The following is a 41,511-nucleotide window of genomic DNA, read 5'->3' as shown; positions in this document are numbered from 1 at the left end:
TTCTACCCGGGGACCCAACCACAGTAACTTCCTCACGCATTCGTCGGAGATCGTGAAAGCTCGTAGAGAAATTGAGCATCGGCGTGCATGTGGCCATCGACTGCAAATTGAATGACAGCAACCGTTCCAGATGGCCGAGGGTCTCAACAAGACCCGGCAGTGTCTTCGGATCATGTCGAAGTCCGTCGCGTCGCTTTGGCCAGCTGCCCTGGTCCTCGGTCAATGACTCATCATTGCCAGGCGTTCCGTCAGCCATCTACAAACCTTTCCTTTTACCAAGACATCTCGGTAGCACGCGAGATCGAACTGATCGACCCTACATCACGGCGCGCGAGACCAGAGTCCAGTGCCTGAGTAGGAACCACGGCATCGGGTCGGTGTTCTCCAAAAGCGTTTCCTGAACGGGAAGCCGGGTCCATCGGCTCACGACGATCTGGTCGAGCGGGATTGCACCGCCGCGGCGCTGAACGAGCTGTGACTCACGGACATCACCGAACGCCCACGCAGAGGGCGACCTCTACTTCTGCGGGGTGACGGACGTCTATTCTGGAGGCTCGCCGGCTACTCGATGGACTCGCGGATGAAGTCCTCGGTTGCCTCGCCGCACGGGAGAACGCGGTGCGCTGCACTGGATGGTCCTGCACAGCGAACTGAACGTCGTGGAACCCACTATGGAGACGTGGGCCTGTTTCCGGATTTGAACCGTCAGATCCCCTTCGGCTCCGGGACCTCGAGCACCTATGTAAGCGGCAACTTTCGTGATTGACCCCCAGGGCAAACCAACTTGCCGCCACCGGTCATTTCGAACTTGCCGTTGACACACCTGCACCTACCTCGATTACCGGGTCCGCAACGACACCGATCGGGCGTTCCAGTTCTTGGGCAATACGACTGATGAGCGTCTTTGCGGTGAGCTCTAGGCCAAGCGTGTCCCTGACGTGAGGTTCTACATCGGTGCAGAGTATGCCCAGTTTCACGAAGCCGCCGGCGAGGTCTACCGCCAATACGAGGCCGTGCGCCTGACCCGCGACAGGCCAACGGGACTGATGGTGTCGCAGGAACAAATCATCGAGAACAAGGCTCAGCTCGTCCACGACGGGCACATGATCAACGCACCCATCTTCGATGCACAGCCCCAGCCGGAAGCAGGCAACGGAATGCTTGCACAAGCAATGGGCCTGAGCTGTTCGGTGCACAAGAGGGGCGCCCATTCGACGATCAGCCTTGCCCCGATGATGACGAATCAACGAATCAAGTCATCAAGGGCGCGACTTTCTTGTCGGTAGACCAGTCTCTCAAAAGCACAAACGATGACCAACTTAGCTTGATGACTTTCTCCCAGTTTCGGGGTGGTGGCCTATGCCGACCACAATGGAACCGTGATTGAAGACACTCCTGAGGCTGGTGGCCGAACTGCGTTGCCGGGCCTTTCCAATACGGCAGACAGGGCGCTGAGTCGTGAGCTCGACGAATTGCGCCTCGATGATGCCAGGCTGCGGAAACTCTTGGAACTCACGGAAGTGGAGTCAAAGGCAGCACACCTGGCCCAGGCAGCAATTCCTTCGGTGGTGCACCATGGTCCGGTATCCATGGAATCGTCGCCGGAAGCGAAGGTCCGGATGTTCCAGGACTTGTTTAGGGCGCGCAGTGACGTCTACGCAGTCCGGTGGGAAAACTCGCGGGACGGCCGCTCCGGCTGGGTTCCTGCGGTCGCCGGTGGTTGGCGCAAGGGCGCGAACATCGCGGGTGCCAATTTCCTGCCGCTGACTCCGTTCGTTGTTGCGGATCATTTGCGCGGGGCGCAGCACATTGGCCTCTATCCCTTGACTGAACAGGACACCTGTTGGTGGGTGGCGGCGGACTTCGACGGCGGCGCCGCAATGCTGGATGCGTTGGCGTACGTCAAGGCGGCTCGTTTTCGGGGTATCCCCGCAGCGTTGGAAGTTTCCCAATCCGGACGTGGCGCCCATGTATGGATCTTCTTCAGCACAGCTCTGCCGGCGTCCGCAGCACGCCAGCTTGGCACGGGTCTCATCCACGAGGCGATGGCATTGCGAGGCAGTATGAGTCTGGCGAGCTATGACAGGCTCTTTCCTGCCCAGGACGTTCATTCAGGCAAAGGTATGGGGAACTTAATTGCTTTGCCGCTGAACGGCAAGCGCCGCCAGCACGGCACGACGTTGTTCCTCGACACTACGACTCTCGAACCATATGAGGACCAATGGGCGTACCTTTCCAGCCTGGATCGGCTTTCGGAGCGGGAAGTTCGTACCCATGTCGGAAGGCTGCCTGCCGTTAAGTTGGGACAAGAGGTTCGCCGGCTTGAACTGCCGCTATCGTCCAAGATCGTTCCACGCCCCGCTCTGATCGTCCGAGTCGCATTCGCATCACGCCTTACTATCAAGGCAGCAGATCTTGGACCAGCCATGATTTCAGCCGTCAAGCATGCCGCTTCCATGCCGAACCCTGAGTTCTATGAACGCCAACGCCAGCGGCGATCCACCTGGAATATTCCCCGGTACCTGCGCAACTACGACGAATCGCTTGAGGGAGACCTCATCCTGCCGCGTGGGTTGTTGCCCTTCTTGAAGGAACTGGTCGGATCGTGTGGTAGCTCGTTGCGCATTGATGATCAACGGGTGGAAGGTGCGGCCCACAGCTTCGAGTTCTCGGCCCGCCTGCGCGCGGAGCAACAAGATGCCGTCGATGCCGCCACTGCCGCCGAGCATGGGGTCCTGGTGGCCCCGCCCGGCACAGGCAAGACCGTCATGGCGTGTGCTGCGATGGCACTTCGTGGCGTCTCAACGCTCATTCTGGTTGATCGCAAAGCCTTGGCGGAGCAATGGCGCAGCCGCATCCGTGAGTTCTTGGACGAGAAGTGCGGCCAAATTGGAGGTGGCCGTGCCAAGACAACGGGGCGGGTCGACATCGCGCTTTTGCCTACGCTGGCACGGCGGGAAAATGTTGCCGAGCTGACCGCCGGCTATGGTTTCGTCATCGTGGATGAATGTCACCATGTCCCGGCGGCAGCGTTCACTCACGTCATGAACCAGATCCGGGCCCGGTGCTGGCTGGGGCTGACGGCCACACCGTACCGGCGGGACAAGTTGGACTCGCTGATCTATCACCAGCTCGGCCAAATCTCGCATGCGATTTCCCCGACTGTTCCGCGGCAGTTGCCAACGCACGCACACGAGATTGCCGAACCGACGCTGACTTTGGAACTGCACCGGACCTCGTACGCGTACGACGGCGCGGCAGACCCGAGTGAACCGGGCGGGATCTCTGCCATCTACAAGGACTTGATCGCCAATGAGGAACGCCTACATCAGATTTACGACGACGTCCTTGAAGCTTACGAGCAGAACTCCCGAATCCTTGTACTAACTACGTGGAAAGCCCATCTTGAGTCCCTGAGGTCCCTGTTCGAGGCGGCTGGCCTGAAGCCAGTGGTTTTCACCGGGGCGATGAAGGGCAAGGAACGACAGGCCGCCGTCGACCTTCTTGCCAGCACGAATGATGCGGAGCCTCTGCTGGTCTTGGGCACCGGCTCATACATTGGAGAAGGCTTTGACTGCCCCAAACTGGATACGCTGTTCCTTGCAGCGCCTGTGTCGTTCAAGGGCAGATTGGTCCAGTACGTCGGTCGGGTTATCCGGCCGTACCCAGGGAAAACGGTGGCTACAATTCACGACTATTACGACGAATCAACACCGGTGCTGGCCGCGTCCCTTAACAAGCGGGCTCCGGGCTATGTCTCGCTTGGGTTCCCCGATCCGCGAAAGCTCAAAAGCAGATGACATCGTCCCCAGGACCGTAGGCGGCGGTGTCTGTGTTGCCACAACGCTTCGGCACCGTATTCTGAGAGAACACCTTCGGGCCGGTTGCGTCTATACCCGTGAACTACCTGATACCGCTCGCTTAGTACAATCGAACATGGACATGACCTGCGTCTTTCAGAAGACGGTGACCGCCGTCCGGGTGAGCCTTCTGCCAGGGCGCACACCTCCAAGTCGGTTCTTCTTGGTCAAGTTGCCGGTTCGGACGTCCAGCGTCACCGGCGTAGGCAAGAAATCAGCGCGGGCCTGGACTTTGTCTCAAGCCACAACGCCGGGCTGCTGAAGCGCCTTGAGGATGCCTGAGTCCTCGCCCAGAGTACGACGACATCATCGCCTAACGGGTCGTTTTCTCGGCGACGCACTGCCTGGGCTCAACCCTCATGCCTGTGACGGCTCGTCAATCCTGCACGTCCAACAAGTGGCGGACCGGAATATAGCATTTGAGTTGTAGAACACCTGAGTTGTATGATGGGCTCGATGTGGAATGTTGACGTGGGACTCGTGGAGCCGTGGCTGTTTGGTCTTGACCAAGACTCGTATGAGCAGATTGTTGCTGCATTGGAGCTTCTAGCCGAGCGCGGACCTCAACTTGGTCGTCCATTGGTCGACACGGTGGTTCGTTCACGGCATAAGAACATGAAAGAGCTGCGGCCGGGATCAAGCGGACGGTCGGAACTGCGAATCCTATTTGCCTTTGATCAGGAGCGGCGGGCGATCCTGCTAGTCGCGGGGGACAAGGCGGGTAACTGGACCAAGTGGTACAAGACGAACATTCCGGTCGCGGATGACCTATTCGACGATCATCTGAGGATTCTGAAAGGAGAGGCATAGTGGCGAAGTCCATTGAGGAACTACTGGCAAAGCGTCCGGCGGATCGGACTGCTGTGGATGCCCACAAGAAACGCATGCTCGATGAAGTCCGGGCCTACCGTCTTCGGGAGCTCCGCGAAGCCTCGGAGCTGACGCAGGTTGAGCTGGCTGGGCGTTTGCATGTCAGTCAAAACCGGGTGTCTCGCATCGAACACGGCGACATTGATCGTGCCCAGGTCGATACTTTGCGGAAATATGTCGAGGCGCTCGGCGGCCGGCTTCGTGTCGAGGTTGAACTCGGCGACGAACGAATCCAGATCGCCTGACGAACCGACACGGAGCGATCCGCGAATGCAGCCGTCTTGCCCGTATGGCGAGGTGGGAAAATAGGGGTGTGCACAATGGCACACCCGGGCTTCGGATCGGGGCGTACTGGGGCCGGACTGGCCCGTATTCCGCATGTTTCCGCCACTTCCCAACCTTGACAAGGCCCGGAATCCCGTTCGAGTCTCACCTCGGGCACGGCATTACCCCCTCGGCAGAGGGGGATTTTGCTTTAACGTGTGTACATCTGGTTGGTCAGGTCCCTCTGACGCTGGCCGCGGGGTGTGCCTGGCGCCGCGGGTCGCCTGTGAAGTTGTGGGTGAGAGGGTTCAGGGTCTTGGCTGGTTGGCCCTCCGCCCGCTCTGGGCTGTGGCTATGTGTTCCTCTCTTGGTTCGTCAGGTAGGTTGTGGTTGGCCTACACCTCTTCATGGATGGACGGTCTGAGCGCAACATGACTTCGAGAACTTGTGTCAAAGTTTTTGGTTTTGGCTCGTTGCTGATGCTGTACCCGGCGTGGCCCATGCGTGGACATTGTCCACACCTAAATCGGCTTTGATGAGGCTGATTGCGGCCATTGGCTTGTCCCTCCGTCGGCCTCCATCTACTCATCGCAGGTGAGTGGCGCGGGCGACATGACGCACCCGCAGGCGCACTATCTGCGGGGCCATGGCACGTGAGTGTTCAGCCGCCACGGTCGATCGATTGCTTTTGGGGGAGGTCTGGTCGGCAACGTCGACGCGTAACTACGAATGAATGGGGGAGTATCCCGGCGCAGGTTGCTGTCCCTGCCAGGGCCGCCGGAGCACGAGGAGTTCACGCGCTAGTCGGCTGAGCATATCGACGCCGACCAGTTCGCCGATAAGGGCCCACATACGATACGCAGGGGTGCCAGTAAGGGTTTGTCGAAAGCGCTCCGGCAGGAAGCCGATGGACGCTCCCACGTTAACGCGGACGACGGCGGGAGTTACCTCCCGCCGTCGAGCGTTGTTTGCCTTGGCGCCCCGCGTTGTTGGCGCGGCGCTTAGCTTTCGAGCTTGGAATGTTCGCCGAGGCGGTGCCATGAGCGGTTGTGGTAGACCAGTGCGTCGCCGGGCTCGCCCGCTTCGATGTCACGTATCACGCGGGACTCCAGGGCGTGAACGGCGATGATGGTGGAGGTCCCTACCTCCATGCGGTTGATGACGGCGCAGCGCACCCAGGCGCGGACGTCGTCATACACTGCTTCGCCGGTTGCAAGGGCTGACCAGCGGTGCGTCTGGTTGAAGCGGTCGGCGCCGGGGGTCGCTCCGAACTTCGCCAGGTCGACGTCGTGCGCGTCCAGCAGGTGCACGACGACGGTTTCGGCGCGGGAAAGCACGGCCGAGGCAGAGGACAGTGCCGAGACCGAGAAAATCAGCAACGGAGGTTCCGCACTCACTGACACCACCGACGATACTGTCAGTGCCACCGGTCCTTCGCCGGCATCGGCCGTGATGACGGCGACACCGCCTGGGTGGCCACGGAACAGTGCTTTGAATTCGTCAGCCGAGAGGGAGGACGGGAAGCTTTGCTCCGGGTTCCCGAGCCAAGTGTCCGGGGGGTAGGCGTGGAACATCGTTAGGACACCTTGGGGGCGGAGCGGGCGAGTTCCTCGCGAACGATGTCCGTCCCTGCGCTGAGAGCACTGAGTTTGGCCAGTGCGACGTCCCGGGGGAACGGGGCCATGCCGCAGTTGGAGCTGGCGATGAGCTTGTCCGCATCGACGAACTGCAGGGCATTGCGGAGGGTGTCAGCAACTTCCTCCGGGGTCTCGATGGTTTCGCTTGCGACGTCGATTGCCCCGAGCATGACTTTCTTGCCGCGGAGGAGCTCGATGAGGTCCATGGGCACGTGGGAGTTCTGGGATTCGAGCGAGATGATGTCGATGCTGGAGCTCTGAAGCAGCGGGAACGTTTCCTCGTACTGACGCCACTGTGAGCCGAGGGTCGCCTTCCAGTCGTTGTTCGCCTTGATCCCGTAGCCGTAGCAGATGTGCACGGCGGTCTCCGCACGCAGCCCTTCTGCCGCTCGCTCGAGCGCAGCGACGCCCCAGTCCTTGACCTCATCGAGGAAGACGTTGAACGCGGGCTCGTCGAACTGGATGATGTCCACGCCGGCCGCCTCGAGTTCTTTCGCCTCCTGGTTCAGGATCGCAGCGAACTCCCAGGCCAGCTTCTCGCGGCTCTTGTAGTGGTCATCGAAGAGTGTGTCCACCATGGTCATGGGACCGGGAAGAGTCCATTTGATCGGCCGGTCGGTGGTTGCGCGGAGGAACTTCGCGTCGTCGACGAATACCGGCCGCTCGCGGCGCACCGGCCCGACGACGGTGGGCACGCTCGCGTCGTAGCGGTCGCGGATGCGCACGGTCTTGCGCTGTTCAAAGTCGACCCCGCTCAGATGCTCGATGAAGGTGGTGACGAAGTGCTGGCGGGTTTGCTCGCCGTCGCTGACGATGTCGATGCCGCGTCGGCTCTGCTCGTGGATGGCGATGCGCAGCGCATCCTGCTTGCCCTCGAGCAGCGCATCTCCCTCCAGCTTCCACGGAGACCACAGAGTCTCCGGCTGTGCGAGCCACGATGGTTTGGGCAGGCTTCCAACAACGGTGGTGGGCAAAAGTGTGTTCATGATTGACGTTTCTCCGTGGGTCAGTTGACGAGGGCGGGGTGTTTGGCGGTCCACTGGTCCAATAGATCCTTGTGGGGTGTGATGAAGTGTTCCTCGGTGTACTTCGCCTGAATGACCGCGAGCTGACTGCGCTCGACGCGGTCGTAATCGATCTGGGTCCGCGAGTAATCCTGCTCTCCAAGGCTCGGTTGGTAGACGACGCCGGCGGCGGAGTTCGCGTTGTAAATCTCCGGGCGGTAGATCTTCTGGAACGTCTCCATGGTGCTGATCGTGCCGATGAGCTGCAGGTTGGAGTAGTCGTTGAGCAGATCGCCGCGGAAATAGAAGGCCAGCGGCGCAACGCTGCCGCGTGGCATGAAGTAGCGAACCTGCAGCCCCATCTTTGCGAAGTACGCGTCCGTCAGTGAGAACTCGTCCTGCTGGTACTCGACGCCCAGGACGGGGTGATGGTTCTCCGTTCGCCGGTACGTCTTGGTCGTGGAGACGCTGATGCACACCACTGGCGGCTGCGGGAAACGTTCCTGGCATGCCGTCGAATCGAGGAATTGCTGGAACAGTTTGCCGTGCAGATCGCCGAAGTCCTCGGGAACGGTGGGCTTGCCTGCCTCCGCTGATGCCGCCGGCAGGACGACGCTGAAGTCAAAGTCACGGACGTAGGAGGAGAAGTTGTTCCCCACGATCCCTTGGTGGCGGACCCCGTTCAGCTGGTCCACGATCTGGATGTCGAGAACCTCGAACAGGGGGAACTTCTGATCCGTGCCTTCGGCAGTGAACTCTATCTGCACGGAAACGATCTCAAGCTCGAGCGTGTAACGGTCCCGGTCCGGGTTGTCCCAGCTTGCGAGATCGTTGAAGCGGCGCCGAATCATGGTCAAGGCGTTGCGGAGGTTCTCCTGGCGGTGCTCGCCGCGTGCCAGGTTGGCGAAATTCGTGGTGATCCGCGATCCTTCCGAGGGGGAGTAGTCCTCGTCGAAGGGGGTCGTGGTGATGCTGAAGGTGAAGTCGTCTGCCATGTGCTGCCAATCCGTTGATGGGCCGGAGACGGCCTTTCCGAAGGTGATGTATCCATGGTGCAGCTTTAGGAGGGGTATCAGGTAACTAGTGGTTGCTATGCATTGATATAGAATTCTCCTATGGCCCAGATTTCGAGCGGATTGACCCTGCAGCAGCTCCGCTACTTCATAGAAGTTGCAGCGGAAGGCTCGATCTCCGCCGCTGCCGATCTTCTCTATGTAGCGCAGCCGACAATGTCCGCATCGATGAAGGACCTTGAGGCCCGGGTTGGCCGTGCGCTCCTGGTTCGCTCCGCCCGCGGGGCCACCCTCACCGCTGACGGGGTAGAGTTCCTCGGCTACGCGAGGCAGGTCGTGGAGCAGTTCGCTCTCCTCGAGCAGCGCTACCTTGGCAGGCCGCCGCGGCGACGTCTGCTCGGGGTGTCAACGCAGCACTACTCGTTCGCGGTGGACGCCTTCGTCCGGATGGTCAAGACCACTGATGTGGCCGAATACGAGTTCTCGCTCCGTGAGTCCCGCACCTGGGACATCATCGAGGATGTCCGGACGCTGCGCAGCGAGATAGGCATCCTGTACCGGAACGATTTCAACCGGAAGGTCATCGACAAGCTGCTCCGGGAATCCGGGCTCGCTTTCACTCCGCTTTTCCTCGCCGATCCTCACATATTCGTTGCACGGAACAACCCGCTCGCCTCAAAAGAGCGTGCGACCCTCGATGATCTCGCCGGTTTGCCGCGACTGACCTTCGATCAAGGTGCGAACAACTCCTTTTACTTCGCCGAGGAGATTCTCTCCACCATGTCCAGTAAGCAGGAGATCCGGGTCTCTGACCGTGCCACGATCTTCAACCTCATGATCGGGCTCCACGGCTACACGATCTCAACGGGCATCATCAGCGGGCAGCTCGACCCGGAGATCGTCGCCATCCCGCTCGACGTTGACGAACGCATCGAGATCGGCTGGATCGGCCATGCAGCGATCCCCCTCACCGACCAAGCACAGCACTACCTTAGGGAACTGCGGGCCGTCGTCTCCGAGTTCGGGGTAGCGCTACTCGACTGACCGCAGGTGAGCGCGGGTCATTACCCCTTCAGTGATTGGACGTAGTTGTCTCAGCCGAGCGGGTTGCTGGTGCCGTACCGGCCCGCCGTCGTCGCCGTCGCCGGGGCGGACGCCGGCGAGGCAACCGGCCTGTTCCAGGTGGCGACGAACCAGCCCGGGGACATCACGCGGGGCTTGTAAGGCCGCCACGGTGGGGCTATTCGAATCCCAAAAAAACGCAATTCGGCCGACATGTTAGTTACGTATTTCGCAGTGACTGGGACTGATAACGGAGTCCCGCTCGCAGCCGCATCAAATCGGCATAGGCTATTTGCGAAGTGTTGTGGCGGCTGTTAACGTGGCATTTTAATCTGAAGACTCCTCGGTTATCCGAGTATGTACCAGTGGAAGGATCGTTTTGGGGGCGGCTTTCAGCACGACTATGTTCACGATTGCGTTCTTGGTAGTAGCGGGTCTACTCCAAATGCTGGCGTCCCAGGTCAAGGCCGGTGATTCGAAACCCAACTACACGTTTGGCATCCGTTCGAAGGCCACTTTGTCGTCTGAACGTGCATGGAACGCTGCACACACTTCAGCCCTTGGCGCGCTGAAAGCCATTCCCGTAATGCTAATCGGATTTGTGGCCACATTGTGGGTTATATTCGCAGCCCTACCCAAGGATGACTCAAGCACCCCGTGGATATTTTTCTCGGGCATGGGGTTCACGGCCATCATGGTGGTCCTGCTCATGCAGATGTACTACAAGGCTGATTCTCTGGCTCGTCGTGTTGCTGCGGGTGATGAGTAACCAAATGCAGAGATCACTTTATAACTGAATTTTTTAGGAATATTTGGGGGATATCGTGTTTTAGGCTTATCTAACCGAAACCTTCACATCAGCCTGGCAATGATGGTATGCCTACTGCTTGGTCCGATCGGTATATCATCTGCTCAAGCATCTGTCCCCGCGACAGTTTCAACAAAGAAGGCAGATTGCATTCCGCATTGTCTTGGGGGCCGATGAGGCGGGCCCAAGTCTCCGGTTTCGACGAGCAGGTCACTGCGCGCCTCCAAGGTCACCGTCGGCGAAGACCTCTGCCAGTACGGAACCTGAATCCTTGCAGGGCGGCTACGTAGTCAGTCCGACCGGCTGCCCGGCGTTGCCGAAGCCGCTGATCATCAACGTGGAGCCGTCCTTGACGCCGGCGACAGCCTCGCCAACAGTGTCGACGAATTTAGCATGACCAACCACTTCTTATGCCGTCGCGCCGGCGGTGACGTTTTCAAGCACCACGGCCAGGCCTTGGCCCACGCCGATGCACATCGTCGCGACACCCCAGCGCTGCCCGGAAGCCTGAAGGGAACGAGCGAGCGTACCGAGGATGCGGGTACCGGAAGCACCGAGCGGGTGGCCCATCGCGATCGCACCGCCGTGCTGGTTCACGATGGACGGGTCGATACCCCAAGCGTCAACACACGCCAGCGATTGCGCAGCGAACGCTTCGTTGAGTTCGACGGCGCCCACTTGGTCCCAGCCGATGCCCGCCTTCGCGAGGGCCTTGTTCGCGGCCTCCACGGGTGCGAAGCCGAAGAACTGGGGGTCGTTACCGTGCGCGCCGCGGCCGGCGATGCGGGCCAGGGGCTCCAGGCCCAACATCCCAGCAGCGGCTTCCGAGCCGATCCACGCCGCCGAAGCACCATCATTTAGAGGTGAGGAATTCCCAGCGGTGACCGTGCCGTCGTCGGGCCCCGAGCCCTCAGGCCGGAACACGGTCTTCAAACCGGCAAGCTTCTCCGCTGAAGAACCCGCCCGGATGCCCTCATCCCGGACAAGGTCGGAACCTGGCACGGGGGCCACCAGGTTGTCGTAGAAGCCTTCGTTCCACGCGGCGTCGGCCAGATTATGCGACTCCGCAGCGAACTGGTCCTGGCGTTCACGGGTGATGCCGTACTTCTCGCGCAACCGATCGGTGGCTTCACCATTGGAGATGGTCCAGTCCTTGTTCATGGCTGGGTTCACCAGACGCCACCCCAGGGTGGTGGACGCGAGCGTCATGTCACCGGCGGGGTAGGGCTTGGAGGTCTTCGGCAGCACCCACGGAGCACGGGACATCGATTCGGCCCCGCCCACGAGCATGAGGTCGGCGTCGCCGGCGTTGATCTGGCGCGAAGCGATGATCGCTGCATCCAGGGACGAGCCGCACAGGCGGTTGACCGTGGTCCCCGGAATCGAGACGGGCAGGCCAGCCAGCAGGGTGGCCATGCGGGTAACGTTGCGGTTTTCCTCGCCGGCACCGTTAGCGTTGCCGAACACCACCTCGTCGATCCGCTCAACATCCAGCCCCGGCGCCCGGCGAACGGACTCACGAATAATGTGCGCGGCGAGGTCGTCGGGACGGACAGCTGCAAGACCGGAGCCGAACTTGCCGAAGGGCGTACGCACGGCGTCGTAGACGTATGCCTGATTCATGGGTTTCCTTCGTTGACGTGAATAGGGACAGCGGCTTAGGCGGCAGCGGGCTTACGGGGAGTCGGCTGGTAGGCCAGGAATTTCCACGTTTCGTCCTCCTTGATCCAAACAGCGAGGGCGCTGTTGGCAAGGGTTTTGTAAGTCCCGTTGACTGTAAGTTCAGCGTTCATTTGTCCCAGTACCAGGGCGGTGTTGCCGATGAGGATGATGTCCTCAACCGGGTGGTCGATCCGGTGGTACCTGTAGAAGCCAGCGCGGAGCTTCTCGAGGTAGCTGGTGAGGGAGTCCCGGTCGCCGAGCGAGTGGGTGTACACCAGTCGCTCATGACACAGGTCTTCGAAAGTGTCGTAGTCGGCGTCGACTACTGCCCGATAGCGCTTGGCTTCGAGGGCTTCGATCGTGGTCTTCTCGGCTGCTGTGGTGGTTTCCACGGAGCGCTCCTTGTTTAATGTATGGGGGACTGCAGTCAGTACTAAGTCCGGAATTGCCCTGCTGATCCACCGCCGCACCTTCGCAACGACGACCGGGCTGGGTGAGTAGGGCCAACCAAAAATTTCCTTTAGGCTCGCCTCTCCTTCAAAAGTAGGTCCCCGTTGGTATAGTGTCAACTATTAGTGGACAGTGATCGCTCCCTTCTGAAGTCTCATGTCTTCTTTACGGGAGCATCAGTTGGAGAATTTTCCCCAATATTTCGCGGATTCCGGGGGAGAGAACAACGTTTCCTCAGATTCCGAACAGCTCCTTGATGGGCTTTACAGTTGATTGCACGTGTAATCTTAGGCTTGACACCTGTGTGTTAAATCACTTAATGTCATCCTCGAGCCAACACAACGGAGTGAGTTCAACGTGGCGCACGCCCTGCTTGGAGAGAACGGCCCCCGGAGAAGTTCCCCGCCATGCGTTGAGCATGCCAAACAATCGGACAGTTCCGGACCGGTTCCGAAGGTTCCTCCGCACACTAGAACCAGCAACTCATCAAGAACCACCGAAAGGTACACCTCATGGAACTGGAACTTACCGGCAAGAAGGCCATCGTCACCGGTGCGGCCACGGGTATCGGTCGAGCGACCGCCCTCCTTCTCAGCGCCGAAGGGGCCACCGTTGCTGCCCTGGACATCGACAAGTCCGCATTGAGCGAATTGGAGGAACTGGCATCGGAAAATTCTGGCCGCATAGTTCCAGTCGTCGTCGACTTCACCCAAGGCGAGGCTACGCACAGCGCTGTCGCTGAGACCATCAACCAACTCGGCGGCCTGGACCTTCTGATCAACAATGTTGGCTCTGGAGCTGTTCGAACCTTCGAGGAGATCAGTGATGAAGACTGGGCCCGGACCATGGAGCTGAACTTCATGAGCTACGTCCGGACCATCCGGACAGCCTTGCCGGCGCTGCGCGAATCTTCGGCTCCTTGCATCGTGAACAATGCTTCCGACCTGGCGCGGCAGCCCGAAGCCCAGCCCGTGGACTACGCCGCCAGCAAAGCAGCGGTCCTGGCCCTGACAAAGTCCATTGCTCGTGCCGAGGGCCCGAAAATCAGGGTCAACGCAGTCGCGCCGGGGCCTATCTGGACCCCTTTCTGGACCAAGCCCGGAGGGTTCGCCGACACATTGGCGACCGTTCACGGAATGGAACGCCAGGCCGCTGTCGAGCATGAGATGAAGTTGCGCCAGCTGCCCCTGGAGCGGTTGGGCACGCCGGAGGAGGTGGCACGGATCATCGCCTTGTTATGCAGCCCGGTTACCAGCTTTGTCACCGGCTCCGTCTGGGGCGTTGATGGTGGCAGTATCCGTGGACTCATCTAACCTGCGCCCGGTCCCGCTCCGGACGGAACAGCCAGTGGCGGCAGGATAGTACTCCGGACGGAAAGGAGATCCTTGCCCTTGAGGACTGCCGCTACGAGGCGGTGCTCCGCTCAGACTTCGACGCCTTCGGTGCGCTCTGCCACGAATAACTCGTCTACGCCCATTCAGCTGGCGAACGCGACAACCTCGCCAGCTACATCCGGAAATGCCGCCTGGGAGTGTACCTCTAGCACCGGATCGATCATCCGGTGGAGCAGATCAAGGGTGCTGGGGGACGTAGCGCTCGTCAGCGGCGAAATGCAAGCCGACCTGACCGTTAGGGGGACACCGACGTATTTGGGTAACACGGCACTAGTTGTGTGGATCAGGCAGCGATCCTCATGGCAGCTGCTCGCGTACCAGCCGACAGCGTGGTGAGCTGGTCCGAACCAGAACGAAACCTGTCCGCGGAGGGCGGACCGGCTTCGGTTCACGAAGGATAGTTACGGCTCAGGGGTGGGAGTGCTCGGCCTCGGAATGGCCGAGCTCGGTGACCTGTCCGGCCCGGGCCAGATCCACGGGATGGGCGAAACCCTGGCGTCCTACGACAGCCCAGATGGCGATGCAATCCTCACCGGTGGTGTTGCTCAGCCGGTGCGGCACGTTCGAATCGAAGTTCATGCTGTCTCCCGGACCAAGGACGTCACTGTCGAAAGCGACCTGGACGTTGAGCTGCCCGGCGAGGATATGGATGTACTCCCAGCCGGGGTGACGCATCAGAGCATCTGCAGCGCACGACTCGCTACCGGGTCCGTATGTTACCCGCAGGAATTCCACCAACGGGTCGGCCCGCTCTGTGAGCCGTTCCCACCGAACGCCACCCATGTTGATCTCCGGCCTGTCTCCGGCGCGCTGAACGCCTGGCAGGACGCTGCTGGAAGAAGGGTTGTAAACAGAGAGGCCGGCCAGTTCCTTAACGACACCGTTGTGGGCGCCGCCCGAGGTGTCAGCAGCCGGGTGTTCCCCGCTCATCAACGTATCCAGTGAGAGTCCCAGCTCCGAGACGATGGTGTACAAAGTCCCGATCGAGGGGGCAGCCCGGCCTAACTCGACCTGGGACATAAAGCTGGCGGAAATACCGACTCTGCGGGAGAGCTCCCTCAGGGAAATCTTCGCCTTTGTCCGGGCGGCCCTCAGCTGGCTGCCCAACTGGGCGCGCCCCTCTTGGGTGACCGGTGCTGCGTCCTGAATGCTCATCCTGGCCCTTCCTGATCCGCCCCGGAGCTGCGCCGCCCAAGGTGTTCCTGTCCACTGCGGACTGCTTGGTCCTCGCAAATGTACAGTTCTCGTGCACATAAGTGTAGCCGTTCGGGAAAGGCAGTGCCTCCGCTTCACGATGTGGAGCCAGTTATGACGAATTTTCATTGATCGCAATTGCAACTGTAAAGTGCACTGTGCTGTATTACTTGACATTGTGCCCTGTATCACTTTACATTTGAAGGGTGATGAACCGGTGGCCTGGCGAGGGGCAACCTACCGCAGGCCGGTCGGACAAGCTACCCGGAACCGCTGACCTCGACGACGAGCAGCGACCCTCAGGTACTACAAAATTCCACTGTTTATACCTACCTTCTAATTAGGAGCAAATGATGGTGCAGGAACGCAAAGGCGCCTCCGCATTCAAACTGAGCCGCCGTCACGCTGGTGTCGCTGTGCTCGCTGGCGTCACCCTGGCGCTCTCCGCCTGCGGCGGTGGTGCGTCATCCGGAAACGGCGACGCTCCCACGGCAGGCTTCTCGGCAGGTGTACTCGATAACCCGTTCACGGCGGGCCTCGTGGATTCAGTTGTGACTGAAGCCAACTCAAACGGTTTGAACATGCTCCCGGCTTCCAACGCTGAGGGTGACCCGGCCAAGCAAGTCACCGACATCAACACCCTGATCTCCCAAAGTGTTAAAGGTCTGGTGACCATCCCCCGGGACAGCGACGCCATCATTCCGGCCATTGAGGCTGCCAACGCTGCGAACATCCCTGTCGTCACAGTCGACACCGCTGCCAACGGAGGCAAGGTTTACATGAACGTCCGCGCCGACAACGTCGCCATGGGCACCAGCGTTTGTGAGCAGATCGGCAAGCTGACGGGAGGCAAAGGCACTGTCCTGGAACTTCACGGGGCCCTGTCAACGACTTCCGGCTTCGACCGCAACAAGGGCTTCAGTGAATGCATGACCTCGAAGTTCCCGGACGTTGAAATCATCCGCAAGGACACCAACTGGGAATCCGCGAAGGCCGTAGAGAATGCCCAAACCGTTCTAAGCACCTCCAAGATCGACGCCGTGTTCCTGGCCAGCGACTCCGTGATGCTCTCGGGTGTACAGACAGTCATGGAAGGCCAGGGCAAGTGGGCTCCTGCCGGTCAACCCGGACACGTTCCGTTGGTGACCATCGATGGGTCCAAGGGTTCCTTGGACGCCATCCGCTCAGGCCATGTGGACGCCGTCATCTCCCAGCCTGTGGATCTATACGGAAAGTACGGCGTGCAGTACCTCAAGGACGCAATCGCCGGCAAGGAATACAAGGTCGGCCCGTCCGAGCACGGCAGCGAAATCGTCGACTACAAGGGCAACCTTGCCGACATGCTGCCCTCGCCGGTCATCACCAAAGACAATGTTGATGACTCAAACCTGTGGGGCAACAAGAAGTAGCCTCCCCCCGGCCGAGCAGGGCCTGGATGACTGAATTTGAGAAAGGGTGACATCGTGGTCACAGCTAATACCCACAACGCCATCGAAATCCGTGGACTGAGAAGGTCTTTCGGTTCGACCAAAGCGCTGACAGATGCCAACTTGATCGTCCGTTCAGGCGAATCCCGGGCCCTCCTCGGCCGGAATGGCGCCGGCAAGTCCACCTTGATTGCCATGCTGACCGGCCTTGTGCCGCCAGATGGCGGAACCATCCGCATCCAAGGCGCAGACGGCGAAGTCAGCGAAGGACCCGGCGCGGACACCATCGCTTGCGTGTACCAGAAAAGCACCCTCGTGCCGGAACTGACCGTAGCCGAAAACATCAGTCTGGGCGCGTACCCCCGCACTCGCTGGGGGAGCGTGGACTGGCCCGCGATGCGCAAAGCAGCGACCGACCAGCTTAAAGACTGGGGTTACGAGCGCATTGTCGACCGGAACGTCGAAGACCTTGAACCTCTGGAAAAGAAGATCGTGGAAGTCTGCAGGGCCCTGTCCCGCGGACCGGAGATCCTCCTCCTGGACGAACCAACCGCCGGTCTGGACGAAGGAGCATCCCACGAGCTGTTCGCCCAGATCGACAGTCTCCGAAAGCGCGGAGTGACGGTCATTTATGTGTCACACCACTTGGAAGAGATCTTCAAGGTCTGCGACTCGGTGACCATCCTGCGGGACGGGCGGGACGTCCTGACCGCAGACACCGCCGATCTGACCATCAGCCGTATCGTCAACGTCATGGCTGGTGTAACCGACCAGGAAGCCGCAGCTGCCAAAAAAGACTCTGTCGCCGTGAACAGTCGCGAAGACCTCCTGGGCGAAACCCGGCTCACTGTAACCGGAGCTTCGGTCGGCACCCGCGTTGTGGACGCCAGCCTGACAATCCGCGCCGGCGAGTGCGTGGGTTTGACGGGACTCGATGGAGCCGGTCACGTTCAACTCGCCCAAGCCATCGCAGGACAGATCACGCTCGACAGGGGCACTGTGGAGCACAACGGCCAAAGCCTCGGACGAGGCAACGTCATCAAAACGATCAATGCCGGAATCGGCTTCGTCCCCGAAGACCGTCATGTGAACGGCTACGTGCCCGAGTTATCCGTCGAAGAAAACGCGACCCTCACCATCGTTGACCGGCTCCGCGGCCGCGGAGGACTCATTAACCCGGGCCGCCGGAGGGACCGCTTCACCGAACTATCCGGTGCCTGGGCCATCAAATGTGACGGCCCCACTCAGGCAGTCGAAGAACTCTCTGGAGGCAACCAGCAAAAGGTCGTGCTCGCACGTGCACTGGCCTCCAACCCGGACACTCTCGTCCTCGTCCACCCCACAGCCGGTGTGGACGTCACAGCCAAGGAATCCATCTACGACTCCCTCAAAGCCTTGCGCGACAGCGGGAGGTCCCTGCTGGTTGTCTCCTCTGATGACACCGACCTGGAAATCTGCGACAGGGTGATCGTCATGTACAAGGGCGAAATCCACGCCGAACTTACCGCCGGCTACGAAGAATGGGAACTCGTCAGCGCAATCCAGGGCGCGGAGGCAGCAGCATGAAAACCATCGCTTCACCCCAGCAGCCAACGCCTACCCAGCCAAAGAACCAAGGAGAACCTCCCATGTCCACGCATACCCCAACCGTTGCGGGTACGCCGACCAACCGCCGGCCCCTAAACATCATTGACCAGGCCCGCTCATCCGGCTGGGCACGTGAACTTGCACTGTTGCCCGCCATTGTTCTGGCCATGGTGATCGGAGCAATCCTGTCCCCCCAGTTCCTGACGGCAAACAACCTCCTGAACAACGTCCTGGTGACCTCCGCGGTGCTGGGCATCGTCGTGATCGCGGAAAGCATCATCCTGATCTCCGGATACTTTGACCTCTCCCTGGAATCTGTTGTCGGCCTGGCGCCCATGCTCGCCGTCTGGCTGGTCCTGCCTGCCGCGGGCGGCGGCTCCGGCTGGGGCTGGTCGCCCTGGGCGGCGATCGCGATCATGTTCATCATGAGCATCGTCATCGGTCTCATGAACGGTTTCCTCGTCGGCAAACTCAAGCTCAATGCTTTTATCGTCACCCTCGCCATGCTGACCTTGCTCCGCGGTCTGACAATGGGCCTGTCAGGCGGCAAAACCCTCTCCGGCCTTCCCGCCGAATTCCTCGCCCTCGGCAACACCAAATGGTTCGGCATCTCCATCCAGATCTGGCTCTTCGTTATCTTCCTGGTCGGCGCCGCCATCTTCATGCGCAGCCACCCGGTAGGCCGGAAGCTCTACGCCATGGGCGGCAACAACGCAGCGGCAGGAGCTGCAGGAATCAAGACCCTGCGCCTGACCATCGGCGTCTTCGTCGCCGGCGCCGTCATCGCAGCCTTCGCCGGGCTCATGCTCACCGGACGCATCGCCTCCGTAACCGCCAACCAGGGCGATGGCCTCATCTTCACCGTGTTCGCGGCGGCCGTCATCGGTGGCATCAGCCTCAACGGCGGCAAGGGATCCATGATCGGCGCCCTCAGCGGCGTCCTGCTTCTGGGAATCATCCAGAACATCCTTGTCCTGTCCCAGGTGCCCTCCTTCTGGATCCAGGCCATCTACGGTCTCATCATCCTCAGCGCGTTGATCTTCAACTACCTGGCAGGATCCCGCCGCACCCGGCGAGTTGTCTGACCGCACCTGCCCAGCCCGGAAAACAAGGAGCACATCGTGAGTTCAGCATCCTTTGACGGAAAAGTCGCCATCGTCACCGGCGCGGCCAGCGGCATCGGATACTTCACCGCCGTGGAACTGGCCGCACGAGGCGCCGTCGTCTACGGAGCCGACATCGCGTCCCCGACGGAGAAGGACACGGAACAGTCCATTCACTGGCGACACCTCGACGTCGCCGACGAGAGCGGCTGGAGGACCCTCATCGACGAAGTGCTTCAGGCACACGGCCGGATCGACGTGCTGGTCAACAACGCTGGCCTGGTCGGATCCTACGACACGATCACTGACATCGATATTCAGGACTGGCACCGCATCGTAGCTGTCAACCAGACCGGAGTGTTCCTCGGAATGCGCGCAGTCGCGCCGACCATGATCGCCCAGAAAATCGGGGCCATCGTCAACGTCTCCTCCATCTGGGGGCTGGTCGGTGCGGCCGGCGTCGCTGCTTACCAGGCCTCCAAAGGCGCCGTGACGATGATGACCAAGAACGCCTCCGCCACGTGGGCGGGCCAGGGAATCCGGGTGAACTCTGTCCACCCCGGATTGATCACCACCCCCTTGACCGAACACCAGGATCAGGCCATCTCCGATGACCTGATCGCCAAAACACCCATGCACAGAGCCGGAGAGGCCAGCGAAGTCGCTGACGCCATCATCTATCTCGCCTCGGACCAAGCGTCCTACATCACCGGCGCCCAGCTGGTTGTAGACGGCGGATTCACCAGCATCTGAACACATGCCAAGCCGCCCCAGCTCCAAGGAAGGAACAACACCATGAGCACGGACCTCGGCCCCGGAACATTGACTGCCGCCGTTATCGACAGTTTCGGCAACACCCCCGATGACCGCTTACGGACCATCCTGACCAGCCTCACCACCAACCTCCACAACTTCGTACGGGAGATCGAACCCACCATCGAAGAATGGGAAACGGCCATCAACTTCCTGACCGCCACCGGCCAAAAGTGCAACTCCGTCCGTCAGGAATTCATCCTCCTCTCCGACGTTCTGGGCGTGTCCATGATGGTGGAAACGATCAATGACGCCGAAACTCCAGACGCCACCGACTCCACAGTTCTTGGTCCCTTCCACATGGTCGATTCACCCCATCGCGAACTGGGCGACAACGCCTCCCCGGAAAGCGAAGGCGACGTGTGCCTGGTCCGCGGCCGGATCCTCTCCGTTACCGGCGAACCGGTTCCCGGCGCTGCCATCGACATCTGGCAGGCCAACACCAAGGGCTTCTACGACGTCCAGCAACCCGGAATCCAGAGCATCGGCAACGGTCGCGGCCTGTTCACCTCCAACGCCTCCGGAGAGTTCTACTTCCGCAGCGTCATTCCCAGCTACTACCCCATCCCGACGGACGGTCCGGTAGGGGACCTGCTGGACGCCACATCACGGCACCCGAACAGGCCAGCCCACATCCACTTCATTGTCACCGCCCCCGGTTTCCGGGAACTGACAACCCACATCTTCGTTGCCGGGAGCGACTACATCGATTCCGACGCCGTCTTCGCCGTCAAGCAAAGCCTGATCGCCGAATTCGTGCCCAACACCTCGGAAGCCGACGCAGCCCGATACGGGCTCAGCTCACCATTCATGGAAGCGGTGATCGACATCGTCATCCACCCGGACCTGATCGACCCCGAAATCGTTCACAACGCCGTCATGTCCCCGTCCACTGCACGGATTATCGAAGCACAGGAGAACACCCGATGAAGGATTTTCAGTACCAGGCACTTCCGATGCGCGTCCGCTTCGGCGCAGGCTCACTTGCCTCCCTCAACGACGAAGTCATCAACCTCGGACTCAAACGGGTCCTGGTTCTCGCGACTCCCTTCCAGGCGGATCTGGCCGAGAAAGTGTCGGCTCAGCTGGGGGAGCTGAGCGCCGGAGTGCACGCTGAAGCTGAAATGCACGTCCCCATCGAATCCGCACACAAGGCCCGTGAAGTCGCTGCCACAGCCCAAGCTGACGGATATGTCGCTGTCGGCGGCGGGTCCACCACCGGCCTTGGCAAGGCCATCGCCCTCGAGTTCGGACAGCCCATCATTGCAGTGCCGACCACGTATGCCGGCTCGGAAATGACCCCGGTATGGGGACTGACCGCCGACGGGGAGAAGAAGACAGGCAAGGACCCCAAAGTCCTGCCGACCAGCGTCATCTATGACCCCGAGCTGACACTCACACTCCCGCCGGCCATGTCGGTCACCAGCGGCTTCAACGCCATCGCCCACGCAGTGGAGGCACTCTACGCACCTGACGGTTCCCCCATCATTTCGTTGATGGCCGAGGACGGAACCCGGGCCCTGCTCGAAGCGATGCCGAAAATCGTCGAGAACCCGGCCGACATCGACGCACGCTCGGAAGCCCTCTACGGCGCCTGGCTCTGCGGAGCGACCCTCGGCGCGACCACCATGTCCCTGCACCACAAGCTGTGCCACACCCTCGGCGGTACCTTCAACCTTCCACACGCTGAAACTCACACTGTGGTTCTGCCCTACGCCTTGGCTTACAACGCCCAGCACGCCCCGCTCGCCATGGCAGCCCTGCAGCGGGCGACCGGTTCGGATAACCCGGCGGCGCACTTCCGGAAGCTGAGTGTTGCCCTGGGCGCACCCTCATCCTTGGCCGAGCTGGGCCTGAAGGAATCCGACATCGACCGAATCGTCGAAATCGCCACCAAGAACCCTTACGCGAACCCGCGGGAAGTAACACCCGAAGGCATCCGGGCACTCGTGACAGCCGCCCTCCACGGCGACGACGTCTAAAGACCCGCCTCGACCTCCAATTCGAACCTAAAGAAAAGATCAGATCATGTCTGAGACCGTCAACGACGTCCTATCGACGCCCACGGTACCGTTACTGGGCACCGTCCCAGCTGTCTTGGTCCGCAAAGACTCTGCCGGCACTGTCAGCGTCGAACCCGGCACAGCAGCCGTCACCGCGCCCAAACCCACAGAACTCCTTGTCAGGCCCGCGTTCGTGGGAGTGTGTGGAACCGACATAGAAATCCTGCACGGCAGCATGCCGGAGACCTTCAAGATCAACTATCCGCACGTCCTGGGCCACGAATGGTCCGGCATCGTGGTCGAGGCCGGCGCAGCCGTCGAAGGCTTCCACCCAGGAGATCGGGTACTCGGGCACGGACACCTCGGCGGCAACGACTGGTTCGGAGTCACCCACGACGGCGCAGCAGCTGAACTGTTCACCGTCCCTGCAGACATGTGCTTCCACATCCCTGCCGAAGTGGACATGCTCACCGCAGCGGTCATCGAACCTTTCGCGTGCGTGCTGAACGGGCTGACCAAGATCGGCGGAGTCAGCGCCGCTGACACCGTGCACGTGCACGGTCTAGGCGCCATCGGACTGAACGCGGTAATCCAGGCCGTGAAAGCCGGTGCCCAAGTTGTCGCGTTCGACCCCAGCCCGCTGCGGCGCGAAACGGCGCTGAAGATGGGCGCCATCGCCGCTGTGAACCCGCTTGAGACCCCCGACACGAACGCGGCCGCCAAGAAAGCCACCGGACGGCCTTTTGCTGACCTGGTCATCGAAGCGTCAGGAAATTCCACCGCACAGGCAGCTGCCCTTGAAAGCGCCGACTTCAACGGGAGGGTACTGCTCATGGGTGTTTCCACGCCCAAGTTCGCGCCCGCCCGTCTTGGCCTGGTCCAGGAACGGAACCTCCTGATAACCAGCTCCACCGGAGCCCCCGTGGCGGTCTGGCCGGCAGCCATCCGTTTCGTGGCCAACACAGGTCTGAACCTGGGGGCGATCGTCTCCACCGTCGTCCCGTTCTCCCGCGGCGACGAAGCCCTCCAACGGGCCCAGGACTCAAGCAGCGAAACGAAAGTCATGCTCGCACCGGACACCGAAGCCGGAATCGAACCTACCTCAGCCCGCAAAGCTAACTAACGAAGGACAAACGTGAACTCTACGAACATCATCCAGAACCGCGACCTCCTGGCATCATGCTGGACCTGGGCCGGAAATGCTGCACCCCTGCGCGGCGATGAAACCAGCCCCATCGACGTGCGCACCCGTGTTGAAGCGGCCGCGAAGGCCGGATGGAAGGGCCTGGGCTTCATCCACGCAGACCTTCCCGAGATCGAGAAGACCATTGGCCTCAAGGGGCTCCGCCAGCTCATGGATGACAATGGCATCGTGCACGTCGAAATGGAGTTCCTTGCCGACTGGTGGAAGACCGGCCCTGAGCGTGAAGAATCCGACCGCTGGCGCACGATCCTGTTCAACGCCGCGGAGATCCTTGGTGTGAAGACCATCAAGATCGGCGCCGAACTGGCCCTTGAAGGCGAACCGGCCCCGGTCGACGAAACAGCCTTCCACCAGGAATTCGACAAGTTGGCCACGCAAGCCGGTGAAGTGGGTACACGCGTGGCCCTGGAGCCAATGCCGATGAACAACCTCAAGACCATTGAAATTGGTGCCAAGTTCATCAATGAGGTCAACAACCCGCACGGCGGACTCACCGTCGACACCTGGCACACCAGCCGCGGCGGCACCCGCTACGAAGATCTGGCTGCCATCCTGCCCATGGATAAGGTCTTCGTCGTTGAAATCGACGACGCCCGCAAGGACGTCACCGGCTCCCTGTGGGAAGACACCATCAACGAACGCCTGTACCCCGGCGAAGGGGACCTCGACACCGCAGCCTTCGTCAAAGCCATCCATGACGCAGGCTGGCGGGGGCACTGGGGCGTGGAAATCCTCGCCGAGTCACACCGCCTCCTGCCACTGGGCCAGGCTCTGGCCCGCGCCCACGACTCGGCGGCTGCAACCCTTGAAGCCGCGTCCCAATTGATCGCCGCCGAACAGTCCGAAAAGGTCTAACCGGCTAAGTTCCGCAGTAGGAGGACCCGCGCGCTTCCATTGAAGCGCGCGGGGCTGTCTTCCAGCGAGCCCACAGAATTGGAACATCATGAGCGCCCCATCCTCAGTGCCACGATCGGATGCTGCCATCCAGTTTGGTGCACGTCTCCGGGACGCCCGTCAGAGCGCCAAGCTTTCCTTGCGTGAACTCGCCCGCCGGGTGGACGTATCGGCGAGCCTCGTCTCGCAAGTTGAGCTAGGCCGCACCTCCCCGTCCGTCGGAACGCTGTATGCACTCGTTTCAGAGCTGGGGCTGTCCCTTGACGCGGTGATGCAGGAAAGTACTCCTCAGGGCGCGCCATCCCAGGGTGCCAGCCTTCGGGTAGTAGAGGAGTCGCCGCCCGGCACGAAGGAGGAATCTTCTCGGGTACCCGAAGATCTCGTGCCGACCACCGTTCTGGATCCAAGGGGCAACGACCTCCCTGGGCTCCTGGCAGCTAAAGACCGCCCAAAGCTACACGTCGACGGGGTCCTCTGGGAACGCCTGACCGTGGAAAATGACCCCAACGTTGAACTTCTCAGGGTCACTTACCGAAGCGGTACAGAGTCATGTCCACCCGAGAACCTGATGCGGCACGGAGGCCACGAGTACTTCCATATTCTTCAGGGACGTCTCCAAGTGCAGGCTGGCCCCTCCGCAGGAACCCTCTGCGCGGGCGACAGCATCAACTTTGTCTCCTCCACCCCTCACAGGCTCAGCAATCCGTTCCACGAAGACTGCGTCGCGATTTGGGTAGTTGTTGGCCGACGAAATTACGTCGAGGACGCTCCCATCTCACCGGTTGCTTAGATCGAGGAACCGGGAAAAACGTTGTCATCACCTGCCTATGGCCGGCAGGCCAGGTTTGATCTGCAGAATACGAAACGGAGTCCTCATTGAATTCCTCGACAAATCATCGCGGCCCGGAGGCCATCAGAGAAGCACAGCACGGTGGTTCTCCCGTCCACTTGTCGGAACTGAGACCGGGAGACACCGTGAACCTGTACTGCCCACCGCTATTTCATCGCGGAGTCGTTGACATGGTGTCCGCCGATGGTGCGTTCCTGTGGATGCTACTCAGCGACGGCACGGGACGCAGATTATTCACCAATGCTGAAGTTCATAAAACACACATGGACTTGTCGAAGCTCGCCGGACAAACCAGAGTCTCACGTTGATGCAATGAACCTGTTTCGGGCCGGGGCGTCCACGAAGTCGATCCGGGCGAAACCATACAACTCACACAGGGCTCTCGGGCCACACTGATAGGGGAACGCGTTGGAACCGATAATCGTAGGACTTCTTGGCATCACCCACCCGCACGCCTCAGCACGGGTCCGCGCTCTTCGTGCCATTGATAGTGTCGAGGTCGTCGCCGCCGCGGATGATGATCCCCGGCTGAAGTACTTCACCGGTAAGTACGATGTGGAGCCCCGCGACATTGATTCAGTGCTTAACGACGACCGCATAAACGCCGTTATGGTCCACTCCAAGAGTAAGGACATGGTCAGCCACGCCGTAAGAGCCCTGGCTGCCGGCAAGTCGGTCATCGTCGAGAAACCCGGCGGCGGAACCGCAGAGGACCTCCAGCTGTTGGCTAAAGCCGAGGCAGATGCCGCGGCAGGACTCGTCATCCAGGTTGGATACAACGTGCGCTTGGCGGAATCTGTCCGTCGCGCGAAAGCACTCATCGACGGTGGCCTCATCGGTGACGTAGTGACCGTATCGGCACGCGGTGCCGCGCTTTCCGGTGAGCACCTAACAGCACATCTGAATCAGCCTGCTGACATGGGAGGTGGGCTGTGGATCATCGGCTGTCACATGCTCGATACCCTCCTGCACATATTCGGAGCCCCCGACTCCGTCAACGCACGTGTCCATAAATCCGCCCGCCTTTCAGATAAGACGAGCCGCGAAGACTCAGCCGCCGCCCTCCTGAACTACGCGGACATGTCCATGACTTTCAACTTCGACAACCACGATCGCCTTGAGTGGTTCGAAAGCTCCCGCATTTCCATCTACGGCACTGCCGGAATGATCGAAATCGGCATCTTGCCTCAGAAACTTCGCGTGTACGTCGATGAAGACCGGGCAGGTTGGAGCGCCGGGTGGACTGAATGGACGCAGAGCCATTTCACGCCCCCGTTCGCCCGCACGGAAAGGAACACGTTCTCCGAATTGCCGGAGCTGGAGAACATCAGCAATTTCCACACGGAAATGCGCGGATGGGTGGACAGCATCCGCACAGGAGCACCCGTTGTGTCTCCTGTCGCCGACGCCCTCACCGTCGCGCGAATCGTTGATGCCTGCTACCGATCCGAGAATGAACAGGGAGCTTCAGTTGCAGTCATACAAGCGTGAGCGGGGCTGAGAGATCTACGTCTGCTCGGGACTGCCGAGTCCGACTACTTGTTGGCCAACGGAGTTGAGCTTTCGGCCGCCCGGACTCCGGACCGTGTCAACGAATCTACGGTTGACCGCACCAGTTGGGGGTAGCTTCATTAAGCAAGGTTCTCCCGTCTTACGACGACTCGGATTGAATGCCGATAGCTGACGTTTCTTCTTGGGGCTGGCCGCAAGGGCTGGTCATGTCCTTCGTTGCCGCTTCGTCCATGTGCTTGATGAAGGAGGTGCTCCGACTGTGTCGAGTAGTTCATCGTGTTGGCGGGTTGAGTGCCGTCGCAGTTTGGTTTGTTCTGCCGACCGGCGGGAGTCATGTCTTAGAGGTCGGGGCCTTATCCAAATCGGAGGCTTCGCGCGGACGGAGAGGTCCCATCCAGGATGCAATCTGCAGGGGTGGCGGCAGTGCCGATTTCCCGGCCGGGGCTATGACTGCGCAGGTAAGCGCCGGGTCGTAGTTTTCGGTGTTCGATCGAGAAAAAGTAGGTGAGGACAAAGTTCACACTTTCCGCCCCGGATTAGCCCGTACAGCCGCCGCACAGCCCCGGATTCCGCGGGTTTCCGCCACTTCCCAGTGTCTGTAAGGCCCCGAATCCCGTTCGGGTCCCACCTCGGGCAGAGCAGACCCCCTCTATGGAGGGGGTCTGCTCTGCCTTTACGCGTTGACAGCTGTTACCACGAATCTTTGATGTGGGGCTCCGTCCTGTGCCTCGCCGTCGGTTGGCATGTTCAGTTGTGGGGGAGCGGGGTCAGGGTCGTAGCTGGTTGGCCTTCCGCTTGCTCTGTATGGGACTTATGAGTCTCCTGTTTTTCGCTCGGTAGGTCGTGGTTGGCGTACACGTCTCAATGCGTAAAAGCGTTGAGTACAACATGAGTGCGAGATTCTCGTAAAAGTGATTCTCGTTGAGGTCTGGAGTTCGGCTCGCTCCCGGAGTGATCGGGCCGTGGCGCTCTGGGTCAATTCCGTCTTCAAGTCGTCATACGTGCAAGACTCGTTTGTGTGCTACCAGTTGGGCGTTCGCCTCCGCACTATCTCGAAGGAAATAATGACTACTGTCATGATTCGCCGGCGGGGCACGGTATGGACCGCCCTCCTCGCCGTGGTCGTCTACATCGCCATCGCCGCTGGCCTGGGCAACTTCTTCAGCGGCTTGGCTGGTGAAGACCAGCCCATCGCAGAGTTCGCGTTGGGCCACCTCGGGGCACTGCCTATCGCCATCGTCCTCCTCTTGCTTTACGTCCGCTGGACCGGCAACGATCCCGGCCTCTGGTGAGAACCCGCCACACCCACCCTCACCCCGCGACGCTGGTGGCTGATCAGCATCCCGGTCCTCGCGATCTTGATACCGATCACGAATCTCTTCGACGTTCCCTGGTCTGAACGCTCCTTTGGCCTCATCGCTCTGATTACCCTAGGGACTCTCATGGTTGGATTCGGTGAAGAGCTCGTGATGCGTGGCATCCTGCTAAACGCCGTCCGTGCCCGCCACGGCGAACTCGCCGTACTGTTCATCACGAGCATTGTGTTCGGTCTCGCCCACGCACCCGTTTTCGTGTTAGAGGGCATCCCACCCTTAGTTATTGTGTTCCAGGTCGTCGCCCTAGCCGCAGCAGGGGCGACCTACTACTGGATACGGCGTGTAACCGGCAGCCTATGGATCGGCATCCTCGTGCACGCTTTCACCGACTGGGTGCTTTACCTCGGCGCCGCGTCCGAAACACCCAGCGCCTCCATGCCCGTCGACCACACGACGAACATCAACGTGCCTTTCGCGGCCACCGTGCAGATACTGCTTTGGATTGCCTTGACCATCGTCCTCATCAGCGTGATCAGGGAAACACGCCGGAACAAGCAGCAAATGACGGTGGCGTCAGGCGCCGCCCTTTGAGCGACCGTGCTTCTACCCAAGCAGAAGGCTTCGCTTAAAGGGGTGTGCCACTCTTCTGCGCGGGAGCCCGAATCGAAAATGCCGAACAATCCGCCCAGGTTCTACGATCGCCCTGCTGATCAGTACCGTCCGCGAAGACCCGCGTCACCGTCGCAACCGTAAAAGCGCCGCTAGCGAACGGCGCACAATCACTTGAAACCATTATGAAGTACTCACAAGATAGGAAGGACGAAAGTAGAGGGAACTGATGCGCAGCACTCATTCTGGAACAACGATGCCTGTCCTCGAACTGGCACTCGACGCCGGCGAGAGAGTCATTGCCGAAGGTGGTGACGTTGCTTGGTTGACTCCGGGCTTTGGGATGGACACCTCGTCCGCCCATGGTGGTGCTGGCGGTTTCATGGGAGGGCTGAAACGGGCGCTCGGAGGTGGGCAGTTGTTCCTCACCGAGTACACAGCTCCAGCCGCCGGCGGAAGAATCACGTTCGCGGCGAGTCTTCCCGGCACCATCCGCGAGCTGACCATTGACCCGGCGGTCAGCTTCATGGTGCAGTCCGGCTCTTACATGGTGAGCACTGGTGGGGTGGATGTTTCGGTCGGCTTCCAAAGGCGACTTGGGGCGGGTATCTTCGGCGGTGCGGGGGTCGTTTTCCAGGCGCTTTCAGGGTCGGGGACCGCTTGGATTCAACTTGCGGGGGAGCTCAGTGAAATTGAGCTTGCCGCGGGGGAATCCCTTCTGATCCATCCGGGCCATCTCGCCATGTATAAGGCCGGCATGGAACTGGAATTCGCAACAGTGAAGGGCGTGAAAAACAAAGTTTTCGGTGACTCGTTGTTTCTTGCCCAGATGCACGGCCCCGGTACGATCTGGTTGCAGTCCATGACCCCGGCAGCCTTGGCCGCCGCGATCCAGCCGTACCTGCCCCGGCAACAAAGCACCACACGGGACTGACTCCTCGCCTGGAGTGCTCCAGTCACCGGTAACCACTTACACTGCCGTGAATGTACGGGTGACGCGTGGGTACTCTGAGGAGTCGGAGCAGAGTAGAAGGTCAGCCCTGAGGCCGGGAGCCAGTTGCCCGCGGTCCACAAGGCCCGCGGCGGCAGCGGGCGCAGCGGTGATCATGGCGATGGTTGCGGGCAAGGTTGCATGCCCCAGTCTGGCCAGTTCGAAGGCCGCAGGAAGCAGGCTGGACGGCAGGTAGTCGGAGGCCAGAACGTGCAGGACTCCGTGCTGGGCCAACTCTGCGGCGGAAACATTTCCCGAGTGAGATCCGCCCAGCAGGATATTTGGCGCTCCTGCCACGTTGGCGAGGCCGCGTCCGGCCGCATGCCGGGCTGCTTGGAGTGTAGTGGGGAACTCGGCGATGGAGGCGTGCCGTGCGATGAGGTCATCGATTTCTTCCGGAGAAGTGGGGTCGTGTCCCATGAGCGTGATGGACCTGTTTGCGGCCAGGCTGCTCAGCCACGCCAGGGTTTGCTCCCTGAGGTGTAGCTGACCGTCCCGCTCGGCTACCAGTTGGTCAACATGGTGCCTGGCGCCGGCCGGTGTCATCTGTTGGGCTTCCTGGAGCCAGCGCTCCATGACTGAACGGTCCTTGTACTGGCCCTGCCCGGGTGTGTGGTCCTCGTAGGACACCAATGGGGTTACAGTGTGGCCGGCGAGCTGTTCGCGAAAGAACTCAAGGCCGCCGGGGCACCGTACGTCCAGGCGATGCAGGACCCGGTGGTCGATCCTCGGCTCGGGATGGGCCTGTAGAGCCACGTGTATTTCCGGTGCCCGCGGAGATTTGATGGGAATGCCTACCGCTGACTTGAGCTGAAAGGAAATCGCGTGGAAGGCGGTGGTGACCCCGGCTGCGAGCAGGTTGCTTTCGGCGGCGTGGAGGGCCAACGCAACAGGGACGACGGCCCCTGGCCTGGGGCGGTATTCCCTGGCAAGGGCATCGCTGTGCACGTCCACAAGCCCGGGAAGGCCCAGCTGTCCCCGACCATCGACGTCGGCGTGTGTTCCGTTGCGGTGCGGTCTGATGTCTTCAATAACGCCGCCGGATACGCTGATCAGCTGGTCCTCGAGGATGCCTGCGGGTGTGACGGCGCGGACATGGCCCAAGGTGTAACTGTTCAGCATTGGCCGAGCTCGGTCACGACGTCAAAGACGTCCGGCCTGAGGTAACTCTCCACGTATTCCAGCTTTTTCCCGGACTCCGAGCAGGAGATCAAGCCCCGCAGCAGTATTTGTGGCGGCCTTCCTCTGAGTCCCAGCGTCTCGGAAATGTCGATGGGCGGGGATGAGAGGCGGCTTTGGCTCCATTGGCGGTGCGGGGAGTAGCCGTAGTGCCGGCGAAGGATGCCGTCCAGTGATCCATCGACGGAAAGGACGGCGGCCAGGCGGGGGACAGCAGCAGAGGGAAGCGCGGAGGTGGCCGTGCTGACGGGCAAGTCGTCGATATAGCGAACCCGCTCCAGGATGGTGACTTTAGCGCCGGCCTCCAGGTCCAGGATGTCGCGTTCCTCGGGCGTCGCCTGCCGTATCACGGGCTTGGAGTTGATGGTCCGGGGGTCTGCGCCCGCGGCCCGGACTGTCTGGGTGAAGGACGGGGCGAGGTCGCGGCTGATCCGGTACTCAAAGCGCTGGGTGCGGAACGTGCCGCTTCCCTTCACTTTGCGAATAAGCCATCGTCGCTCCAACTCATCCAGGGCGGCGCGGATAGTCTGCCTGTTGACGCCGAAGAAGTCCCCGAGATCGTGTTCCGACGGGAGGGCCCGATTGGCTGGAACATCAGAATATTGCTCCATGATCTGTTGGGACAACTTTAGGTATATGGGCTCTGACTGCATGGGGCAAGCCTACTCTGTTTGAACGAACAATTCCCCGAAAAAGAGGGGATTAATGCCTGATGAACAAACGGCAAACGGTCCGAAATCTGTCTATACAGATTAATTTTTAAGGGCATGCTGGATGTAGCTGCACTGCGCATGGCCAGACCGCGCGGACCTATCGCAGAACCAACATTCAGGAGTACTAACAATGATCAAACTCGTGTGCCTCGACATGGCCGGAACAACCGTTCAGGACGGTGGCCTCGTCAAGGAATCCTTTATCACCGCCGTCACGGAAATGGGCCTCGCAGCCGGTTCTCCGGGAGCTCGCGATGCCGTGCAGTACGCCCTGGACACGATGGGACAGAGCAAGATCGACGTCTTCATGGAGATCTTCGACGGCGATCCGGTAGCCGCCGGGGAAGCCAACGGCAGGTTCGAAGCAGCCTATGAGCGCAACATTGCCTCCACAGGAGTTGCCGCGATTTCCGGTGCTGCCCACACCATCAGCAGCCTGAGGCAGGCAGGATTGAAAGTCGTCCTGACCACCGGTTTCTCACCCACCACGCGGGATCGCCTGATGACCTCCTTGGGCTGGGAAGGCCTGGTGGAGGACGCGCTTTCACCTGCAGACGCCGGCAGGGGACGTCCTGCGCCGGACATGATCCTGACAGCGATGCTTCGCTTCGGGATCGATGACGTCCGAGAGATCGCCGTAGCCGGCGATACAACCAGCGATCTGCTGGCAGGAACGCGCTCCGGAGCGTCAGTGGTTGCCGGCGTTCTTACCGGTGCCCACACCAGGGAAGACCTCCAGACTGCACCACACACCCACATCCTCGAATCCGTGACCGACCTGCCCGGCGTCCTGCTCCCGTAGCGCCCCACCATTCAACACCCCCACCCCCAGAACAGGTAACCCCATGAATCTCAAAGCCTTTACCGCCTCAGCCCTTGGCTTGGCGAGCGTCGTTCTCCTCTCCGGATGCGCCTCGACCAGCCAGCCCGCACAATCCAACGGGTTTCCCTCCGAGATCGTCATCGGCGCGATCCCGAATGAGAACTCCACGGACCTCACAGGGACATACGAGCCGTTGATCAAAATGATCGAGGCCGAAACGGGCGCCAAGGTAAAGCTCCAGCAGGCCAGCGACTATGCCGGAATTGTGGAAGGAATGATCGCAGACCGCGTGGACATTGCCTTCCTTGGACCGTTCTCCTATGTGATTGCCACAGCCAACAAGGCGGACATTCAGCCACTAGGGGCACTGACCAAAGCAAAGGGCACGCCTGCCGGTTACTACTCCCTGGGAATCACCCAGGGCGGGAACGATGCTGTGACCACGATCGAAGACTTTGCAGGGAAGGACACCTGCTTTGTTGATCCGGGCTCCACCTCGGGCTTCTTGTACCCGTCGGCCGGCCTGATCAGTTCAGGCGTGGCCTCCAGCGGCAAGGAAGCTGACATCAGCAAAGCGCTCAAACCGATCTACGCAGGCAGCCACGATGCTTCAGCATTGTCGGTCAAGAGCGGGCAGTGCGAAGTTGGCTTTGCCATGCAATCAATGGTGGAAGACACCCTTCCCGGCAAGGGGGAACTGCAATCCGGCGAACTCAAATCAGTGTGGAAGTCCGAGATGATTCCTGGCTCTGTCTTTGCCGTTCGCAACAAGCTCGGTGATGACACCGTTGCCAAACTGACAGCCCTCTTCACGGAGAAGGCCAACGCCGAGTACTTCGAATCCCAGGGCTACTGCACCGGGAAGGGCTGCTTGATCACAGGCGAACACGCCTGGGGTGTGGTGAAGGCAGGCGACGCCGATTACGACGGGATCCGCACGGTATGCCTCACTACCAAATCCGAAAAGTGTGAGCCGTGACCATGACGGAAGCCGCAGCAACCACGGGCACGGGAGTTCATCCGGAACCTGCCATTCTCGTTCGGGAACTCCGCAAGGACTTCGGGCCGGTTACAGCGCTTCAGGGAATCAACCTGGAAATAGCCCCGGGTGAACTCACGGTTCTGCTGGGTCTCTCCGGCTCAGGAAAGTCCACGCTCCTCCGGTGCCTGAATGGGCTGAACCCCATCACAGGCGGTAAAGCTACGGTCCTTGGGCAACCGGTCCACGGCATGACCAGTGGAGAGATGCGCAAGCTCCGCTCCAGAATCGGTTTCATCTTCCAGCACTTCAACCTGGTTGGCAGGTTGACGTGCCTGGAGAATGTTCTGATCGGAGCATCCGGACGAATAACCGGGCCACGGTATGGCATCCTCAGTTATTCCCGTGCCCAGCGTAGGGAAGCACTGGCTCATCTTTCACGGGTGGGTTTGGAGCAGCATGCTTTTCAAAGGGCCGACTCTCTCTCCGGCGGGCAGCAGCAGCGTGTAGCCATTGCCCGGGCCCTTATGCAAAAACCCGAGCTGATCCTGGCCGATGAGCCGGTTGCCTCGCTGGATCCCGAAAACGCCGCCAACGTCATGGACCTGCTGTTCCGCATTTGCCGTGAGAACCGGATTACAGTCCTTTGCACGCTGCATCAGGTGGACCTGGCCATGCAGTGGGCGAACAGGATCGTGGGCCTGCGGAACGGCGAAAAGGTCCTCGACTCCAGTACTGACTCCCTGTCCCGCGACGACGTCCTGAACGTCTACCGGCAACTCCAACCGGAGGCAGCCGCGGACGGAAATACTGCATGAAGACCGCCACGAAACCGGGAGCCGAACCAGCAAGTTCCACAGGCAACCATGCCCCGGCAATAACCAATGATGCACTTCGTCCGCCTTTCAGCAGGGAAAGGTTTGTCCTCTGCAGCGGGTTTGCGGCAATTGCGGGTCTGACCGTACTCAGCGCCCGTCAGATCGACTTTGATCTTCGCGCGCTTGGCGGAGGATTCGACGACGTCGCCAACCTTCTGGAGCGCATGCTTCCCCCGGAGCTGGACGATCCTCCGCGTGTTGGAGAGCTCCTGGTGGAAACGTTGATGATGGCACTCCTGGGGACCGTGCTCGCCACGTTGATTTCCGTTCCGTTGGCCTTCCTTGCGGCATCGAACACCACTCCGCACCCGGCAGTGCACCACGCGGCGCGCATGGTCATCACCATGTGCCGGGCCATACCGGACCTGGTGTTTGCCGTGTTGTTTGTGCGGGCACTGGGAATCGGTGTACTGCCCGGCATCCTGGCCCTTGGCCTGCACTCGGTGGGCATGATGGCCAAGCTGTTCGCGGATGCGATTGAGCAGATCGATGAAGGGCCAAGGGAAGCAGTACGGGCCACGGGCGCCGGCCGGCTCACAGAGCTGGTTAGTGCAGTGCTGCCCCAGGTCACGCCGGCGTGGATCGGCACGTTCATTTACAGGGTGGACATCAACCTCCGGACCTCCGTGGTACTTGGCTTCGTGGGTGCGGGAGGCATCGGCTTCGCCCTGCAGGACGCTCTTCGTGGACTCATGTACCAGAGCGCCATGGGAATCATTCTGGTTATTCTGCTCATCATCGCCGCCATGGAGTACCTTGCCGTTGGCTTGCGTCGGACCCTCTTGGACCCGGCGTCCGACGGTGCCGCAGTGCCCGCGGTTCCCGGTCCTTCCGTTCGACCACCCTGGACCAAGGGGCGCACGATTCGTGGCCTCTGCGCAGCGGCGACCGTTGCCGCCGTCGTGCTATCCGTCATCCATCTGGACATTGACCCCCTGGCACCGGTCAAGCAGTTCGGAGACCTGGTTTCTGTGTTTGGACGTCTGCTCCCACCATCGGTGGAAGGCCTCCAGGATGAGTTGCTCAAAGCAGTGGGCGAGACGCTGGCCATTGGCCTCGTGGCCACCACGGCGGGAGCAGCGCTGGCCGTCCCCGTGGGGATACTGGCTGCCCGGAATGTGTCCCCATCCGAGTACATTTACCACTCAGCAAGGGTCTTCATCCTGGCCGTGCGAGCCATCCCCGAACTCATTCTGGCCGTGATCTTTGTGGCGGCCATCGGGCTTGGACCCATGGCCGGTGCCATGGCCCTGGGCGTTGGCACCATCGGGTTCCTCGGCAAGCTTGTGGCCGACTCGGTGGAAGAAATCCCCGGCGGACCCCTCGAAGCCGTCCGTGCCACCGGTGGCGGTTGGTGGAACGTACTGTTCTCAGCCGTGCTCCCGCAAGCCTTGCCGCAGCTCACAGGCCACTGGCTATACATGCTGGACGTGAATATCCGCACGTCAACGGTGCTGGGGATTGTTGGAGCCGGCGGCATCGGCTTCCTCCTCATGGAATCCGTCCGCACGCTCAACTTCGACGTCGCCGGAAGCGTCATCCTGATCATCTTCATCATTGTCTTTGCGATCGAAAGGCTCTCTGCATGGATACGCAGACTCTTCCGCTGACAGCCTCCGTCCAGGCCTGGACCGGCGGCAGCCATTTCCAAAATCTCGCCGTGAACCTGCCTGCGCTGGCCCCGGGGGAGGCACTGGCCGCAGTGGACCTCGCCACTGTTTGCGGTTCCGATATCCACACCATTTCCGGTCGCCGCCCCGGACCGCACCCGGGCATTCTGGGCCACGAAGCTGTTGGCAGGATCCTCAGCCTCGGCGATGGCGGGGCCCGGGACTTCCATGGCAGGGAACTCCAGCCGGGCGATCGGGTTATTTGGAGCGTCACCGTCTCCTGCGGACAGTGCGCCCGATGCCGTGCTGGTGTCACCGCCAAATGCGTTGAGCTGCTCAAGACCGGCCACGAACCTTTGGACGGTCCATGGGGTTTGTCCGGGGGCTACGCCTCCCATATTCATCTTCGCCGGGGAATCACCATGGTTTCTGTCCCGGACTTGGTAACCGATGCCGCCGCTGCACCGGTCGCCTGCGCTACGGCCACCGTGATGGCCGTCATGGAAGCTGCTGGTCCCCTCGCCCGGAAACGGGTCCTTGTCAGCGGCGCAGGCATGCTGGGAATCGTCGCTTGCGCGGTAGCCACACACCGGGGCGCCTCAGCCGTCCACGTCCGTGACATCAATACGGAACGGCTCGCACTCGCCCGGGAGTTCGGCGCCACCGATGCCACGGCGCCCGGTAACGACCCCAGCGGCTTCAGTGTGGACATCGCAGTGGACCTGTCCGGTGCCGCTCAGGCTGTGGAATCAGCCTTTGAAGCCTTGGACATCGCGGGGCGCATGGTCCTGGCCGGCTCAGTCTCTCCCGGACCGGCTGTGGCTCTGGACCCCGAACGGATGGTCCGGTCCCTGCTGACCGTCACCGGCGTCCACAACTACGAACCCAGGCACCTTCAAGAGGCCATGGATTTCGTCAAGGAAACCCGGGACATCTATCACTGGGACGCGCTGGTAGAGGAACCCCGTCCGCTCTCAGAGCTGCAGTTCCTGATGCAGCCGCCCAGCGGGCGATCACTCAGGAAATCCGTAACCCCACTTCAAGAACAACGAGGAGAACATCATGACCACCCATAAATCATTAGGGCGACGCGGCTTCCTTGGCGGAGGCCTGGCCACGGCCGGATTGACGATCGCTGCCACCGTCCCGGCCCATGCCGCCGAGGGCCAGGGCACGCCGATCCGGGCAGCAGTGCTGGAGTTCAACGATCCCTGGACCAAAGCAACCGGTTTGGGTGAGTTGTTGCGCCGGGCCGGAGCTACAGTGGTACCTCTGGATCCGGCCCTTCCCGCCACGGCGCAAGGCGTTGACCTCATTGCCTTCGGCACCTTCACCAACAATGCCCCCACCTACCTTAATTACGTTGCTGCCCAGTCGGCATCCCTGCGGGACTTCGCCTCAGGCGGGGGAGTGGTGCTGGATATGGCCCAGTCAGACCAGTACTCGCAGAAAGCGTCGTACCTGCCTGCGCCAATGAGCGCCACACGGGCAGATCCCGATCATGACGCCATTTACGCGATGGCCCCCGAGCACCCGCTCGTTTCCGTCCTGCGAACGGGCATAGACGGACGTGTACTGAGTGATCGGGCTTCGACGATCCGGGTCAGCTGGGAGACGCTGGTTGATTGGGAGTCCATGCGGGTGCTGCTCTCCTGCGCTCCCGGCGGCAACCCCAAGCCTCCGGCACTATTGGAGGGTGCACATGGAAAGGGAAGGTTCCTGGTCACCAGCCTGACAATCGACAAGTGCTTCAACGCCGCCGGTACCGCCGTCCAGCCGGCCGCCGCCATCGCCGACAGTGAAGCCTTCTTCGCAGCAGTGGCCAAATATGTGGCTGCCGTCAAGGCGGGAACAGCTCCGGCGGTGGTGCCGACGCCGAAGCCCAAGGAACCGGCCGCCGGACCTATGGTGGGACACACCACGGATCGGACCACGCGCATCTGGTTGCGTCCGGGACGGGACCACCACTCTATTCCGCGGTGGGAGTGCACCGTCCGGAACAATAAGGGCAAAGAGGATCGCGTGCAGGCCACGCTAACCAGCGCAAACGATCACAGCCTCATCTTCGAAGTGGACAAGCTGCACCCCGAAACGCGGTACACCTTCTCGATCATCCCCGTCACGGGCGATCCGGAATTCATCCCATTGATCGGTGCCTTCACCACCGCACCCCTGGACAACTCCAAGGCTAAGGTCGTCATGGGCGTTGGTTCCTGTGCTCCATCGAGCTCGGATGCCGTCTGGGACCGTATCCTCGCTGAGGGATGTGACAGTTTCGTTTTCATGGGAGACACCCCGTACATCGACTCCGTGGACCTGCAGTTCGCCCGCCAACGACACCGCGAGTTCCTCCAAGTTCCCGAGCTGGCGCGGCTGATCCGCTCCGTTCCGACCTGGGGCACGTGGGATGATCACGACTTTGCCTTCAATGCGAGCCTTGGAGACGTGAAGGGCAAGGTAAGTACCCGCACGGCTTTCGTTGACTACCGTGCCAACGCAAGCTACGGGCACACGGCCGCCGGCGAGCAGCAGACCAGGCGCGACGCCGGCGAAGGCGTTTACACGTCCTTCCGGCGCGGCCCCGTCGAAGTGTTCCTCCTGGATCCCCGCTGGTTCAGTCGCACCGAGGCAAGCTGGGCCGACACCGGACAGCCGACGTGTCTGGGTGCCACGCAATGGGAATGGTTCCAAAAGGGACTGCGCTCCAGCAACGCGACGTTCAAGCTGGTGGTCAGCGGCATGATCTGGGATGACAAGCAGAACTCGGAATCGGACGACTGGGGGACGTTCCCGCACGAACGCGAGGCGATGTTCGACTTCATCAAGGACGAAGAGATTCCCGGCGTCGTCCTGCTCAGCGGCGATATTCATGTATCCCGTGCACTGAATTATGGTCCTCGAGTGGGATACGACCTTTGGCAATGGATCGTCAGCCCGCTTCACGACCGCACCATCGCGAGCCTCAACGTTCCACACCCTGCCCTGGTTCACAGCGCGGTGGAACCCAACGTCTTCGCCCGGATCGAGGCAGACACCACCGTGAAGCCAGCAACCCTGAAGGCAACGTGGATCAACCGCGCGGGCGAACGGATTTTCGAGGTCGCCACTACATCCACGGAACTCGGGCACCGCCACTAGGCAATGGTCCCGGTTACCGCTCGCACGGCAATCACCCGAACATGGCACGACGTCGGCACTCACCTTAAGCGCCGACGTCGCGCCTTGCTCGTCCAAGTTCCCCAGTTCGCTTTACCTACGCTCCTCGCCAAACCGATCAGCGAGCCCGTGAGAAGCATGATGGCCAGCACGGAGGCCTGGTAACTGCTGTAGTTAATGCCGAAGAATCGGAGCTACCCGCATCCACCAACTCCGTTTACTGCACGTAGATCCTGTGCCGATCGCCAAGCGTGACGGTAGTACTGGGCGTGTGCCAACTCGGCGGCTGCATCCTCATCAATGATGATCCTGGCCTGCGGATGCTGTTGAATGACCGAGCCTGGCATGGCCGAGGACACCGGTCCTTCCAGTGCGGCGGCAACAGCTGGTGCCTCAGAGGAACCGAAGGCCAGGAGGACCAACTGTTTGGCCCTCAGAATGGTGCCAGTGGAACCTGTGGCCAGGCCCAGGACGGTGACGGGGTTTGCCATGATCTGCTGCGCGAAGATCCCCGCGGCCAGGATTTCAGTCAGAGGGAGGGAAATCCATCATTCGAACAAATTCAGACATGTGGGCCTTTTTTGGACAAATAGATGGATTCCCACCCCGGACTTATCCGTGGACTGTCATCCGGATCAAGTTGCGCCCACGAATTCCGTAGAAGCGGTTGCCATCAACGGCCACGCGTGGGTTGCCGTACCAGTCAGCGGCGAGGTCCTTGACAAGCACTTCAGGCTGGATGCCGTGCTTGTTCAGGCGGAAGAAGGTCGAGGCAGACACCCCGTACGCTTTGTCGCCTCGGACCGTGAGTGTTCCCCAATCAGGGAGTAGGTCTGGCCGGACGACAGACTCGATAAGCCGTTTACCCGGTATATCAATGAGGTGGATGCCGCCGCTGTGGCCGAGCGCGATAAGGCGATCATCCAGCACGGCCAGTCCGGACACTGCTTTCGGCGCGGGATTCAGGGAGATGCGCCAAGATTCTTGCTGAGTTTCGAGGTCCCACGCCATCACCTGGCCTCCTGCGGCGCCTTCTCCACCGAGGAAGAGAGTGTTTCCGCTTTGGGCGATGCTGCGTACCTGCTGACGGTCCCCGAAAGGATTGAGGAATTGCGCCTCAACCAGGCCGGACACCGGGTTGAAGACGGTGAGCGCACCCTGGACATCTGCGTCCGAACCGCTTCCTATGTAGATCCGCTGCCGCTCGGCGTCCCAGAGAACGTCGTGTGGCCGATTCTGCTGGTTCGGCAGGACAGCCAATTGCCTGAGGAACTTCTCATCGGTGCCGGGGTCGAAAGTCATGACACCCCAGCCGCTGTACTGGCCCGTGAAGATCTTCTCTTCAAGGACAATCATGTCCTTGGCCTCACCGGGGGCGAACAACCGCTGCGTGGTGCCTTCGGCGAGGTTTCGCCTGGAGATCGCGTTCGTGCCGCCGACGTAGACGACTCCTCCTCCTGTCGCAACCGACATTGCCAATTGTGTGCCCAGTGGTGCACCAAGTTCGACGAGATCGTGGATGGCGGTTTCATCTGTCAAAGGATCGACCTCGGCGATGAATCCGTACGCTGAGACAATGCCAATCCTGTCGCCGCCGGGCCAGATTCCCCAAAAGGTGTCAATGTCCGCGTTGGGACTGATGACTCTGAAGGTCCCGGTGGTGCGGTCCATGGAGAGGATGCCCTTGTTGCCGCCGAAGTAGAGCACTCCCGGGCCGCCCGACCAGAGGCGTCCGAGGCTCTGTGGGGCGCGAATCACCCTATAGGATGCCGGGTTGGCGGGATCCATGAGCACGGCCAGATTGCCGTTTGCGAAGACGAGCGAACCTTCATGCAGCAGGAGGTCACGTGGTTCAGCCCATCGAGCGGCCTCGGGAGGAAGGATTGACTGAGCCACTCCGGTGGCCCGATCCACGGCATACAGTCCGGCCACCGTGGCCCCCGTGGTTGGATGTACTCCGCGTAGCCCATAGAACACAGTGGTCTCATTGGCAGCTATGGATCGGCCGTACTGGGCGGTGACATCCGGCGTCGCAAGCACGCTGACCCGGCGTTCGTCCGGCCTGTACTCGTAGACCTTCGGATCAGGCTCACGACCGGTAAAGAACACCACACCATCGGGGGAGACGGTCATGGCAAACGGGATGAGGCCCTGAATTTCTTCGAGCGATTCGAGGGCCGGTCCTCCCTGGGCTTCAAGGTCGATGCGGAACAACCGTGAGACTGGAGCTACATTGTCACCGAAGTTGATGCGGACACAGCCGTACAGGTAGCGGCCGTCCGGCGTCGCGGCCAGGGCTTGGGTGGATTCGCCATAGACATCAGTAATGCTCGTGATTGTGCCTGTGGGCATATGGAATCCCACAACCTGCATCGGTTCGACGTTCCGGCTCGACATATAGATAGTGTCGCCGACAGCTGTGGTGGCAAACATCGTGAAGGTCTGAACGCCCGGGCCGAGATCTTGAACCTCGACAAGCGGGCTAGAGGCCGCGTGAGCCAAGGTGCCGGAGCTGAGGGCGATTGTTCCTAAAGTGACCAAACCTGCTTGGAGGGCGTGACGGCGGGACAGCGGGGGCTGATTGAACACTGGTACTCCTTGTTGTGATGTAGTTCGGTCATTGAAGGGAAGCGGGGGGGGGGGGGG

At 60.9% G+C, this 41,511-nt stretch carries 39 protein-coding genes and 1 pseudogene; 28 read left to right on the top strand and 12 right to left on the bottom strand.

Going from position 1 to position 41,511, the window contains the following annotated elements; genetic code table 11:
* The coding region (locus tag ACLRGI_RS08055) for a hypothetical protein (RefSeq protein WP_419201153.1) at nucleotides 1-256 on the bottom strand (256 nt) is incomplete at its 3' end.
* Nucleotides 257-320: 64 nt separating this feature from the next.
* On the opposite strand from ACLRGI_RS08055, the pseudogene ACLRGI_RS08050 reads away from it, so the two are divergent.
* The 5 genes and pseudogenes from ACLRGI_RS08050 to ACLRGI_RS08030 form a co-directional block, all read left to right on the top strand.
* Nucleotides 321-670: pseudogene (locus tag ACLRGI_RS08050) on the top strand (IS3 family transposase); the annotation flags it as partial.
* Between the two features lie 268 nt (nucleotides 671-938).
* Nucleotides 939-1,286, top strand: coding sequence for a hypothetical protein (locus ACLRGI_RS08045; RefSeq protein ID WP_419201147.1), 348 nt, complete (start codon nucleotides 939-941; stop codon nucleotides 1,284-1,286).
* A gap of 93 nt (nucleotides 1,287-1,379) precedes the next feature.
* Entirely contained in the window at nucleotides 1,380-3,800 is a 2,421-nt protein-coding gene (locus tag ACLRGI_RS08040; protein ID WP_419201146.1) for a TOTE conflict system archaeo-eukaryotic primase domain-containing protein, read from the top strand.
* A gap of 531 nt (nucleotides 3,801-4,331) precedes the next feature.
* Nucleotides 4,332-4,670 carry a type II toxin-antitoxin system RelE/ParE family toxin gene (locus ACLRGI_RS08035; protein WP_419201145.1) on the top strand — a complete coding sequence of 113 codons (339 nt, stop codon included), beginning with the start codon at nucleotides 4,332-4,334 and terminating at the stop codon, nucleotides 4,668-4,670.
* Nucleotides 4,670-4,975, top strand: a complete 306-nt coding sequence (locus ACLRGI_RS08030) for a helix-turn-helix domain-containing protein (protein WP_419201144.1) — start codon at nucleotides 4,670-4,672, stop codon at nucleotides 4,973-4,975. The genes ACLRGI_RS08035 and ACLRGI_RS08030 overlap by 1 nt, the downstream gene beginning before the upstream one ends.
* Nucleotides 4,976-5,995: 1,020 nt before the next feature.
* On the opposite strand, the gene ACLRGI_RS08025 is transcribed toward ACLRGI_RS08030, so the two are convergent.
* From ACLRGI_RS08025 to ACLRGI_RS08015, 3 genes are read right to left on the bottom strand one after another with little or no spacing between them, the layout of a single operon-like run.
* Nucleotides 5,996-6,568 carry a flavin reductase family protein gene (locus ACLRGI_RS08025; protein ID WP_419201143.1) on the bottom strand — a complete coding sequence of 191 codons (573 nt, stop codon included), beginning with the start codon at nucleotides 6,566-6,568 and terminating at the stop codon, nucleotides 5,996-5,998.
* Nucleotides 6,569-6,570: 2 nt separating this feature from the next.
* Complete coding sequence (locus ACLRGI_RS08020) at nucleotides 6,571-7,617, bottom strand: methionine synthase (RefSeq protein WP_419201142.1); 1,047 nt, start codon at nucleotides 7,615-7,617, stop codon at nucleotides 6,571-6,573.
* A gap of 20 nt (nucleotides 7,618-7,637) precedes the next feature.
* Entirely contained in the window at nucleotides 7,638-8,630 is a 993-nt protein-coding gene (locus tag ACLRGI_RS08015) for a DUF1852 domain-containing protein (RefSeq protein ID WP_419201141.1), read from the bottom strand.
* A 120-nt stretch (nucleotides 8,631-8,750) separates the two neighbouring features.
* On the opposite strand from ACLRGI_RS08015, the gene ACLRGI_RS08010 reads away from it, so the two are divergent.
* The 3 genes from ACLRGI_RS08010 (at nucleotide 8,751) to ACLRGI_RS08000 (ending at nucleotide 10,479) form a co-directional block, all read left to right on the top strand.
* On the top strand, nucleotides 8,751-9,692 hold the full coding sequence (locus ACLRGI_RS08010; protein WP_419201140.1) for a LysR family transcriptional regulator: 942 nt from the start codon (nucleotides 8,751-8,753) through the stop codon (nucleotides 9,690-9,692).
* A 45-nt stretch (nucleotides 9,693-9,737) separates the two neighbouring features.
* Nucleotides 9,738-9,872: a hypothetical protein gene (locus ACLRGI_RS08005; protein ID WP_419201139.1), complete on the top strand. Its 135-nt coding sequence runs from the start codon at nucleotides 9,738-9,740 to the stop codon at nucleotides 9,870-9,872.
* Nucleotides 9,873-10,131: 259 nt separating this feature from the next.
* On the top strand, nucleotides 10,132-10,479 hold the full coding sequence (locus tag ACLRGI_RS08000; protein WP_419201138.1) for an SdpI family protein: 348 nt from the start codon (nucleotides 10,132-10,134) through the stop codon (nucleotides 10,477-10,479).
* Nucleotides 10,480-10,800: 321 nt separating this feature from the next.
* On the opposite strand, the gene ACLRGI_RS07995 is transcribed toward ACLRGI_RS08000, so the two are convergent.
* The 3 genes from ACLRGI_RS07995 to ACLRGI_RS07985 are packed head-to-tail and all read right to left on the bottom strand — an operon-like array spanning nucleotide 10,801 to nucleotide 12,572.
* Nucleotides 10,801-10,923: a hypothetical protein gene (locus ACLRGI_RS07995; protein WP_503409094.1), complete on the bottom strand. Its 123-nt coding sequence runs from the start codon at nucleotides 10,921-10,923 to the stop codon at nucleotides 10,801-10,803.
* Between the two features lie 3 nt (nucleotides 10,924-10,926).
* A complete protein-coding gene (locus tag ACLRGI_RS07990; RefSeq protein WP_419201137.1) occupies nucleotides 10,927-12,141 on the bottom strand; it encodes a thiolase family protein in 1,215 nt (404 codons plus the stop codon).
* Nucleotides 12,142-12,176: 35 nt separating this feature from the next.
* Nucleotides 12,177-12,572, bottom strand: a complete 396-nt coding sequence (locus ACLRGI_RS07985; protein ID WP_419201136.1) for a nuclear transport factor 2 family protein — start codon at nucleotides 12,570-12,572, stop codon at nucleotides 12,177-12,179.
* Between the two features lie 570 nt (nucleotides 12,573-13,142).
* Between ACLRGI_RS07985 and ACLRGI_RS07980 the strand changes: the two genes are divergently transcribed.
* Entirely contained in the window at nucleotides 13,143-13,943 is an 801-nt protein-coding gene (locus tag ACLRGI_RS07980; protein ID WP_419201135.1) for an SDR family NAD(P)-dependent oxidoreductase, read from the top strand.
* A 489-nt stretch (nucleotides 13,944-14,432) separates the two neighbouring features.
* On the opposite strand, the gene ACLRGI_RS07975 is transcribed toward ACLRGI_RS07980, so the two are convergent.
* Nucleotides 14,433-15,179: a helix-turn-helix domain-containing protein gene (locus ACLRGI_RS07975; RefSeq protein ID WP_419201134.1), complete on the bottom strand. Its 747-nt coding sequence runs from the start codon at nucleotides 15,177-15,179 to the stop codon at nucleotides 14,433-14,435.
* Nucleotides 15,180-15,568: 389 nt separating this feature from the next.
* Here ACLRGI_RS07975 and ACLRGI_RS07970 point away from each other — a divergent pair, with 389 nt between their 5' ends.
* The 13 genes from ACLRGI_RS07970 to ACLRGI_RS07910 all read left to right on the top strand — a co-directional run bounded on the left by ACLRGI_RS07970 (nucleotide 15,569) and on the right by ACLRGI_RS07910 (nucleotide 29,470).
* A complete protein-coding gene (locus ACLRGI_RS07970; protein ID WP_419201133.1) occupies nucleotides 15,569-16,627 on the top strand; it encodes a sugar ABC transporter substrate-binding protein in 1,059 nt (352 codons plus the stop codon).
* A gap of 54 nt (nucleotides 16,628-16,681) precedes the next feature.
* Nucleotides 16,682-18,211 (top strand): sugar ABC transporter ATP-binding protein, encoded by a 1,530-nt coding sequence (locus ACLRGI_RS07965; protein WP_419201132.1) that lies wholly within the window; start codon nucleotides 16,682-16,684, stop codon nucleotides 18,209-18,211.
* A 62-nt stretch (nucleotides 18,212-18,273) separates the two neighbouring features.
* Nucleotides 18,274-19,317, top strand: a complete 1,044-nt coding sequence (locus tag ACLRGI_RS07960) for an ABC transporter permease (protein ID WP_419201131.1) — start codon at nucleotides 18,274-18,276, stop codon at nucleotides 19,315-19,317.
* Nucleotides 19,318-19,353: 36 nt separating this feature from the next.
* Entirely contained in the window at nucleotides 19,354-20,088 is a 735-nt protein-coding gene (locus tag ACLRGI_RS07955) for an SDR family NAD(P)-dependent oxidoreductase (RefSeq protein ID WP_419201130.1), read from the top strand.
* Nucleotides 20,089-20,130: 42 nt separating this feature from the next.
* Nucleotides 20,131-21,078 carry a dioxygenase family protein gene (locus tag ACLRGI_RS07950; protein ID WP_419201128.1) on the top strand — a complete coding sequence of 316 codons (948 nt, stop codon included), beginning with the start codon at nucleotides 20,131-20,133 and terminating at the stop codon, nucleotides 21,076-21,078.
* Complete coding sequence (locus ACLRGI_RS07945) at nucleotides 21,075-22,130, top strand: maleylacetate reductase (protein ID WP_419201127.1); 1,056 nt, start codon at nucleotides 21,075-21,077, stop codon at nucleotides 22,128-22,130. The genes ACLRGI_RS07950 and ACLRGI_RS07945 overlap by 4 nt, the downstream gene beginning before the upstream one ends.
* 46 nt (nucleotides 22,131-22,176) lie before the next feature.
* Entirely contained in the window at nucleotides 22,177-23,274 is a 1,098-nt protein-coding gene (locus ACLRGI_RS07940; RefSeq protein ID WP_419201126.1) for a zinc-dependent alcohol dehydrogenase, read from the top strand.
* A gap of 12 nt (nucleotides 23,275-23,286) precedes the next feature.
* A complete protein-coding gene (locus ACLRGI_RS07935; protein ID WP_419201125.1) occupies nucleotides 23,287-24,210 on the top strand; it encodes a sugar phosphate isomerase/epimerase family protein in 924 nt (307 codons plus the stop codon).
* Nucleotides 24,211-24,298: 88 nt separating this feature from the next.
* Nucleotides 24,299-25,039 carry a helix-turn-helix domain-containing protein gene (locus ACLRGI_RS07930; RefSeq protein ID WP_419201124.1) on the top strand — a complete coding sequence of 247 codons (741 nt, stop codon included), beginning with the start codon at nucleotides 24,299-24,301 and terminating at the stop codon, nucleotides 25,037-25,039.
* A gap of 468 nt (nucleotides 25,040-25,507) precedes the next feature.
* On the top strand, nucleotides 25,508-26,590 hold the full coding sequence (locus tag ACLRGI_RS07925; RefSeq protein WP_419201123.1) for a Gfo/Idh/MocA family protein: 1,083 nt from the start codon (nucleotides 25,508-25,510) through the stop codon (nucleotides 26,588-26,590).
* 1,085 nt (nucleotides 26,591-27,675) lie between these two features.
* A complete protein-coding gene (locus ACLRGI_RS07920) occupies nucleotides 27,676-27,903 on the top strand; it encodes a hypothetical protein (RefSeq protein WP_419201122.1) in 228 nt (75 codons plus the stop codon).
* Between the two features lie 66 nt (nucleotides 27,904-27,969).
* Nucleotides 27,970-28,518 carry a CPBP family intramembrane glutamic endopeptidase gene (locus ACLRGI_RS07915; protein WP_419201121.1) on the top strand — a complete coding sequence of 183 codons (549 nt, stop codon included), beginning with the start codon at nucleotides 27,970-27,972 and terminating at the stop codon, nucleotides 28,516-28,518.
* 274 nt (nucleotides 28,519-28,792) lie between these two features.
* On the top strand, nucleotides 28,793-29,470 hold the full coding sequence (locus ACLRGI_RS07910) for an AIM24 family protein (protein ID WP_419201120.1): 678 nt from the start codon (nucleotides 28,793-28,795) through the stop codon (nucleotides 29,468-29,470).
* A 36-nt stretch (nucleotides 29,471-29,506) separates the two neighbouring features.
* On the opposite strand, the gene ACLRGI_RS07905 is transcribed toward ACLRGI_RS07910, so the two are convergent.
* Nucleotides 29,507-30,649: an alpha-D-ribose 1-methylphosphonate 5-triphosphate diphosphatase gene (locus ACLRGI_RS07905; protein ID WP_419201119.1), complete on the bottom strand. Its 1,143-nt coding sequence runs from the start codon at nucleotides 30,647-30,649 to the stop codon at nucleotides 29,507-29,509.
* Nucleotides 30,643-31,359 (bottom strand): GntR family transcriptional regulator, encoded by a 717-nt coding sequence (locus tag ACLRGI_RS07900; RefSeq protein ID WP_419201118.1) that lies wholly within the window; start codon nucleotides 31,357-31,359, stop codon nucleotides 30,643-30,645. The genes ACLRGI_RS07905 and ACLRGI_RS07900 overlap by 7 nt, the downstream gene beginning before the upstream one ends.
* A 190-nt stretch (nucleotides 31,360-31,549) precedes the next feature.
* Here ACLRGI_RS07900 and ACLRGI_RS07895 point away from each other — a divergent pair, with 190 nt between their 5' ends.
* From ACLRGI_RS07895 to ACLRGI_RS07870, 6 genes are read left to right on the top strand one after another with little or no spacing between them, the layout of a single operon-like run.
* Entirely contained in the window at nucleotides 31,550-32,221 is a 672-nt protein-coding gene (locus ACLRGI_RS07895) for a phosphonatase-like hydrolase (protein ID WP_419201117.1), read from the top strand.
* A 43-nt stretch (nucleotides 32,222-32,264) separates the two neighbouring features.
* Nucleotides 32,265-33,221: a phosphate/phosphite/phosphonate ABC transporter substrate-binding protein gene (locus ACLRGI_RS07890; RefSeq protein ID WP_419201116.1), complete on the top strand. Its 957-nt coding sequence runs from the start codon at nucleotides 32,265-32,267 to the stop codon at nucleotides 33,219-33,221.
* Between the two features lie 2 nt (nucleotides 33,222-33,223).
* Nucleotides 33,224-34,039, top strand: a complete 816-nt coding sequence (gene phnC / locus ACLRGI_RS07885) for a phosphonate ABC transporter ATP-binding protein (protein ID WP_419201152.1) — start codon at nucleotides 33,224-33,226, stop codon at nucleotides 34,037-34,039.
* Nucleotides 34,036-35,709, top strand: coding sequence for a phosphonate ABC transporter, permease protein PhnE (phnE, locus tag ACLRGI_RS07880; RefSeq protein ID WP_419201115.1), 1,674 nt, complete (start codon nucleotides 34,036-34,038; stop codon nucleotides 35,707-35,709). Before phnC ends, phnE begins: the two co-directional genes overlap by 4 nt.
* Nucleotides 35,685-36,785 carry a zinc-binding dehydrogenase gene (locus ACLRGI_RS07875; RefSeq protein ID WP_419201114.1) on the top strand — a complete coding sequence of 367 codons (1,101 nt, stop codon included), beginning with the start codon at nucleotides 35,685-35,687 and terminating at the stop codon, nucleotides 36,783-36,785. Before phnE ends, ACLRGI_RS07875 begins: the two co-directional genes overlap by 25 nt.
* Nucleotides 36,772-38,847, top strand: coding sequence for an alkaline phosphatase D family protein (locus ACLRGI_RS07870; RefSeq protein ID WP_419201113.1), 2,076 nt, complete (start codon nucleotides 36,772-36,774; stop codon nucleotides 38,845-38,847). Before ACLRGI_RS07875 ends, ACLRGI_RS07870 begins: the two co-directional genes overlap by 14 nt.
* Before the next feature lie 212 nt (nucleotides 38,848-39,059).
* Here the strand turns inward: ACLRGI_RS07870 and ACLRGI_RS07865 are convergent, their stop codons facing one another.
* Together ACLRGI_RS07865 and ACLRGI_RS07860 are read right to left on the bottom strand one after the other, a co-directional pair.
* Nucleotides 39,060-39,356 (bottom strand): sugar phosphate isomerase family, encoded by a 297-nt coding sequence (locus tag ACLRGI_RS07865; RefSeq protein ID WP_419201112.1) that lies wholly within the window; start codon nucleotides 39,354-39,356, stop codon nucleotides 39,060-39,062.
* A gap of 121 nt (nucleotides 39,357-39,477) precedes the next feature.
* Nucleotides 39,478-41,454 (bottom strand): NHL repeat-containing protein, encoded by a 1,977-nt coding sequence (locus ACLRGI_RS07860; RefSeq protein ID WP_419201111.1) that lies wholly within the window; start codon nucleotides 41,452-41,454, stop codon nucleotides 39,478-39,480.
* Between the last annotated feature and the right edge of the window lie 57 nt (nucleotides 41,455-41,511).

The sequence above is a fragment of the Paenarthrobacter sp. PPS72 genome, assembly GCF_048537125.1.
In the GTDB taxonomy this organism is placed as follows: domain Bacteria; phylum Actinomycetota; class Actinomycetes; order Actinomycetales; family Micrococcaceae; genus Arthrobacter; species Arthrobacter nitroguajacolicus_E.
The sequence above is the reverse complement of the archived record's forward strand: the minus strand, read 5'-3'. Positions and strand labels throughout refer to the sequence as shown.

Coding starts and splice junctions, on each gene's coding strand:
- ACLRGI_RS07990 (WP_419201137.1), bottom strand. CDS start 12,141: ATGAATCAGGCATACGTCTACGACGCCGTGCGTACGCCCTTCGGCAAG.
- ACLRGI_RS08015 (WP_419201141.1), bottom strand. CDS start 8,630: ATGGCAGACGACTTCACCTTCAGCATCACCACGACCCCCTTCGACGAG.
- ACLRGI_RS08010 (WP_419201140.1), top strand. CDS start 8,751: ATGGCCCAGATTTCGAGCGGATTGACCCTGCAGCAGCTCCGCTACTTC.
- ACLRGI_RS08020 (WP_419201142.1), bottom strand. CDS start 7,617: ATGAACACACTTTTGCCCACCACCGTTGTTGGAAGCCTGCCCAAACCA.
- ACLRGI_RS07980 (WP_419201135.1), top strand. CDS start 13,143: ATGGAACTGGAACTTACCGGCAAGAAGGCCATCGTCACCGGTGCGGCC.
- ACLRGI_RS07950 (WP_419201128.1), top strand. CDS start 20,131: ATGAGCACGGACCTCGGCCCCGGAACATTGACTGCCGCCGTTATCGAC.
- ACLRGI_RS07890 (WP_419201116.1), top strand. CDS start 32,265: ATGAATCTCAAAGCCTTTACCGCCTCAGCCCTTGGCTTGGCGAGCGTC.
- ACLRGI_RS07960 (WP_419201131.1), top strand. CDS start 18,274: ATGTCCACGCATACCCCAACCGTTGCGGGTACGCCGACCAACCGCCGG.
- ACLRGI_RS07895 (WP_419201117.1), top strand. CDS start 31,550: ATGATCAAACTCGTGTGCCTCGACATGGCCGGAACAACCGTTCAGGAC.
- ACLRGI_RS07945 (WP_419201127.1), top strand. CDS start 21,075: ATGAAGGATTTTCAGTACCAGGCACTTCCGATGCGCGTCCGCTTCGGC.
- ACLRGI_RS07970 (WP_419201133.1), top strand. CDS start 15,569: ATGATGGTGCAGGAACGCAAAGGCGCCTCCGCATTCAAACTGAGCCGC.
- ACLRGI_RS07920 (WP_419201122.1), top strand. CDS start 27,676: ATGACTACTGTCATGATTCGCCGGCGGGGCACGGTATGGACCGCCCTC.
- ACLRGI_RS07975 (WP_419201134.1), bottom strand. CDS start 15,179: ATGAGCATTCAGGACGCAGCACCGGTCACCCAAGAGGGGCGCGCCCAG.
- ACLRGI_RS08025 (WP_419201143.1), bottom strand. CDS start 6,568: ATGTTCCACGCCTACCCCCCGGACACTTGGCTCGGGAACCCGGAGCAA.
- ACLRGI_RS07930 (WP_419201124.1), top strand. CDS start 24,299: ATGAGCGCCCCATCCTCAGTGCCACGATCGGATGCTGCCATCCAGTTT.
- phnC (WP_419201152.1), top strand. CDS start 33,224: ATGACGGAAGCCGCAGCAACCACGGGCACGGGAGTTCATCCGGAACCT.
- ACLRGI_RS07900 (WP_419201118.1), bottom strand. CDS start 31,359: ATGCAGTCAGAGCCCATATACCTAAAGTTGTCCCAACAGATCATGGAG.
- ACLRGI_RS07865 (WP_419201112.1), bottom strand. CDS start 39,356: ATGGCAAACCCCGTCACCGTCCTGGGCCTGGCCACAGGTTCCACTGGC.
- ACLRGI_RS07905 (WP_419201119.1), bottom strand. CDS start 30,649: ATGCTGAACAGTTACACCTTGGGCCATGTCCGCGCCGTCACACCCGCA.
- ACLRGI_RS07875 (WP_419201114.1), top strand. CDS start 35,685: ATGGATACGCAGACTCTTCCGCTGACAGCCTCCGTCCAGGCCTGGACC.
- ACLRGI_RS07940 (WP_419201126.1), top strand. CDS start 22,177: ATGTCTGAGACCGTCAACGACGTCCTATCGACGCCCACGGTACCGTTA.
- ACLRGI_RS07910 (WP_419201120.1), top strand. CDS start 28,793: ATGCCTGTCCTCGAACTGGCACTCGACGCCGGCGAGAGAGTCATTGCC.
- ACLRGI_RS07870 (WP_419201113.1), top strand. CDS start 36,772: ATGACCACCCATAAATCATTAGGGCGACGCGGCTTCCTTGGCGGAGGC.
- phnE (WP_419201115.1), top strand. CDS start 34,036: ATGAAGACCGCCACGAAACCGGGAGCCGAACCAGCAAGTTCCACAGGC.